Consider the following 57,671-nt stretch of genomic DNA (forward strand, 5'->3'; position numbering starts at 1 on the left):
TTGCTGCCGCAAAGGCAGACGCCGCCTCAAACGCACCTCAACGTGGGCGTTAGAACTCACGTGAACCAAAGTGCCAACCGAACCCTCGAAAGCGAATTGGTCGCGATCGCAGGCGCAACCCCTTGGCTGATGCAGGCGCTCACCGAAGCTCAGAAGCTCAACCTCAATAATTGGTGTATTGGTGCGGGAGCAGTCCGCTCAGTCGTTTGGGACAAGTTGCACGGATTCACTCAGCCTACGCCAATCTCAGATATTGACCTTGTCTATTTTGATCCACAGCAGGCCGACCCGGCGGCAGATCAAGCGTTAGCTGCCAAACTTCCAGAAGTTCTTTCTGCTGCAACTTGGGAGGTCGTGAATCAGGCGTCCGTCCACACCTGGTACCCGCAAACATCAGGAAAGCCCGTTACTCCATTCACCTCACTTGAAGAAGGTATCGGCTCATGGCCTGAGTACGCCACGGCTGTTGGAGTCACACTGAACAAGGATGGATCAATTGGCGTTGTGGCGCCGCATGGGCTCCAAGATCTATTTGGTATGGTTGTGCGGCACAATCCCACTCGGGCCACAGCTGAAATGTACAGAGCAAGAATGAAGCAAAAAGCCTTCTCCCAGAAGTGGCCGAAAGTAACCGTATGTGGGGAGAAAAGTGAGTTCTAACAACACGTTGGAGGTGACGTTTGACCCGTCGCTGACCTTTGCTGCCGCAAAGGCAGGCGCCGCCTCAAACGCACCTCAACGTGGGCGTTGGTGCCACTCAGCGTGATCTCAGAACCGGAACGTCGAAACTTTCACCCGGCGGTAAGATTTTTGATCGGCGGTGTTGCCTGCCTGTTTTGGTTCATTGCCGCGGGCAACGGAGCGGAAGCGATGGGGCGTGGTGCCATTGATCTCGGCAAGCTGAATGTTGCTCTTGGCGCTTCGGTTTTTGCGTTTGCCGCAACAGTGATGGCTGCTTTTGGTAGAGCGCCATCGTGGTCACTCTGGTTTTTGCCTGAGGCAATTCGGAAACCGCAAGATTCTTATGGATATTCGTTCGGTGGCAATGCCCCACTTTTAGCTATTTTCGTCATCTTGCTTCTCGGTATTGGTCTTATTGCTACGGGGGCTATTGGCGTGCTAAGTGGAGAGGTTTGGTTCGTTGGTCGCGGAGACGGAATTTACTTAATTTCACGAGTTCTCCAGCCTTCTCTCTACTGGTTTTTGGAGGTGTTCTATCTCTTTGGTGGCACAATATCTGTTCTCTTTGGGTTCAGAGAGCTTTGGGGCGGTAGCTGATATGCATCGATTTCAGCCTTGGGTGCAAATGGCACCTAACAACACGTTGCAGGTGATATTTGACCCGCTGCCCACTTTTGCTGCCGCAAAAGCGGTCATCGCCTCAAACGCACCTGAACGTGGGCGTTGGGCGGCAAGTCATAAGTATTCGCAAGTGCTGAAGCAACAAAGGTGAAACTGAAACCTAAAAGGTGTCAGATTGACTGAAAACACATCTGTTTTCGGTGCAGATTGTGCTCGATGAACGCGGGGCACACGTTGGCATCGGACATGGGGAAACTTCACATTGGTCGAGGCGGCTTCTTAGATTGCTCGCAAGGTCGTGTAAATCTTGGAGATCGGAGCTATTTACGGGTACACCGCAACTGTAGAAGCACTGCAGCGATTCAGTGTAAATGGTGCAGTCAGAATCAGATGTGCAGTAATTTGCATCGTCGACCGCTGAATGCCATAGATCACGTGCTGTAGTTGTTTCGTGCTGAGACGTGCCGCAGTCACTGCTAGCACTCTCGCAGCCCTGGAGCACGTAGACAGCCAGGAACGCCCCAAGAAAAGCCAACTTTGGAGAGCTCATCAATTTTCTCGGTGGTTGAATTGAGTGCGAAGTCCCCAGCCGCTTGCATGTTAACTGTTAAATGCCGAATAGTAGACACACGAGTTGACGGGTATATGACAAACTGGTCCAGCAAGATATTCGTAACGTCGGTATATTCGGCCTTTGTCTTTGAAACCTGTGGTTTCTGGCCTTCATGAAATCTGCCCAACTTGGTATCGGACGTTCGTTGCGATTTGGTGATCGACCGCAAAAGGCACGTCTGACGCCTTCATCTGGATACTTGAACGCCAGTTAACTGGAGGGAAGCCGACCAACAGAGCTCCTATTTCTGCCGGTCGGCGGTGCCGATCAGATATCCATGTGCTCGGCTATTTCTAGGGCGTCATCGACCTCAATCCCAAGGTATCGCACAGTGCTTTCAAGCTTGGTATGGCCAAGCAGCAATTGAACAGCACGCAGGTTTTTGGTGCGCCGGTAAATCAGCGAGGCCTTGGTTCTGCGCATCGAATGCGTTCCGTAGTCAGCACCTTCGAGTCCAATCTCACTGACCCAGCCTTGAACCACTCGCGCGTATTGACGGGTGGTCAGATGCGGAGACGCATGGACACGGCTCGGGAACAGATAATCCGAACCACCAAGCTGTTTCTCATCGATCCATCGCTGAACAGCCGCGCGGGTTTGTTCAGTGACCTCAAATTGCACCGGCTTTCCGGTCTTCTGTTGGACCACGGCCGCTCGGCGAACCAACTGACCGCCATGGATCAAATCACTGACCCTCAGCTTGACCAGGTCGCAACCGCGAAGCTTTGAATCAATTGCCAGGTTGAACAGAGCCAGATCTCGTGCCGACTTCCTCAGTTGGAGTCGGACGCGAATCGCCCAGACCTCTTGCAGCTTCAAGGCCGTTTTTTGGCCGACAAGCTTGCCCTTATTCCAAGGGATGTGCGTTTGTGTTGTTTCCATCGACTTCACTGGCAAGCCGTAAGTACGAGCCTCAAGCGTCACAAATTAAATCAGTGACCTACCCAAGTGTAGTGAGCCACATTTAATGGAACATTAGATCGAGTCACATCTTTCGCCAGGCAAGGCGCACCGACGAGTCATAGCCGTAGCTATGGTGAGGAAGTGCAACGCTGAATGGCGGAAAATGAGGCCGATATAAGTTCCGGACAGTGTGACTCACTACACTAGCGACAAGAACCCATTCGGATTAACGGCTGGATTTCAATGAGCCATGCCGAATGTGATGTCCATCTTGAGGCATCAGCTATTCTTTAGGCGAGGTGACGACCGAGCGACCTGTCACAATATAGACAAGCAGGGAAACACCGAACGCCAAGATAAAGCCTATGATATAGCCCGTGTAGTTTGGCACTCCGACCTGAAATGGAAATACAGATCGGTGAACGGTTTCACCGTCTTGAGCGGTGAGCATGCCGATGTACCAGCCCGGCTCAATGAAGGAATGCGTAAACGTCAGAGTACCTCGTGGATATTTCGCGGAAGGCAAATTCACGAGCGTGTTTTTTTCTATTTCCGCCGCGTCACCAAGATCTTCGTAGGTGCCATCTTTTCCAACACCATTGACATCTCTAAGCACACGAAACTCGACATTCATGCCCCGAAGCCGACGCTCAATGAAATCGATAACAATGATCGCTTTTCCAAGTTCCGGAATATCTTCACAGAACTCCTGAGTCGCTCGCTCCTCGGGCTGATAACCGGTGAAGTGTGCTCGCATACCAGAAATATTGATGACACAGGTGTCATCTTCCATCGACACACCGCCGTGCCCTAAGGCAGCGGTCGAAAAAATCACTGACAATAGCACCGTTACCTGGCGAAGCATCAACCGAACACCGGAATCATCGGCCCACCAAATTCAACCAAGTAGCGCTGGCCATTCTCATCGAAGAAGTGCAACAAACCTGCCACTACGGCATCCGGAGAAGCGATCATGGTCGTCATGCGTTCGGTTTCCCAAAGGGCGTCATCCGCAAAAATGGTCACGCGTTTGGTTTCTCCTGGATGAATGGCCCCACCCTCCACGCGGAGAGCATCAGATGCCACTAGATCATGACTGTCGCGGGGCTGAACATCGAGAATCTTCGGATTAATAAAGCGCAGATTACCTGCCGCAAATTCACCAATGCGAATGGGGCTATCACCCTCATTGGTAATATCAAATTCCACCATAAAGCTTCTTCCGGGAATCCGATATCTCGCCTGCTTCACTGTTAACTGAATGGGTGGTGCATATAAACCTACGTTAGGGCTGTCGACCTTGCCGGTTTGTAGCGGTGTCGTTATTGGCCACGTTTCCTGAGTATACATGTATCCACCAACGATCAAACTGAGCGTCAGAACCAGGAAGACTCCCCCTGCCCGCCGATCTGATTTTGTGAGAATTTGATCGGCATTTGCGGGCCCCAGCTCAGTGACATCCCGGAAGCGAGGAATAATGATGGGGCATTTGGTTAACCAATATACGAACCAACTCAGCCCCACTGCAAACCATAATATGGACCAAAATTTAACATTAGCCATACCGTAAGATTCAAGATCGATGGTGTCACCCAACAATGTCTCAGCATTGTTTGAGAAAGGCACTCCTCCATCGACCACTTCAACCCAAAGCCCCGGGCCGATTATCGGCCCCGTTCCTTTGATATTAATCACTGGGTGCACGTGATAGCGACCCGATTTTCGTGCCTTCAGCTGAATCTTATAGTCGTAAAGATGCCCCGGCTTAAAGGACGTGGAGCGAATCATTGGCTCATCATTCACGCGAGAATCGAGGCGCACAAAACTTGGCCCAGGCACGCCAATATTGAGAAATGCAGTACCCTCAATTGAATCCACATGATGTGGCCAAAACTTGGAGGGCATGAATTTGCCGGTAACGATCAATTCATCGTTGATTTCAAGTTTCGTGGTTGAGACATTCAAATCCACCCAATGCACTGTACGCATTCTCAGCTGGGGCATTTGAGCCCTCTCACCGTGTGCAAGCGCAAGTTCAGGAACAGCAGTGGCAAAGAGTGCAAACAAACAGGCACCAATCCGTTTGTAATTTATCATAACTTATTCCTACACAATTTTACGGATCCAAATCGCCTTAGCACCTAAATATCCAACCCAAACCCAGAGCCAATAATTCAGAATATTAAGAAACCCGGCAAAAACTGCAGTCAACGGGGTAACCGCTTCACCAAATGTACGCAAGGTCGCTTCTTCAATAATCCGAACATACTCCGGTATGGCGGTACGAATATATTCATAACCCATTAAATCGGCCACAGTTAGCATGGTTCCATGCAATTCAACAGGAACTTGAAATGGCGCGAGTAGGGGCCAGTTCAATGGGTAAATCAACAAGCCAAATGCGAACCCGCCAAACAGACCGGTCCAAAAGAAACTTCTAGTCAGGAGTAGCAGACAATCCAGCAATAAACCCAAGCCAATGTATGTCGAAGGCCATACAAAGTTCATCGGAAAATCTGCAAACAGATGAAAATTCAGATATCGGCTGACCCAGGCAGCAGCGGTCAGACATAAGATAGTGAGTGTTCCGCCCAAAGGTAGTCGCAATCTATCCCAAAGAAGATACCCAAAAACACCGGGTAAAACGGTTAAGGCGAGTGGTGTAACCAATGGCCACCAGCGACGATCACGCCAATCAACCCAATAGTCCCAATCTCCCACTAATAATGCGAAATGAAAGCTGAATATTCCGGCAAATAACAAAACTACAAGAGGGATTGCCAGTAAATCAACTTGTATAAAGAGCTTGCGCTGCTCACTCTCGGATGTCATTCCAGACCGAAGAGACTCCGAATTTGCTGTATCAATCATAGATGTAGACATCCTTCAGGCAACAACAGCCGCCCACAAGGGACAGAATGAAAATTGGCCGTGTCAAATAAAAAGGAAGGGTTCACCAGGACTTCATGAACCCTCCATTTGGGGAGACAAATACAATTACAATCCTGATCAGTGGCTCATGCTTGCTGGCTTTCCAGGATTTTGCCCAATCACCCGGCTTAACTCGGTCATCCTGCGAAGGATTTGGACCAGCAGACCGCCCGCAGCAAATGCTGACCATCCAAGAAGGACAAACCCCCAATGAATTGGCGCCGCAAAAAGTTCTTCGGCATAAAAAAAGGTGTGGCCCCATTCATTAAGGCCTAGATTAGGCATGATCATTATTGGACCGGCCACAACAATGGCAAATGACACCGAAAGCCTATTTGCAAATTCCGGCAAACGCGTCCGTGCATACAGAAATGATGTCATCGCACTAATGATGAAGCACGGTATTCCAAAATAGAAAAGTGTGATGTGTGTGGGAGTAAAATCGGTGTCCCTGACGGTCACTTGATGCCATGCTGCATCTGCCTCTGTGAACGGCGATGCCACGAGGTAAGCAATCAATCCGAACATTAGAATCATGCTAAGCAGTACCAGGTAACGCCTCAGTTCTTCGGCGGGTGCCAGTTCATCAAGATTGCGGTCTCGCGTCCAAATCAACCAAGCCGCAATCCCGCAACCAATCGCTGTCAATACGGGTAGCTGAACGTACAACAGTGTCATCCAGTATTTTTGAAATTCTGGCGAAAAGTAGTCCAAGCCTACGGTAAATGCAGTTGCATGCTGGTATACGCGATACAGCAAGAAGACAACTCCAACCCCAACTGCTGCAGTAACAAATTTTGCCCAAGGTGCTTCAGGCGCAATATAACTGTGATTTGACATGTCGCTGTCTCCTTAAAAGACTAACTGTTACCCACTTCACTGCAGGTGTTTCGATTCTAGGTTCACTTCCACAGATTGTCAATAGTGCCTATCTTCACTATGCATTGATAGTGAAATACAAGTGACGTTTGGCGTCATTCGAACGGGTAAAAACACGATTCGAAATTGATCATAACCAGCCACAATCCGTTTAGTTAACGGTTTATAGCATCCTACCCTGGATTTGATTGAGAACTTTCAAGAAAACTCTCAATATAGGCTTTCAATTTCCGTTGATGAACAATGCAAAAAATTGTATTAATCGCTGGAACGACGACATCCACCAATGCAGTTGTCTCAGCAGGCGGCAGGTCATGGATACGTTTACGCAGAATTTTTATTTCCTTCTCCACACACCTGTCCGCAAGTTCATAGATAAAGAGCAAATCCTTTGGACTGAAGCCCCGTTCCTCCGATATGCCTGCGTCACGCATCTTTATCCATAAACGAGTAATCTCGACATCCGATACTGTGGCAACTCCGCTTTTTGCCAAAAACAGGTGATCACGCAACTCTTTCTGCTCACGCGTAGAGAGTCCCATTTCCTCTGCTAGATCTCCCGGACTGGCACCCACACTAAGATCATCATGATCCTGGCCTAAGCGAGCCCTAATCCCGGACAGGATTTCTAGCTGTGGTTCTGAAAAATCGAAATCTCCGGAGCCTTGTAGAAGGCTTTTAATCGCTTTGAGCGGTAAAAAACGCTCATGCTGGAGCTTTTTAATCAGCGCAAGTGTTTCCAGATGTTGCTCCGAATACCAACCAAGATTCTTCGATGTCTTAACTGGCGGCGGTAACAACCCTTCCTTCAAATAAAAGTGGATCGCCTGCCGGCTGAATCCCGATCTGGAAATAATTTCACTTATTCTATAAGGGTGACCGTCTGGCCCCTTAACCTTCGTTCTGCTCATGCCACGATTGTAACACCTAGTCATAGCCCTTATGGCATCAGAAAACTACGAACGCCAGAGTATGTGCCTACAACAATCTCATCAGCGCTCACAAGCAAGGTAGTAATACCACCGGCATCGCTGGCATCGCCTAGCCAATCTACCGGCAGACGGTTGATCCTCACCTGTCCATCATTTTTTCTCAATCTAAATATCTCGTTACCCGCTGCGAGATACACGTCGCCGGACCCGCTACGATCGCCACCGTACACCGACTTGGTGCTTCCCAAATCCAGCGATTGCCATGGCGACATCGCCGGATTCTGGGTGAAGAAGGTGTTGCCCCGCATGCCGCCGACCACTGCCCCTTTCTTCCCCGCAGGCACGATCGTAAAAATTGACCCTTCATAGCTAACATTGGAAACATGCCACTTCTGTCCGTCAGTCGAGTGAGCAACCGTGCCCATCTCTCCAACGATCAGCAAGGATTTATCATTCAACTCGCGAATGGCATTTAGGTGTGGTGGTAGATCAAGAAACTCTTCCACCTGCACCGTACGCCAGGTTTTACCCCCGTCGATCGAATTCATGAAGAGACCGAATGCCCCTACGGCAAAACCGATTTTTTCGTCAGTGAAGTGAATATCCAAAAACGGTTTTTGCAATTCTGCATTCCGTTGCGCGATTGTCCAACTCAACCCCGCATCTTGGGTCATCAAGATGACTGCATCGTGCCCGACCGCCCACCCCTTTTTACCGATTAAAAATACAGCATTTAGCAAGCTACTAACCGGGCTTTGGATTTGCTGCCATGCGCCTCGCCCCACACGCCGCAAGATAATTCCGCGTTCACCGACACCGATTTCAACATTGTCACTTACAGCAAGATCGTTTATTTGTGCGGACAGCGCTAAGGGCATAATTTCCGATGGAATCGGTTCATTTGCGCGACTAGGATTTGCTATGGCTAACATCGAAACTGTGCATAGTGCCGCGCACACAACTATTTTAAAATTGCACATGGAGATTATCTCGGAATTGTCGGTTGAGGCGATACCCACGGAATCGCACTTAAAACTGGTACTTCACAAAGAAACCTAAGTTGTCCCTGTCCTGGTAGAGGTTGTTGGCGCCCCCTCCCCAAAATGCGTTGTAGGTTAGATTCAAAGACAAAGATTCTTGATAACGCAATTCGAGAATGGTGAACAACTGGTTCCGTCCCTCAACAAAGTTCCCACCCGGTCCAGGAGAGTTACCCTGAATATCAGTCTGCCAAATGAACAGGGGCGCAATGCTAATTCCAGGAAATACAGACTCATAGCGAGTCAGAGCGACCAATCGATAGCCCCAAGAAAGTTCATCTGCAAAAGCGTCCTTAGATGCTTGGAATGGATTGAATCTGAGTCCATCAGGGCCAAAACTACACGTTTCTGTGGCCGCACATGCCAAGCGTGATCGATCGGCGCCACTCCCATCAGCACCGGCACTTGCATGTGTTGTTGCTGACAAAGGACCTTCAATCTGCAATTCATCGAAATTTGGCATATTGCTGACCCATGTCGCCGCCAACTCATGAAGCAATATCACCTGGTCCGCGCCAATCCAGTTTTCAGATCCGCCCAGAACGCGTGTGGCCCCTAGGTTAAATTGAAAAACCTTGCCGGGAATCCAGCCTTGAACGTAACTCCGAGGAGCGGTCTCCCCTAATGGAATGTTGCGGAATGATTCCAAAAAGCTAGGAAAAGAACGACGCGAGCCAGGCACCGACCCGACCGCAAGGTTGATCGTATCAAAACGTGGATGCTCGCCGTTTTCATCGATGTAGTCATTACGCGGATACAGGGAATAATTGCGTCCGCCGTCTTCGGTGAAGCCCACGGAATTGGTTGTACCCGCACACTGAATATCCTCATGATCGCAACGCGATAGTGAGGGTCCCAGCGCTGTAAACAGCACATCAATCAAGGCAACTTGCAGCGGCACATTAGGCCTGTAGGCCACCTCGCCCTGGAATGAATACTCTCCATAGGTCGTGTTAAAACTAAGACCAAACATTTGAAGATCTTCTGGATATTCCAAAAATATATCTGGCTGATCAAGCGGCACCACATTGGAAAATTCCTGATTTGGTTTCGGCACCAGTAAACCCGCCAGCCCATTGACGACACCGAGTGGTGAGCTAAGCACTTGTTCGACCGCCCCGAGATCGTTCAGCGCCACACCAGGGCTTAATGCAATCAACGCGGTCAAATCGAGGACCAACTGAGTGACTCCCAAGGTCGAGCTGGATAACGGCAGGTTATCGCAAACTTCGAGCAACTCCAGTGTATTTGTGGCGTCGATACCCGCACTGTTGCCTTCCCGCCGGGCACAACTGGGGATCGATGAAATCGCACTCACATAGGGTAGCTTTGAGTGATAATTCATGAAATACAGACCGAATCCGGTGCCGTTGTTCAAGCCTTCTGCATAATAATTGAATGAGATACCAAACTGCCCCTGATCTCGGGGGTTGCGATCCGCTATTCGATCGATCGTTGCCGAGGTGTTGGCGATTGTTGTCAATGGGTTGTTCAGTGGTAGGGCAACGCGTTCAGGATCAACGGCGGAACCACCAAAACTCGCGTTTACATGATCAACCAAATCGTAAGTGCCCACGTCAGCAAAAGACATCAGGCTCCCTGGCGTCGGAATCTCAATGGGTTCCCATTCATATTGGTAATAAGCGTCCATCGAAATTTCACCCAGCACAGGCACTGAAATTCGAGCCATTCCCACAGGTGAGAACAGCTCTTCCAGCAAGCCAAAACCTATGCGGTACAGACTATTGACGTTGACAGGGTTCGCTTGATTTACACTATTGATCACAGCAACAGTGCTTTCTCCCCAGTTAATCTGCTGCCGGCCCACTCGAACCAGTGCGCGCCGATCACCCGGCAGATCAAATGCGCCAAAGACATTGGCATCAAGCAGGTCGTAACGCATGCCTAACTGGCGTAGAGCCTCATCATCATCGCGTTCTGAACGAACCTGAGCACCTGCCCCATAAACAGTCGGCAGGTAACGGTTTTCAATCAAATTTCCTGTTGGACCCGGGGTGTCGGTAAATGCGACATCCGCTGCATTTTCAGGCGTAATCGCATTGGGCTGATTGGTTACAAAATTTTTGTAGTTTGAATGATCATATATTGCGACTGTGCGAACAAATAGCCCGAAATCTCCAGATGTAATGGTTAGATCTTGGTTAAACTTCAAGGCGGCTTGGGTAATGTCGCCCTTATCGTAGAACAAGTTGCCATCATCGAAATTGTTTGAGGCCATGCCGGGCGAACGCGCCAGCTGTTGAGCGGGGTAGATTTGCTCACGGTGCAAGCCTTGGCATGCTTGGTATACCCCTGCACACACGTCAGGATTGAGACTACCTTTACCGACTAGATAATCCTTGCGATCTTCGATGCGCCACTGGGTGCCCAGGGTTGCCGTATTATTGAGTACTGCTTGGAACGGCTGGTCCAGCAGATTAAAACTGAACGTAGCAGAAATCGCTTCGGGCACTATTAATATCGCACCAATCAACGCAAGCACACTCCGCCCATTGCAACCTTGGATTGCCATAGTTATATCTCCTCATTGTTAGGCCCTGAGGTCACTGCCCCAGGACCTCGGTCAATCTATTTAGATGCCTTACGCTGAACAGAACTTGCTTCAAAAAACTTGTCGTCGTAAGTCACGGTGTTGTCATACGGCTCATCTTCGTTAAACATCGCCGTGACAAAGTAGCGACCAGAATTGAAGTGATAGATCACCTCAGGGACTGTTGTCGAAGCCAACATTGCCGAAAACTGAACAAGATGCCCCTCTTGGAATTGCATCAGTTGACCTTGGTGGTCGTAATCATCGATCATCACGATGTTCCAGGTATCTTCGTCAAAATACATGGTGCGTTTACTGAAGGTGTGGCGTTGATCCGGCTTATTCTCTGCCTCAACCACCCAAACTCTATGCAACTCGTAGCGAGGCAGGTTTTGGTTGATATGCCCCGGCTGAGCAATATCCGCGTACTTCACAGAATCACCGGCAATTTTGTATGAGTTGTATGGAATCAACATTTCTCGCTTCCCGAGAAGTTTCCAACGGAAGCGCTCAAGCACACCGTTATACATATCAACCTGATCGTAAAACTGATGCCCATCAGTGCCTTCATAGGGGTTATCACAACAAACTGCGGGTGCCCGGCGAATACGTTTTAGTGCTGGTGCATACAACCAAGCCGCACGCCCTTCGGGGCCAAATCCGGCCTTTTCATGCACCAAAATGTAGGTACCCGCAATGCGTGGAGGCGAGATTGTTTGGGATAGATAACGAATGAATGTTGTGCCCGGCTGCAGTTCTGCCGGGTTCGGGTTTGCAATACTCGCGTAGTCAAACTGAACGTCTTCAACAATTTTTGTTAATGAAAATTTCCCATCCAATTGCACAATCATTTGATTGTTGTAGCGCCGTATGTTCTCGCCTCTCCACTTGGAACGATGATTCCACGGGATTTCTGCCCCACTTTGTGGAATTGGGAAAGGAAATCCAACGAAAGCACCCTGCGGATCATCGACACCATTTAATGAAGCTCGCGTCGCATTCTTAATGGTTTCTTCCTTGATGCGATCGGGAAAGTTCGCAACACGACGAGTCGGATACACGATCATCTTGTAACTATCGGGGTATCGACGGAATAGCTCTTTGTGACCGGCGGACATTTTGTCTATGTATTGATCTACATTCGCTGCCGAAACAAGATACGCAGGCCGGTCGGCCTCAACTTCCGGATTATTGGGAAACTCACCGCTCGCCTTGCCAAAAGGTTCAATTGGGGTCCACTCCGGAATACTGCCATCCTCATTCCCTGCGCGCTCGGCGCCAATCGGTGTCAGCGATTTGCCAAGTTTTTCTGCTTCTTGGGCACTGACGCCAGCCAGGCCAGTCGTTGAGGCAGTCAGAAGCGTTGCGACCAGCATCACCTTACATCTTGTCATTTCATCGTCTCCATATCGGTTACAAGAGGCTCGTCGCCCCTCCACGTTGTTTTGCATGAACCCTCACTTGTGTATAGTGTGGCTACACACGTTATACAAGCACACCCTAGCCGGCAGATCAAGCCCTTCGACAGTCGGATCGGTGTTTGCCCCGCTCAAGAACCGCCTGGTGGCAAATTAGTCCCCAGCCTTTCACTCCCAATTGGGTAAGTTCCTTATGCACGCAGACAATCTCACTGGATTCAGCAAATGGTATGTGGACGTCACCGTTCCGCTGATCTTCCATAAGAGAGGCGCTCTTTTGTCCGTATTACTCTTAATTACGGCGGCCTTGGCATGGCAAGCATCTCAACTACGTTTAGATGCCGGGTTCGAGAAAATGCTTCCTCTGGATCATCCCTACATTCAAGTTTTTAAGCAGTACGAAAAAGAATTCGGGGGTGCCAACTTAGTCTTGCTTGCCATTAAGCAGAATGATGATGTTGGCGATATTTATCAGGCCGACTTTATGCAAACGCTTCGAGACGCTACTGATTCCATCTTCTTTCTGCCCGGAATGGATCGATCGCGCGTGAGTTCAATAATGACCCCCGACGTCCGCTTTCTAGAGGTTATGGAATACGGGTTTCGCGGCGGTAATGTTGTACCCGCCGATTTCCAAGCAACGCCCGATATGTTGGAACAGGTCAGAAAGAATGTTGCCAAGGCCGGAATTATTGGGCGTCTGGTCTCCAATGATCAGACGGGCGCCATGATATTTGGCGAACTGCTGGAAAAAGATCCAATTAGCGGCAAAAAGCTGGATTATTTTAAAACCGCTGACCGTATTGAAGCAATACGACAACGTTTCATCAGCCCACTACGTTACGAGTTTGTGCTCAAGAAGAATTATGAAAGTCTATCGGCTGGCAGCACGATTCACGTCGCGTACGAGGACCCACGAGGCGCGTTTTTCAATTGGAAAAATTTGGAGCTTCGGTATCAGGCGGCCGATGACTCATTCGTTACCGGCTCTTTCAAAGGCTCGGATTTAGAAATCCGCGAGTCCGCTAACCCTGACTACAACCCCAACATTGATATTCATGTGATCGGTTTCGCCAAAATCATGGGTGATGTTGCGAATCACGCCGGTGAAGTAGTTGGCTACTTTGCCCTGACCATATTCTTGGTATGGATAGTGCTATGGCTGTATACCGGATCTCCGGTCATTTCGCTCCTGCCTTTATCCTGTGCACTTTTAGCCGTTGTCTGGGAACTTGGGCTGTTGCATCTACTCGGATTTGGCCTTGATCCCTTTGCGATTCTAGTTCCGTTCCTGGTGGTGGCAATCAGCATCTCGCATGGGATTCAAATTACCAGCTTTTGGCTGCTCGAAGCCGCCGAGAAGAGCTTAAGTAGCTTTGATGCATCGATGTCGACCTACAAACGACTCGTCGTCCCTGGAATCACCGCATTAATCACCAATGTCGTTGGCTTTGCCACGCTGATGTTGATTCCGGTCGGAATCGTACAAGAAATGGCAATCAACGCCAGTCTGGGCCTGATCGCCGTGGTCGTTTGCAAGAAGATTTTGCTTCCCTGCCTGCTATCGTTTGCGCCCATCAAGGATCCTAAAAAGTTTCAGGCTCATCAATTTAGACGAGATCGGATGCTTGCCCCAATATGGCGCAAAGCATCGTATTTAACTCATAAACCCGTTGCCCTCATCGCATTACTCGCAGTGGCTGCCACTTGGGGCTGGGCAGAAGTTGTAAAGAAAGACCTCGCCATCGGTGAATTGCATGCCGGCACGCCAGAGTTACGCCCAGACTCACGCTATAACAAAGATACAGACGCCATTGTCGAAAACTTCGCCATCGGCGTCGACGTTTTGAAAATCATCGGTGAAAGTGAGGCTGATAGCTGTATCCAGCATGAAGTGATCGACACCATTGATCGGCTATCTTGGCATTTACAAAATACGCCGGGTGTTCAATCAACGCTGTCACTACCCAAAATGCAAAAGCTGGTCTACAACAGCTACAACGAGGCAAATCCGAAATGGAACACCCTGCCCCGTGACTCCGGCGCGTTGGTCGTAACCGTGCAACCATTTCCTAGTTCAACGGGCCTACTGAACGAAGATTGCAGCGCGATACCACTTTTTGTATTCACTGCCGATCATAAAGCGACCACGATTGACGAGGTGATCGCATCTTTTCATGAATTCAATGACGCCCTTCCGCCAGAATCACCCATCAGCTTCAAACTGGCTACCGGTAATGTTGGCGTCATGGCGGCAACAAACGAGGTCGTACGGGATACCGAGCCAACCGTGCTCTTCTGGTTATATTTGTGCATCGGATTTGCTGTTTTCCTGTCCTTCGGTCGCACGCTAGTCAGCGTGATTTGCATACTCACCCCACTGGTTGCCGTTTCGGTGATCACATACGCAGTTATGGTATTTCTGGAAATTGGGGTGAAGGTTTCCAATATCGCGACAGTCGCCTTTGCCGCGGGTGTTGGCGTTGACTATGGCATCTACATTTACTCGATTCTTGAGGAAAATGTGAAACAGAAAGGGATGGCCATGCGAGAAGCGTACGAAAACACCCTGCACCAAACGGGCAAGGCCGTAGTGTTTACCGCCCTAGCCTTGGCCGCCAGTGTGGCGACATGGATGATGTCTGGACTGCAATTCCAGGTAGATATGGGAATTCTTCTTACCATAATGTTTGTTGCAAACGCCGTGGCCGCAATCATTATGCTGCCTGCCTTTGCGACCTTTTTGCTCAAAGCGCCCAAAGACCAACAGGGTGCTCAGCAAACTGAACCTGAGGTACTTGCAATTGACTGCACGACTTTAGCCAATGAGAAAGCGTAGGCAGGGCAATTCGATGAGTTCAGATGTGACCCAATCCACCTACCTTGAAAACGGCTGGTTTATTAATTCCGACCACCCCAAAATCAAAGCATTTTCAAAGCAGCATTCCGGCAACAGCAGGAAGGATAAAACGCGCAGTGTCGAGCTCTATTTAGCAGTGCGCGATTTAATTCCCTATGACCCATATACCATTCGGCAACAGCCAGAGTTTCTGAAAGCCAGTTCGACGCTTGCTGAAGGCCGCGGATTCTGCGTCGCGAAGGCGGTTCTGTACGCGGCGGTGCTACGTGCTTCGGGAATTCCCGCGCGCATTGGCTTCGCCGATGTGCGAAACCATCTGACAACGCCCCATGTAGTGGTCAAGTCATTTTGGCCAGTGGTTTAGAGATTTCCCAGAACCGCTGCTCTGCTTGATTCGGGGTTAATCCATGGTTAAAAGTCTGTGGTCTGATTTTGCTGTAGTAACTGACGTCCCCCCGATTTTGAGTAGCACTTCGTTTTGGAGTCCAATCGTCCCAGCACAGGAGATTGGACGTGAAGAAGCTTTACAGCGAAGAGCAGATCATCGGCTTCCTTCAGGAGGCGGAATCGGGGATTCCCGTGAAGGAGCTATGCCGGCGGCATGGCTTCTCGCAGGGGAGCTTCTACCTTTGGCGTAGCAAGTTCGGCGGGATGTCGGTTCCGGACGCGAAACGGCTAAGGGAGCTGGAGAAGGAGAACGCGCGGCTGAAGAAGATGTTGGCGGAGTCCCTGCTGGAGCAGGAGGTGACTCGCGAGGCGTTGAGAAAAAAGTGGTAGCCGCCCCAGCCAAGCGCGATCTGGTGCGGCACATTAAGTCGCAGGGGTTGAGTGAGCGACGGGCACTGGCCATTGCACAAATGAGCGCGAGCGCTCTGCGCTATCAGCCACGGCCGGATCGGAATGCCGCGTTGCGGAGGGAGATTATCCGACTGGCCCACCGTTACAAGCGATACGGCGCGGGGATGATTTATCTGAAGCTGCGGCAAACGGGCTGGCCGGTGAATCACAAGCGCGTGGACAGACTGTATGCCGAGGCTAGGCTTCAGGTGCGTCGCCGCAAGCGCAAGAAGGTCCCGATCAGCGAGCGACAGCCGCTCATTCGGCCGCAGGCCTCCAACGAGGTGTGGTCCATGGACTTTGTCTTTGACCGGGTTGCCGGCGGTCGATCAGTGAAGTGTCTCACCATCGTTGATGACGCCACACATGAATCTGTGGCCATCGTGCCGGCTCATGCCATGGGTGGCGCTCAGATTGCTCGCGCCCTTGATGCCATCGCTTTGAGCCGACCGTTGCCGACCATCATTCGCTCGGACAACGGGAAAGAATTCATCGGCCGCGCCATGCTGAATTGGGCTCACCATCGCGGTGTCCAGCTCAAACAAATCCAACCTGGGAAACCCCAGCAAAACGCTTATATCGAATCGTTCAATGGCCGCTTTCGCGATGAATGCCTGAATGAAAACTGGTTTGTCAGTCTCGAGCATGCCAAGCAGATCATTGAAGTGTGGCGGCAGGAGTACAACCGCGAACGGCCCAAGAAATCACTGGTGGTCTCACGCCTGCTCAGTTCGCCAAGAAGCCAGCCGAAAAGTCGGCTAAATTAACCTCGGACTCCGATGCCGAGTGCTACTGAAGTCGGGGGACGTCATGCTCATGACTCCATCCTCTCAAGGTTTGGAGTCTCCGGGAATCCCGGGGCGGTTCAGATGTCTGCGCCAGCGACACGCTGTGCCTGATGGACGCGATGAAAATCTTCACCCAATTGAGCCTGAACAGTTTAAACCGCAAAGACCAGATGTTTTACGATCCCGACGCAAAGTTTCGCGTCGAGCGGGTGATAAATTCCAATGGTGCGCAGGTCTCGCCTGGTGATTTGCTATTTATCGTACGCCCCGTACCTGACAAATGAGGTAGTGCGCCGCAAGATGCTACAGGCGGAATGTCCGTCGGGCGTCGATACAAGGACGCGGTTGTCGCCTCAATCAAGAATACTCTGATTCCATCATTGACGGATCGTCTCGTAGCTCACCTCGACTCCATGCACATAAAGCAATCCATCCACCAGCCGTAAAGACAGCAGATATCGAACGTAAAACAGAGTCGCCCGCCGAATCACGGATTCAGGAAACTTGAATTATCGGGTGTTAAACCAGCACCCACCCCGCCTAAAATTGCTTTGACAGCGTCCCTGCCTCATTCAGACGCCAGTGATCGAGCAATAATTTCTTTCATGATTTCGTTGCTGCCGCCATAAATCTTCTGAACTCGGGCGTCAGCGTACATTTGGGCTATTGGGTACTCCAGCATATAACCGTAACCCCCAAACAGCTGCAAGCATGCGTCGACCACCCTACATTGGTTGTCCGTACAGGCCAGTTTTGCCATCGATGCTGTTGACGTGTCCAACTCCCCCTTAACGGCTTGCTCGACACATCGATCTACGAAACTTCTTGCCAGGCTGGTATGAGTATGCAGTTCCGCGAGCGTAAATCGGGTATTCTGAAACTCGATCAACTTTTGACCAAATGCCTTGCGCTCCTTCACGTAATCAAGCGTAATCGCTATGGCCTGTTCGGCCGCAGCCTGTGCTCCCATTGCCAGGATTAATCGCTCATGGGGCAACTGTTGCATCAATTGCATAAAGCCTCGGCCTTCCCGGCCACCGAGTAAGTTCTCTGCTGGGATACATACGTCCTCGAAAAACAGCTCTGCCGTGTCTTGTCCCTTTTGCCCGATTTTTTCAAGCAAACGTCCACGACGAAAACCTGGCAGACCGTCAGTTTCCGCCACAAGCAGAGAAATCCCGCGTGAGCCGGGCAGGCTGGCATCAGTCTTGCAAACTATAATCAGCAAACCACAGTGCAAACCATTGGAGATGAAGGTTTTCGAACCGTTAACGATGTAATTGTCACCGTCGAGTCGGGCCGTGCTTCGTATGGACTGCAGATCCGACCCTGTTCCAGGCTCGGTCATTGCAATCGCTCCGACCATATCGCCAGACGCCAATTTGGGCAGCCAACGTTTCTTCTGATCCTCTGTTCCACATGCCAGAACATAGTGCACGACTATTTCGTGGACACCTTTCGCCCACGCGGTATTCCCAGCATACGATTGCTCCTCAAGAATAATGGCGTCGTGGCGAAAGTCTCCTCCTGCCCCGCCATAAGCCTCGGGGACTGCCGGACACAGAAGTCCTAAGGCACCCGCTTTTGTCCACAGCTCACGATCAACGGATTGCTGCTGTGCCCAGCGTTTCTCGTGCGGCGAAATATCTTCTGCAACGAAGCGGCGAACGTTGTCCCGAAAAACTTCAAGCTCACTGCTCATCCATGGTCTTTTGATATGCATACTCATGCCTTACATTGAGAATCCGCCGCCACATACCAGCGTTTGACCGCTTACGTAGTTCGACTCAGGCTGACAGAAGAGATACACGGCTCCAGCGGCTTCCTCGGGTGTGCCTCCACGACCGAGCGGGATGCTTGCTTCCATCATTTTTTTTAGTCCAGGATTAACCCCGACCTGAATTTTCTTACCTTCCACATCGATTGATGCATCACCGTCCGCGCTTGCCTCGGTCAGTCTGGTGTTAATCAGACCAAACGCCACGCAATTAACATTGACCTTGAAGCGCCCCCATTCTTTAGCCATGGCCTTCGTCAGGCCGATCACTGCCGCCTTGCCGGCCGAATAATTCGCTTGACCCGCATTTCCACCAGTGCCCGCGATGGAGGAGATATTGACCACCTTACGGAATCTCTCCTGACCATCTGCCGCTTCTTTTTTTGCTTGAATTCGGATGTATTCGGAGGCCGCGCGCATGATTCGAAACGGAGCGGTCACATGCACGTCAAGAATCGCTTGCCACTGTTCATCACTCATCTTCTGAATCACGCTATCCCAGGTATAACCAGCGTTATTGACGATAATGTCTAACCCTTGATAATTATCTATTGCCGTTTGAACAAAACGGTCGGGGAATGTGGCACCTGTCACGCTACCCGCGCAGGCTACCGCCTGCCCGCCAAGTGAACGAATCTCCTCGACCACTGCGAGCGCCGGAGCCTCGTCCATATCGTTGATAACCACATTGGCGCCTTCACTTGCAAGCTTCAATGCGATGCTTCGACCTATGCCTCGCCCGGAGCCCGTGACGAGCGCCGTTTGTCCTTCTAAATTCACAATTTAATCCCTTATTGAGGTTGCAATATGTAGCTGGCCATTCCTGTCAGCTTGATTTCATCGGCGGCGTTACACACCGAGAGTTCCAACTCAATCCGCTTGCGGCCATCGCCCTCGTTTTCTACCGCCGATACGCGTGATCGGCATCGGAGGCTGTCACCAACCTCAGTGATCTTTATAAAGCGCACCCGGTAACTGCGGAGCTGAAGCTGTGGTGCCCACTGGGTAACTGCGCGTCCCAGGTAGGCCATAACCAACATGCCGTGGGCAAAAACGTCAGGGAATCCCGCGGCACGAGCAACATCGAGATCAATGTGAACCGGGTTGTGATCACCCGAAGCGCCGGCAAATAGGGCAAGTGTGGTTCGCGTGATTGGTTCTATGGCCATTTCTGGCAGCGCCTCTCCGGTAATCCATAGATTGGCTGATTGTGTTGTCATTGATCCGTCCCGTGTGTATGCCTCACCACAATTACACTCGTGTTGTCCTGAATCGGCTGTCCGTTTTCCCGGGCGATATGGGTCTGCATGTGCATTAACTGCATGTGGCCACCTTTTTTGGTCGCCAAGTCGGTCACTTTGCTCTTAACGAGCAGAACATCCCCGGCACAGGCGGTATCGTAATAGTCGAATCGCTGTTCACCATGCAGGATGCTGGTCACAGGAACACCCATCTGCCCAAGCAGCTTGAACAGGTTTCCGCTCTCCATCTCGGCGGCAAACAAGAACGTCGGCAGGGCGGGAATATCTCTATACCCTTGAACTTTAGCTTCCTCAGCACACCGATATTCTTTGCGGGTTTCACCGATTACATTCGCGAATAGTTTCAATCTTCCCGCCTCCACCACAAAGCGCTCTGGAGGTAACTCATGGCCGACCCAATGATCTTCGATCATCTCACGCGACCTTTTGATAAATGGTCACGACGCAGGCCCCACCGAGACCGAGGTTGTGCTGAAGAGCCGTCCTAGCGTCGGAGACCTGTCGTTCACCCGCTTGCCCACGCAACTGCTGAACCAGTTCCGTGCATTGAGCCAATCCTGTCGCGCCAAGGGGGTGCCCCTTGGAGAGCAGGCCACCGGATGGGTTGGTAACAACACGACCACCGTAGGTGTTATCACCATCTTCAACGAACTTCTCACCTTCACCAATCGAAGCCAAACCGAGCCCCTCGTAGGTAATCAATTCGTTAGTCGCGAAGCAATCATGCAGCTCCACAACATCCAGATCCAGAGGCCCAATGCCAGCACCTTCGTAAGCCTGATTGGCGGCAGCGCGGGTCATGTCAGCCCCGACCAGTGAAATCACGGACCGGCTGTCGAAGGTCGATGGTCTGTCAGTTGTCATCGACTGAGCGACGATTCGAACCTGATGGTTTAACCCGTGGCGTTTGGCGAAAGACTCGCTGCATAACACTGCAGCCGCCGCACCACACGTGGGGGGACAAGCCATCAACCGGGTCAACGGGCCAATTAGTGAAGGTGAATTCATCACCTCCTCTTCAGTAACCTCTTTTTGGAACAAGGCCAGCGGATTTCGTGAAGCGTGGCGACTCGCTTTGGATCGGATTTTCGCAAAGGTTTCCGCCTTCGTTCCATAGCGTTCCATGTGCTGCATGCCCGCGCCACCGAAGTACCGGATTGCCATCGGAACTTCCGGATATCCGACCAATTCATCGCAAGCCTCATCGAACGACTCAAATGGCGAAGGTCGGTCATGAAAGTAACTCGCCAACGCACCGGGCTTCATTTGTTCAAATCCAAGCGCAAGAACACATTCCGCAGCTCCCGTTTCAATCGCTTGTCGAGCCAGGAAGAGCGCTGTCGAGCCAGTGGAGCAGTTGTTGTTGACGTTGATTACAGGTATACCCGTTTTTCCAACGCCGTACAGTGCGCGTTGGCCACAGGTCGAATCACCATAGACGTAGCCGACGTAGGCCTGCTGAATTCGCTCGTAATCAATGCCGGCATCCCGTAACGCAGCAATGGCCGCTTTGCGCCCCATCTCGTAATAAGGCTCAGAGTCGCCGGGCTTGGCGAATGGGACCATACCCACGCCACAAACTGCTGTGGAGGTTTTCATGAAACAAAGACTCCTGTAGTGATGAGTTCATCGTGATACGGGCGTATTGATGGTAACTGTGCACAACAGTCCCTTATGTCGGCCTCGTGCATTTCTGTATAGCATCACTATTCACTATATGTCAATGAAGGAATGATTAGAACGCCCCCCTCTGCCGCAACCAACGAATAAGCTGATCAGAACTCCCCGCCCACGGCCAGTGACCTTGGGATGACTCACAGTAACGCGTGGTCGCTTCACAATTCGACCAGTTCAAGCAACCCGCTGGCCCAAGCCAAGGTTCAACTGCGCAGCCATTGCACATCGCCAACCAATTGGCGGTATCCCGCCCATAATTCGGAAAATGTTTATCCTTAGCGCCATGCATCACCAGCACGTCGAGAGGCTTCGGACAAGATTTGTCCTCAAAGGCGTGCGTATCCCAACCAACGCCACTGAGAACGAGTCCATCCCCATTCACGGCGCCAACCGTGCCAAGCGCCAGCGCCAATGACGCTGTAGCGCCATTCGAGTGCCCCAACCACAGCACCCGATTGGGGTCTACACAGAAATCCAATGCTATTCGCTCGGGCAACATTCGATAACGATGCAATGTCGCCATGCTGAAGCGACCCGACGCCCCCACGAAGGCCACAACAAATCCGCTGGAAGTTAAAGTCGCGGTTAATCCCGCATGACGCTCGACCAATGCAGCTGACAGCCCGGCGGGGGGCAATACCACGGCCAAAGGCCAGGGACGGTCGGCAACGTAGTTGTCTGGCACCCGCACTTGGTAAGGTGGAGAATGTACAGAGGATTTATTATCCGACACGCTTTCTGTCCAACCAATACAGCCCGGCACCGGCACATTCGCACGCTTGGCCGGCTGGGTGCGAGCCGGCATCGCGTGCAGTTCCGCCCCCCAATGCAACAGACCAGAGAACCGTAGTACAACCGCCCCAATCACCGCGAACAGCAGGGCGCCTACGAGTTGGTGGCGCAACACATTAATGCTCTTCCGTTCGTTCCTGTCGCCGGGCGGAGTTCAATTTCTCCGGATCCCAATATTCAGCGAACTCACGATCAAACGCTGCCTGCTCGTCTACCGGCACACACAGGGCGTCCCCGCGCAACGCCCGCTTCGCTTCCCAATACGCATGGCGAGGCCAGGCCGACATGCTGGCCGCTTGCCGATGTGCCACCGACAAGGCGTCGTCAACAACCATGTCAACGAGTCCCAATGCTAGCGCACGTTCAGGCTCATGGATGGCCGCTCCCAGAAGAAGCGTTTCCAGCGATGCCGAAGGAACACGATATCGGAGTAATCGCAGCGCACGCGGTGGATATCGAATACCCAACGCTACGCCAGGCATGCCAATACGAATTTTCGAACCGCGGCTGAGAACTCGCTGATCGCAAGCCTGAGCTAGCAAACAACCACCAGCAATGGCATGCCCGTTAATCGCCGCCACTGTCGGTGCGGGATGTAAAAACAGGCGCTCAACGAATTCATCCACCAGCGTAATGACCTGTCGAGTTTGTTCGACATCTGTAAAGCTTGTGTCGATCCCCGCACTGAACGCGTGACCTGCACCCACGAGCACAATGGGGTCAGATGCCGCCTCCTCTAACGCTGCATTCATCGACTGCAAATTGTCGTGGCTCAAAATATTGGGTCCGCGCCCTTGGATAAGAATTTCCCGTATCACGACCCGACCTGCGTGGAATGCCCGAAATACCAGGCGTGACGAGCGAGCAGCCAAGATTGGATAAACGCTGTGATAACCGCCATCAGGAACAACAGGTACACCACCAAATTTGTTTCACTTCCGTTACCAGAGAGCCCTCGCACACCCAGAATGGCGGCCAGCACAAAAGCGGTGCTATTCAACCAAGCTGTCGCCTGTACACACAATGCAAACGGAAACCAGCTTGAATCCGGAAGAGAAATCGCTTTTGCCGCGCTTGCAAAAACCAGTACAACAATGGCATTCATCAGGCTGCCAACATGAGCGCGCCTCCAGGCGTCAGCATCCCAGTATGAGGCCAGTGTGATGTGCCACGGCAGCGGCCACACTTCTATCTGCCCGATCAAGGCAAAGGTATAGATAAGCCCCGCGAGCAAGCCGAATGCGAAAAGCGCGCCACCGCTAACAATCAGGCGCGAAAACTCACGTTGCTCACGCAACGCATTCCTCCCAGTCAACATGCTGATAGTCCGCTCGCAACGCTTTCTTATCGAACTTGCCGGTGGAGGTCTTTCGAATCTCATCAATGAATATATAGGCTTCAGGCAACATCCATTTTTCCATCTGTTGTAAAAGGTGTTCATTCAATTGCGCAGCCTCGATTGGGTCACCACTGCGAGTGACCACAATCGCCAGTGGCCTCTCGCCCCAGCGGTCATGCGCCTTGGCAATCACAGCCGCTTCCAGCACCGCGTCGTGCCCCATAATTTCATTCTCGAGGTGGACCGAAGAAATCCACTCACCTCCAGATTTGATCAAATCCTTCGTTCGATCGCTGATCCGGATAAAGCCATCTTTCTCAATGCTTGCCACATCTCCGGTACACAAATAGCCGTCTTCCGAAAATTTGTCAGAGGCATCCTCTGCACTGAGATAATCACCGGTAATCCATGGGCCTTGAAGCTGAATCTCACCCGTCGCTTCGCCGTCCCACGGCTGAGCGAGCCCGTCATCACCGACGATACGTGCATGAACAAACGGGGCCAATGCTCCGGCTTTGGCAAGTTGCTTGTATTGCTCATCTTCACTTTTCGCACGGTGCCAGGGCCTGAGCTGAGAAACAGCGGCCAGGGGCGAAGTCTCGGTCATCCCCCAGCCCTGAATAATGCTGTGCCCAAATTCCTGAAAAACTCTGATCATTGCTTCCGGCACCGCAGATCCCCCGACCAACATCCTCATCGATGGCAAGTCCCAATCCCCCGCCCGCTCTTGAAGCAGCTCGGCGATTCGCATCCATATGGTAGGAACACCCGCCGTCACCGTCACGTGCTCCGAGGAAAACAAATCCAGAATGCTTTCGCCGTCTAGATGCGGCCCAGGCAGGACAAGTTTTGCGCCGACCAACGCGGCCGAGTACGGCATACCCCAAGCATTTGCATGAAACATGGGCACCACAGGCAGCGCCACATCGTTACAGGAAAGTCCAATACAGTCCGGCAACGCGGATACCATGGCATGCAGACAGCTCGAGCGGTGAGAGTAGACCACTCCCTTTGGGCGACCTGTGGTTCCAGATGTATAACAAAGACCACATGGCGAATTTTCGTCCAATAGAGGAAATTCCCGCGTTTCCTTAACCGCTGTCAAGAAGCTCTCATATTCTTCCATGCCCTCTGGCACTTCATCATCAGTGAGACGCACCACGAAGATTCTTTCGAAATTGACAGAATCCGCAAAAGCATTGAATAGAGGCAACAGCACGTCGTCAATAATCAGAAACCGATCTTGTGCGTGATTCACGATCCAGGCGATATCGTCGGGAGGTAACCGCAAGTTCAAGGTATGGAGAATTCCACCGGCACGCGGTATTCCAAAGTACGCCTCAAGATGCTCACAGTGATTCCAGCACAATGTCGCCACACGCTCGCCAACCTGCAAGCCTGCATTCAGCAGTGCCTGGGCCAAAGCCTCGGACCGACGATAAACCTCTCCGTAATTTGAGCGCGCCAAGGAGCGATCTGGTAATCGGCTCACGACTTCAACGTCGGAAAACTGGGTACCTGCCCGAACGACAATGTCGTTCAAATTGAGGGGCACGTTCATCATGGTAGATTTCATAATCTTTTCCTTCTAGCGTGGATCAAGCCGCTTTGGTTAGGGTGTTATCGCGTTCGTCGTAATACGCCAAAATTGCGCGTGCACACATTTCTCCGATCATCATGCAAGGCGCGTTGGTGTTTCCACCGATCAGCGTGGGCATGATGGAAGCGTCCGCGACGCGTAAACCATCGAGACCACGAACCCGAAGTTGAGGATCAACGACGGCCATATCGTCAACACCCATTTTGCAGGTTCCCACTGGGTGATAAATCGTTTCGGCACGCGCACGAATATCGGCCATTAGGGAATCGTCACTGATGCAGTCGCGTCCGGGCGCCACTTCCCCACCATTGATTTTTGCCAATGCCGGCATATTCAGAATCTTTCGCGCCAGCTTGACGCCCTGAATCAGTTCTTCTGCATCATCAGGATGGCTGAGATAGTTGGGCGAAATACGAGGATGATCCTGCGGGTTGGCTGAGTGCAATCCTATGCTGCCACGGCTCTTGGGGCGCAATTGGCAAACGTGCAACGTTGCACCATAACCCGGGACAAGCTGGCGGCCGTGATCCCTGAGATAGGTCGGGAGAAAATGAAACTGCAATTCTGGTCGCGGCGATTCAGCATTCAGTTTGGCGAACCCTCCGGTTTCAGAAACATTGCTGGACAATAACCCCCCACGTCCGGCAAGAAAGTCGTATAGCCCTCGCATAGCCTGGGGCACAAATCCAAGTGCCAGGCCAATCGCTTGATGACTGTCATCGGCGATCATCACGGTCATATCAAGGTGATCTTGCAGATTTTGCCCGACACCCGACAGTTCATGAAGAACCGGCACCCCGGCCCGACTGAGCTCATCGGGGTCGCCGATGCCCGACAGTTGTAGTAACTGTGGTGAGTTTACTGCCCCGCCGCAAAGGATGACTTCCCGGCGGCATTCGATCTGATGTGGCGTTCGTCCGACAACCAAATCCACACCAACAGCTCGCCCTCCCTCCAACCGCACCCGGCTTGCCTGCGCGCCGGTTAAAATCGTCAGATTCCTTCGGTTTTCAGCCCGCCCCAAAAACGCGCGGGCCGAACTCCAGCGACGACCGTTTTTCTGTGTGACCTGGAAATAACCAGCCCCCTCTTGCTCGGCCCCGTTGAAATCATCATTAGGCGGCAGCCCGGCTTCACACGCAGCATCGACAAAAGCCCGAGACAGGGGGTTCTTGTACATGCCATCGGCAACGTTCAATGCGCCACCGACACCATGAAACTCACTGATACCTCGCTCGTTATTTTCTTGTTCTTTAAAGATTTCTAACAGCCGGTGACTTTCCCAACCTTCACAGCCAAGATCCGCCCATTCGTCATAGTCCGCCCGATGTCCACGAATGTAGACCATGGCGTTGATCGAGCTCGACCCACCGAGCGTTTTGCCGCGCGGCCAAAACAACCGTCTATTGTTTAATTCTGCCTCGGGCTCTGTTTCATAACACCAGTTATAAGTCGGACGCCCAATTAAGCCCACAAGCCCTAGTGGAGTATGTATTAATGGACTTTTGTCAGGTGGCCCCGCTTCAAGCAAACAAACCGTCGTGTTCCCATCCGCACTGAGCTTCTCAGCAACCACACAGCCAGCGGAGCCGGCGCCAACAACGATATAGTCATAGGTATTCATCACTTCGCTCCGTCCCTAAACCGCGCAACCCAGCATGTCGACTTCGGCACCTGACGGAGTACCAGGACAGGCGTCCATGAGGTTTTCGACGCCATCACCATCAAGGTCAGGATTGCTCGTTGCTGGCACTACGTTGATATCCGCGTCATCCGGTGCGTCTTCGACTTCTGGTGCAACACCAAATGGAACAATGAATCCAAGCTGAGCGGTGGCCTCATTGAACGAGTTGGTCTGCGCGACCGTCTCCGAACGCCCACTGTGCATATCCGCCCGAAAGCCAATCTCCGCACGCAAGAACAAATCACAAATTCCTAATGAGAACGGTCCAGCCGCGTACCCTGCCCCCAGGCTCCACAGCACAGATTCATGTCCTACGGAATCTATTCCATCCGATTCATATTCGCCGTAACCCAACCCGAGGTAACCGTAGAGGTTCCCCATATTTGGGTAGACCACGGCTCTAATGCCCAATGATTCAAGTTTGCCGTCATCGGCATTCGAACCTGCTTCAGCCGAATATTGGTCGAGTTGCAAGAACCCCTCGACCCCGAACTGTTCATTTATCTGCCAACCCGAGCCAAGCGAAAAACCGGTTGCGGTCTCATCGAGGTTTCTAGCGTTGTCGGTTTGAATTCCAGTCCCCATCGCCGTCATATAGAAACGCGAGACCAATTCGAGAGGCACGGAATTTTTGCTTCCACCTCCGTCCTCTGCGTAACAGATTCCGGGCATAAGCAGCGTCAAACCCACTGTTGCCCATACAACGAAATAATCAATCTTAGCTACGCCTGTGTTCATCTGTGTCTCCAAGTGGGCAGCGATTTGTGTATCGCGCATAGTGACGCTATGTGCTAATGTTAGTCAACACATAGCAACCCTGAAATACTCATAACTCATTGATATATTATGTTTTTCACTCCTTCACATGCATCCTGAGCTGCAAGAAAATGGCTTAGATGTTGGCAGCAATTGAGCAACTTGTGGCGGACGGTTCCGGTCATGGAAGCTGGCGACCGACTCTCGCGGTATGAGTGACGCTAAAAAAGAATAATTCAGGGCTGACTAGCTACACCTGTGTTCATTTGTGTCTCCAAGTGGGCGGAGAGCTGTATATTGTGTTTAGTGTCGCTATATACTAGTATTAGTCAACACATAGCGGATAAACAGATTGGTATTTGATGTGAAAATCGAACAGATAGTCGAAAAGCCTAAGTCGATACGGAACATTGCCGAAGAGTTTTGCAACTCGGTGCCACACAATCTGGACTTAGGGCTAAAAATTTTGCCAAGCCAGAATAATGAAGGCCGCATACAACTCACACCGACCGCCTCCCTTGTGGGAGACCCCTCAACTGGGCAAATATTCAATAGCGTTCTGTTATCAATGGCAGACGCATGCGCCGGACTCACGACCTATCTGAATATCAAAGAACCCATGCCGATTGCGACACTCGATTTGCGCATGGACTATTTATACCCGGCTCCCGGTGATCAGACGATATTGTGCGTTGGCTCCTGTCTGCGCATGACACGGGAAATCGCCTTTATACGTTGCATGATTACGACAGAACGAGATGCCGAGCCAATAGCCATCGGCAACGCCGTTTTTATGCTAGGAACTTCACGACGAACTGAAATGCCTGTTGATAGAGGAGCACACAATGCCAATTGATCATTCAGGCGGGTGCGATATGAAAAATCGCGAACGGTATCAGGAGTGGCAAGGACAACTGGACCGCATTCCGTATGCGCAGCACCTCAACCTGACGGCCGAGTTGCATCAACAGATGCCATGCGTATTCATGCCATTTGAAGAGCGATTAGTCGGCAATATGCTGCTTCCCGCCATTCATGGAGGAGCAATCGGTGCGTTAATGGAAATAACTGCAATTGTCGCTTGTTCTGCGACGACCAACGCGATGCGCATGCCTAAATTGATCGACTCGACGTCTGACTACCTGCGAAGTAGTAAAACTGAAAATACATGGGCATCCGCAGAGTTAATACGCCAAGGTCGACGTGTCATGGCGGTCAGAACAACAGCATGGCAGAGCAATCGAGATCGACCAGTCGCTACTGGTCGCATGCACTTACTCACACAATTGACATAGCTGCGTGAATTTCCAAAAAAGCACATTTCAACTTTGGGATGGACCGGACCTCAATATATGGTCAAACACGATTGACGCCGCCCTGCCCAACCTCCATTTTGCCCACGCCACGGGCTTTTCCGCGTTAACCTATCTTGAACTATTCCGCCGCCTGGAAGGTAAGGTGAATATCGATGCATGGGACATGCGCGGACATGGAATCAACCGGCATCTTGCTACGAATGATCTGGCACTCGGTTGGGAGACATATTATCGAGATCTGTCGTCCTACCTCTACAATCTGAAAGAACCGACTTGGCTGGTGGGTCACTCCATTGGTGCAACGACCAGTTTGGCTGCCGCAACCCGACTCCCTGAGAAAGTCAATGGCTTGATCCTCTGTGACCCTGTCTTGCTACCGTTGAAGGATCGGCTCATGCTCCGCCTAGCCAAATGGACTCGTCGATCCCAATCCTTCGGACTTGCTCTCAGTGCCAAGCGCCGCCGACGCCAATTCGGTTCTCATGCTGAGGCGTTGCAAAACTTTCGGGCCAAGCAAGCGTTTCGTTCCTGGCCCGATCAGTGGCTAGACGATTACGTAACATTCGCCTTCCATGAGACCAAAGCGGGACACGAGATTTCTTGCCCCCCCGACTGGGAAGCGCAGACCTTCGGGCACACCGAAGATTTACCTTGGCGCCACGTTAGCGATGTTGGCAAGCCACTAATTATCCTGGCAGGTGAACACGGTTCAACATTTCCACACAGCGAACACAAGCGCTTAATGCATCGGGTCCGGCATAGCAACATTCACGTTTTGCCACAGACCAGTCATTTCTTGCCCATGGAAAGGCCAGATGAAGTTGCCAATGTGATTTTGTCCGCCATCCAAAACGAACACGTTCATTATCCTTCGACCCCTAGCCGCCACCAAATCCCTGGCACCCTCCCGTCAACGGCCCGGCGTTCGAGCGTCCTTCGCTACACCGCCGCGAAGTTAAAATCATCATTCGACTTATCTGCCCGCAAACACCGATAACATGTGCTGCTGCAGTCCAAAAGGAGCTGAACTATGTTGAAGCCGCTTTCGGGCCGATTAATCGGAATAATCATACTCGGCAGCCTGTTTAGTATCGTCGTCGCCTTGGCACTATTTTTTCGGCAAGAAACCAGGCCGCCCGCTCTCGCAGACACCATCGAATCCCCGTGCCCCGAAGCGGAAACTCCAGACCAATGGCGCCTTGCACAAACGATTGAGGGGATCGCTATCGAAGCGGACCCGTCCTGTCATCCCGACGATCCGCACTTGGTTGCAGCCTCCGTACTGGGCACCAACCACTCAATCGCCTCCTTAATGCAAACACGCCTTGCACGAGATGCCATCGTTAAAGGCCGAGATCTAGATTCTGATGGAGATCCGGATGAAATTGAAATTCGTCTGGAGGTTACGGAATTGAATGGCCATTCAGCCGACCTGGAAACCCCTGCACTTCAATTTCAAATCGCGCCGGGTATATATCCGGGCTTGTGGGTTTTTTCGCCCAAAACACGCGGCATGGCGACCACTGATTTTCTCAGTAATAAAGCCCACGCGGTGTTGCGTTTGCCATCTCCGGTCATTCGTGTGGAACAAGGGGATGAAGTCACAATCATTCTGGAGAACAGTCACTACTTCCCTCATACCATTCACTTACATGGCATCGATCATCCATTTCTGCAATCCGATGGCAGCGGTAATGATGGCGTGCCCATGGTGAGCGAGATGCCGGTTCTGCCTGGGCAGGCTAAACGCTATCGACTGGCACCACGCCATCCTGGCACCTTTTTCTATCACTGCCACGTGCAACCTCAGACACACATCTTGATGGGCTTAGCCGGCATGATCGTTGTGGAGAAAAACCAGCCCAATAATCGCTTACAAACTCTAAACATTGGCGCCGGACGTGTTCGCCATCGCTCCGCAGCTTCACGCGAGAGCTACGACCGAGAGTTTGATCTTCACTATCAGGAAATGGATCACCGCCTCCATAGTTTGATTCAGGAAACCGACCAGCCTGCCCTACTCGCCAAGCGTATGAATCGCGAATACAAGATTGCAGAGCGAACCCCCAATTATTATCTCGTCAATGGCCGTTCGTTCCCCCTCAGTTTGCGTGAATCTTTGGTCGTTGTCGCACCCAATGAACGCATAAAACTACGGGTGCTTAATTCAGGTGCGAGCACTAATTATCTGCACCCTCATGGCCACAAACCCACCGTCACACATCTCGATGGTGTGCCACTTGACCAACCCATCACCAGAGATGTGATTGCAATTGGCCCCGCTCAAAGAGTCGACTTAGATCTCATCACCGCTGACGATGGCCGACATAGTTACGGACAGGGTGTGTGGCTGATGCACGACCACCACGAACCCGCCGTCACAACCAACGGTATTAATCCGGGGGGTGACGTTTCAATGATTGTCTATGAAAGCCACCTTCAATCCAATGGGATGCCCAAAACCCACGGTAGCCTTGAGATGTTCTTTGACCCAGCCTACTACCGCGGAGAGATCCCGGTGTGGGGGAAATTACTACCCCATCTGTATGGCGATGAAAACACTCAACACTAATGGATAACGCCTTATGAGAAGCAATCAATTTCTTCTTTTTTTGCTGGCTATTACAATCAGCAACACCGCTCTACCCGCCTCATCGACAACAACGTCGCATCCACACTCGGCTGGTGAGGATCAGGCGAGCATACGCGCCCCCGAAGGATTATCCATTGAGATCCTTAAGCCCACCACATTAAGCCGTTGGACAGCCGGGCAAAAATATACGATCGAGGTGAAAACCTCAGGACTAGACACCGCAGGCGATCATTGGCACCTCTATCTCGATGGGCAACTTAAAGCGATGGTTGGTGGCGGGCGAACCCGCTATCAACTTACGGTTCCAGCGGACATCGAACCGGGCCATCACGAGATCAAAGTAACGATCTCAAATGCCGCCCACGAAGAGTACGACCTCGCCGATCTTCGAAAAGTTGAAATTCTTCGCAGCTCTCCACAGTGATCACTGGTGCTCACACCTCCCCCGCCCCACTTCTGAAATCATCCATCTGGCGTCATAGCAAGTCTAAGACGGTGGTTTGCTTGCTACTCGGCATGCTCGCTGATTTGGCATTCGCCGGAGAGGGGGTTGGGCATCGTATGGTCTGGGACGACAACGGTATGGTGATGGGGGAAAACACCGGCGATAGTCTGCCCCATGGTTGCTCAGCGATTTCTACTGATGTAGAAATTGTTGTGGACGTTGGCCGGCAATGGGCAAGACCCGGACGCGTGTTCGGTTACAACCGCAACGAATGGCGGGTCCCTGCATGCAGTCGAGTTTCAGTGGTGCTGCACAATCATGATCAAATCCGTCATATGTGGATGCTGCATGGTTTGCCCCATTATTTGTACTACCGCGGGATGTTTCACCTCGAGGCCGAAGGTGGACGGACGATGCGAGGAACCTTCATCGCTCCCAGTGGCAATCAAACCTTTCTAGTGCATTGCGATATGGCTCAACACACGGAGAAAGGCCTAAAAGCTCAATTCATAGTGGGCGCAGGCGGCCAGGACATGCCCAATATTGATTTACCTCGCCCTAGTATGCGCTCCTTCCTGCAGCGGCGTTTGAGTCCAACTTCTTCAGAAAACTATGCTGACAAGACAAGCAATGACCTGCCTTATTTTCCACCGGCCTGTCTTAATGAATCAAGCAAATAACTGAACCGCCCCGGGATTCCCGGAGACTCCAAACCTTGAGAGGATGGAGTCATGAGCAAGCAAGTGAGGTACTCGCCGGAGGTGCGGGAGCGGGGAGTTCGGCTGGTGCTGGATCATCAGCATGAGCACGGGTCGCAGTGGGCGGCGATCCAGTCGATAGCCCCGAAACTGGGTTGCACAGCGGAGACGTTGCGCAAGTGGGTTCGGAAAGCTGAGCGTTCCCAAGGTTTGCGACCTGTTGGCACAGACGCCGAGCGTGAGCGGGTCAAAGAGCTGGAACGGGAGAATCGTGAGCTCCGCCGCGCGAACGAGATTCTGCGTAAGGCTTCCGCGTATTTTGCCCAGGCGGAGCTCGACCGCCGCGGGAAGTGATGGTGAGGTCCATCGACGATCATCGCCAGGAGTACGGAGTCGAGCCGATCTGCCGGGTGCTGCCGATTGCTCCGTCCACCTACTACGCGCACAAGGCGCGCGAAGCGGCGCCGGAAACAGCGCCACCTCGCGTGCAGCAGGACGAGACCCTAAAGGTGGAGATCCAACGAGTCTGGGACGAAAACTTCCGGGTGTACGGCGTGCGAAAGGTCTGGCGTCAGCTTCGGCGCGAGGGCTTCGATGTGGCCCGCTGCACCGTTGCGCGCCTGATGCGGGATCTGGGCTTGCGCGGGGCCGTACGCGGCCGGACGACCTTCACGACCATCGTCGACAAGGATCTCGACCGGGCGGCCGACAAAGTCAATCGTGACTTCACGGCGTCCCGCCCGAATGCCCTGTGGGTCTCGGACCTGACCTATGTGGCAACCTGGTCCGGGTTCGCCTACGTGGCCTTCGTTGTGGATGTCTTCTCCCGGATGATCGTCGGCTGGCGTGTATCGAATTCGCTGAAAAGCGATCTGGCTCTGGACGCCCTGGAGCAGGCGCTCTACTGCCGCGGGCTGAATCAGAACGGGCAGCTGATTCATCACAGCGACCGCGGCGTGCAGTACCTGTCGATCCGATACACAGATCGGCTGCGCGAAGCCGGGATCGAGCCCTCCGTCGGCAGCGTCGGAGACTCGTACGACAACGCCCTGGCCGAGACGATTAACGGTTTGTACAAAACCGAACTGATCCGTCCTGGTGGCCCGTGGCGCACAGTGGACGATGTCGAGATCGCCACGCTGGAATGGGTCGACTGGTTCAACAACCGCCGCATCATGGAATCGATCGACAACGTGCCGCCGGTCGAATTCGAAGTGGCATACTACGAGCAACTGGAGGGTCAGGCGAAGGCCGCCTGACTCAAGCAAATCAGTCTCCGATTTACCCGGGGCGATTCACCGTTCATCTCGTCGGACATCAAGAGTGCCGTAGCTTTTTTAGAATGTCTTTCTCCATTTCCAGGTCACGCACGCGTTTTTCAAGCTCCCGGATGCGTTTTTGATCAGGTGTCATGGGGCTGCCTTTGAAAGGCTGCCCGTGACGCTCACGTCGAAGCTGCTGCACCCATTTGCCCATTGTCGACTTGCCAACACCCATGGCATCAGCAGCCTTCTTAACGGTGTAGCCTTGATCCAGCACAAGCTGGGCAGCGTCAAGCCGAAACTCCGGTGAATATCTTGGGTGACTCTGTTTTGCCATTGATCCATCAAATAGCTGTGCACTCATCAAAAGTGTCTCCTATTGAATGGCCAAATTCACTATGCCATTACAAAGCCTGCGAAGCGTTTGTGTTGAGCCAGAAACACGAAGGTTGGCAGGTACTGGGAAATCCACCGATGCGCCGTTGGCGTTTTGCGCGTTACGCTGGCACGCGCAGAAGGCTTTCGACCATGTCTGCCAGTCCCTCGGCCAGCTCGTCAAAGCCGACGATGGGGTCGGCTTCGCCCAGGTGCTGCTTCACCACGGCGACGCCGCCATGGATGGCGATGTAACTGATGACCGGCAATCTCGGCACGGCGGCGTATTCGGGATGGTGGGCCAGGTATTGCATGGCCAGCTCGGTCAGCAATGAGTTGATGCGCGGGATCACCGAGCCCAGGTCGCGTGGTGTGGGGCCTCCAACCGCCCCGCGCGACACCACATACGGCGCTCAGCCGCCACTGGCCTCCGCATCCTCGAGCAGCATCGCCGCGCCCTTCTCGCCGATCATGGTCGCCGGCTGATTGGTGTTGCCTCCGATCAGTGTGGGCATGATGGAGGCATCGACCACCCGCAGGCGTTGCAAGCCATGCACGCGCAGACGCGGATCGACCACCGCCATCGGATCGACGCCCATCTTGCAGGTGCCGACAGGGTGATACGCCGACTCCCCGCTGCGCCGCGCCCAGTCGGCGAGGTCGTCGTCGTTCTGCAGTGCCGGCCCCGGCGACATCTCGACCTCATGGTGCGGGGCGAAAGCCGGCTGCGCCAGAATGCTGCGCACCAGGCGCACCCCGCGCACGAGCCGCTCGACGTCGGCGGACTCGGCCATGTAGTTGGGATCAATCAGCGGCGCCGCGAATGGATCTGCACTGTGCAGGCCGACGCGGCCGCGCGACGATGGCCTGAGTCCGTAGATCATCACCGCATAGCCGTAGCCACTCATGGCGGTCTTCAGATCCCGCCCGTGGTCGGCGTACAGCATGGGTGCGAAGTGCAGTTGCAGGTCGGGTATCGGCTCCTCCGGCCGGGACCGGATGAACCCACCGGCCTCGGCACCGTTGCTCGACAGCACACCGCGGCGGCCGCTCAGGTACTGCAGCAACGCCCACAGGCCCTTGAACCAGTAGCTCGGATGCATTGAGATGCTCTGGCGGCTGCGTGCTTTAACACGCACGAACACGTCGACATGGTCTTGCAGATTCTGTCCCACGCCTTCCAGCGCGTGACGCAGTTCAATGCTGTGCCGGGTCAATTCCTCGCGTGGGCCGATTCCGGACAGCATCAGCAGCTGCGGCGTGTTGAACGCGCCACTGCAGAGCACAACTTCGCGCTCGGCACGGACCTGCACCAGCCCCGTCGGGCCCCGATACTCGACCCCGGTGGCGCGGGTGCCTTCGAGCAGCACGCGGGTAACCTGGGCGCTGCTGCGGACAGTCAGGTTGGAACGGCCCGCTGCGGGTTCGAGATAGGCGCGCGCATTGCTACAGCGCGCGCCGTCCTTCTGGTAGGCGTAGTAAAAACCCACGCCGGCCTGCTCATGACCGTTGAAATCCGGATTGCGTCGGTACCCCGCCTGCGCCGCCGCGCCGACGAATGCCGTGCTCAACGGATTGGTATAGCGCCTCTCGGCCACATTGAGCGGACCACCCCGGCCATGGAAGGCTGCCTCATCCGGGGTCACCTTCGGCTCGAAATGTTCTGACCTGCGGAAATACGGCAGCACGTCGGCGTACGACCAACCGTCGCAACCCAACCGTGCCCACTCGTCGTAGTCCCAGGCATGGCCACGGATGTATACCTGCGCGTTCATACCGCTGGACCCACCGAGCATCTTGCCCCGGGGCTGGAACAACGCACGGTCGTGCATGTGCCGCTGCGATTCGGTATCGAACTGCCAGTTGAAGCGGCGGCTGAACATCAGCTGCAGAAAGCCCAGCGGCATGTTCACGAAAGGGTTGCGGCTGCTCTCTGGACCGGCTTCGAGCAGCAGCACCGAATGGCGGCCGCTCTCGGACAGGCGGTTGGCGACGGCGCATCCGGCCGAGCCGCCGCCGACCACCACATAATCGAATTTTTCGGACGCCATACTGGTTTGCACCGCGCCTCAACGTTTGGGCGTCAGCTTGACCATCAGCTTGGAGTAGCCGCGCACGAAATTGGATTGCACCCGCTCGGGCTCGCCAACGACTTCGATGTTGTCGAAGCGCTTGAGCAGCTCTTCCCACAGAATGCGCAACTGCAATTCGGCCAGGCGGTTGCCCATGCAGCGATGGATGCCATAGCCGAATGAAATATGGTTGCGCGCACCCTTGCGGTCAATGATCAAGTTATCCGGGTTGTCGAACTTGCGCTCGTCGCGATTGCCCGAGGCGTACCACATCACCACGCGATCACCTTTCTTGATGGTCTGGCCGCGCAGTTCAACGTCTTGCGTGGCGACGCGGCGCATATTGGCCAGCGGCGTCTGCCAGCGGATGATTTCCGACACCATGTTGGGAATCAGCTCCGGGTTGGACTTGAGCTTGGCGAATTCGTCGGGAAACTGATTCAGGGCGAGCACGCCGCCGCTCATCGAGTTACGGGTGGTGTCATTGCCGCCGACGATAAGCAGTGCCAGATTGCCAATAAACTCCATCGGACGATTGATCATGTCCTTGGTCTCATCGCTGCTCTGCAACAGACTGATCAGATCAAAACCGGGCGCTTCACCGGCCGCACGTCGTGCCTCCTTGTCGCGCCATAGCCGGGAAAAAGACCAGGCCATGTCTGCGGCGGCATCGAACATGTTGTCTTCATCGTCGAACTCGCCACCGGTCGCTGCTGTGGTGCCGGCCATACGATCCGACCAGTCAACCAGCTTGTGACGCTCCTCGTATGGGAAATCCAATAATGTGGCCAGCATGCGGCCCGTCAGCTCCTTCGATACCACCGGCACCCAGTTGAAAGGTTGATCGAGAGGCAGGCTGTCAAGCACTTCCCCGGTGCGCTGACGGATGAGCCCTTCCATTTCCTTCAAGTTCTGCGGCGCCACCACACCCTGCACAGAGCGGCGCTGCACGTCATGCTTGGGCGGGTCCATGGCGATGAACATCTCTACCGGCATCCCTTCCGGAAAGTCGCCCAGCACGATAATCGGCTCGGAGGAGAACAGCTCGTGGTTCTTGTCCACGAACAGGATGTCTTCGTAGCGCGTTATCGACCAGAACGGGCCAAAGGGGCTGTTCTTCTGATAATGCACCGGCGCTTCGTCACGCAGGCGCTTGAAGTAGGCCTGCCATTGGTCCTGCCGGTACAGAAACGGGTTGCTGGTGTCGATGTCCTCGAGCGCCAACGTGTTGACATCGGGAACGGGCGCTTCGACGAAATGGACAGGAGGTCGCCGTGGGCCGATAACCTTCTTCTTTGCCTTCACCAGCATCTTGAGTGTCCGGATCTGCAGGTGCATCGGCACCACTCTGGATGTGGCGTTGACCAGCTTGGTCTGGACTACATCGCTCATCTGCAATTCTGTTGACATGGCTTCCTCCAGTGCTTACATCTGAAATTCGGGCAGACGGACGGTCATGCCGTCCATCGCCTCGGTGGTTTGAATCTGGCAGCCCAGACGCGAGGTTTTTGCCAGCTCCGGGGTCATCGACAGCATCTGCTGTTCGTCATCACCCGGCGTGGCAGTCTTGTCGTACCATTCGTCCGCGACGATCACGTGGCAAGTGCCACAGGCACATTCCCCGCCACAGTCCCCATCAATGCCGGGAATCATGTTCTCCACGGCGATTTGCATCAGTGAGGCGCCAGCCTTGAATTCAACGACATGCTCGGTGTCGTCGTGCTCGATAAAGGTAATTTTGCCCACTGCGTTTCTCCTGTCGGTGTTCACTGCAACTTATAGTGACTGTGTGCCGACCCTCGGGGGAGGGCATTTGTTGACAGAATGGGGGCATTTAAAGACACTCGACGGGTGCGTGGAGGAACTGTATGACATTCACCAGACAGGTGGCGGGCTTGCAAAACCCCGAAGCCGACATTCCGTCAAACTACTCGCTGCTGATCGCCCGTGAACTTGGGCTTACCGCGCGACAACTGCCCAAACTGTTGCGTGGCACCGGGGTTGACACTCAACAATTTCTGACTGATGACAGCCTGCTTACGCCAGCCCAGCAGGTCCATATTCTGCGCAACGCGCTGGCGCTGTCTGGCCAGCCGGACTTCGGTTTAAGGCTGGGTGAGCGCCTGACACCGGCCACACACGGCGCGATGGGGTTTGCCGTTTGCAGCAGCCCTGACCTGCTCACCGCTCTACAGGCGTTTCACAAATTCCTGCCCACGCGTGCGAGCTTCATCCACCTGCGCTTGCAACAGGCGGAAGACCACATGGAATGCTTGTTGGATTTCCAGGCACCGCTGGATGAGGACGTTGCGCGTTGCTTGGCGGAAACGGCGGTCAAGGCATTTTTTGCAACCGGCGAATTTATCGCCGGCCGGCACTTGGATGAGGCCGAGGCCTGTTTTGTCCATCAGGCGCCGGCTTACCGAGCCAACTACCCGGCGTATTTACCCGGGCGCATCTACTTTGGCTGCGATCAGTTGAAGCTCAGACTCCCTATGGCGTTGTGCAGAATGCCGAACGTATCTGCCAATAGTGAAAACTATGGCCTGGCCTTGCAGCAGTGCGAGTCCATGCTCGCTCGACTTCAGAGCCGTGAACCGGACTATCGGACCCGGCTCAAGAAAATGATGCTGTCCCAGCCGCCAGGTACGCTCTGTGAAGAAGAGGCGGCAGCCGCCCTGTTCATGAGCAAACGTACCCTGGCGCGTAAACTCAAACAGGAAAACAGCGGTTTTCGGGAAATTCGCGAGGAGATCCTGTCCCACCAGGCCGCCGACTATTTGCGTGATAGCCAAATGTCCGTCGAGGCCATTGCCGCGCTGATGAACTACCACGACACCGCGAGTTTCAGGCGTGCCTTCAAGCGCTGGTTCGGGGTTCCGCCTGAGCAGTATCGGCAAAGTACGGGTTAGCCCGCCTCCAGAACACGGGGCGTGTCTTTAAATGCCCCCATTCTGTCAAAACATGTCCTCGTCGGCGTCCCGACGTCTACTTAACCTGAACTTCTTGAAATCGGCATTCGCTTCGTTCGTCCCGCTCGGCTGCGAGTGCCCCCCCCTCTGAATCGAAAGAACGCTCACATGAAGGTAGATAACCGCGCGTACTTGGCCCCCGGCGATTTTGTTGATAGCGACCACCCCAACGTCAAGGCCTTCGCCCGCAACCGCGCCGGGGAAGGCGATGACCGGCAGCGCGCCATCCGGCTTTACTATGCAGTCCGCGATGAAATCCGCTACGACCCCTATGCATTTTCGCTGGAGCCTGACAGGTTGCGCGCCAGCGCAACGCTGGACGCTGGCCGCGGTTATTGCGTACCCAAGGCCGTGTTGCTGGCAGCCTGCGCCCGGGCCGCGGGCATCCCCGCTCGCATCGGCCTGGCGGATGTGAAAAATCACCTGGCCAGCCAACGTCTGTTGGCGTTGATGCAGACGGACATTTTCTACTACCACGGCTATACCGAGTTGTGGCTGGACGGGGGCTGGGTCAAGGCCACCCCGGCGTTCAACATCGAACTGTGCGAACGCTTCGGCGTCAAGGCACTGGAATTCGACGGCCGCGAGCATGCGCTCATGCACCAGTTCGACACCGCCGGGCGCCGCCACATGCAGTATCTGACCGATCACGGCCCGCGAGACGATCTGCCCTACACCGAACTGGCGGCGGCTTATCGCAAACATTATCCGCGTCTGTTGGCTGCGCCCGATGCACTGAGCGGCGACATGGCGGCGGAGATGGAACAGGACAGGGCTCAGCGCTGATGGCCGGTACAGGCAACTTGGCAGACCATGATCCAGTCGCTGTGGCGCGGCAGTTCGGCGAGCAGGTGCCCCACAGCCGCGATCTCGGGATGCAGGTGCTGGCGATGGAAGCAGACCAGGTCCGCATGCGACTGGTGCCGGGGCCGGAATTGCGCGCCGACGATGCAGCCGAGGAACTCTGTACCAGCGTGCTGTATTCGCTGGTGGACTCGGCCTGCGGGCTGGCGGTATTCGCCGCACTTCGGGAGTTGAAACCCATAGCCACGCTGGATCTGCGCATGGATTACCTCCGGCCGGCCGCTAGCAAACGTGCCCTGGTGGCCATCGCCCACTGTCATCACTTGACCGATGACGTTGCGTTCCTGCGCTGCCCAGTATTTTCCGAGGGACTGGATGAGCCGGTGGCTATCGGCAATGCCACCTTCATGCGCGCTACCCAAGGCAAACATTTCGAGACGACGGCTTCGCGGAGCGATGCGGTGTGAGCGAGGCAGCCGACCCAATGTCATCGAGTACGCTCGACCGGGATGTGCACGCCGATACGCAGGCCACTTGGCAGAGCTTGCTGGAGCGTATTCCCTACGCGCGGCACCTTGGGCTCGAAGTCCAGCACAGCGGCACCCGCGTGCAAGTCCATTTGCCGTATCGCGATGCGCTGATAGGCAACATCATGTTGCCGGCCGTGCATGGCGGCGCGATCGGCGGGTTGATCGAGATTACGGCGCGCATCGCCGCGCAAAGCCGCGACGCACGGGCGCGCCGCCCCCGCATCCTCGATTGCAACGTGGACTACCTGCGTTCCGCGCGGGCGCGGTCCACCTACGCCGCCGCCGAAATCGTCCGCCAGGGCCGGCGTACGACGCTGGTCCACGTCAGCTGCTGGCAGGACCGGGCCAGCACACCCGTCGCCCATGGGCGCGTGCAACTGCTGTTCGAGACCGTGCCCAACGGTAAAACCAGGGAACAACAATGACGCTTGATGACAACACGCCGGTGCTGGTCGGCGCCGGCCAGATCACCGCTCGCGAACCCGATGACCAGCGCACACCGATCGGCCTGATCGCCGAGGCCGCCCGGGCCGCGGCGGCGGACTGCGGCATCGACGGCGTCTTGCGCCATATCCAGTCGTTGACCTGTCTCAACATCCTGGCCCCGGCCTATCCCGATGCGCCAGCCAGTCTGGCCCGAACGCTGGGCATCGACCCCGGCGAACGCTTCTACACGCCCATCGGCGGCAATATGGGCCAATGGCTGGTCGGTTACTATGCCGACCGCATTGCCGCCGGCGAACTCGATTGTGCGCTGATTGCGGGCGGCGAGGCGCTGGCCACGCAAATGCGCGGCAAGGGAGCGGGCCTGTCCGGGGTGATCGACACCGAAACCGGCGCAGGTCCGCGGCTGCTCGGCGACGACCGTGAGCCGACCAATGTCGCCGAACAAAGGCATGGGCTGGACTTGCCCATCCAGATCTATCCGCTCTTCGAGCAGGCCCTCCGAGGCCAGTACGGGCACGACCCGGCCACGCACCGGCAGGCGCTGGGCGCGCTGTATGCCGGGTTTAACGCCGTCGCAGTGGACAATCCAGGGGCCTGGCGCCGCGAACCCTTGTCTGCGGGTGACATCGCCGAGCGCACACAGCAAAACCGCATAATCGGCGCACCCTATACCAAGCGCATGAACGCCATCATCGCGGTGGACCAAGCGGCCGCGCTGGTGATGATGTCCGCAGCCAAGGCCCGAGCCCTGGGGATCGACCCCAGGCGCTGGGTGTATCCCCTGGCCGCGGCAGAGGCCAGCGATCGCTGGTTCGTTTGCGAACGGGCGGAGTTGTCGCGCTCCCCGGCGATTGCCGTCTGCGGCCGGCGCCTGTTCGAGGCTACCGGGCTGGCCGTGGACAACATCGATTATCTTGATCTGTATAGCTGCTTTCCCAGTGCGGTGCAGATGGCGCGTAACGCACTGGACATTGCAGAGGATGACCCCCGGCCGCTGACCGTCACCGGGGGATTGGCTTACCACGGCGGCCCCGGCAACAACTATTGCACCCACGCCATCGCCGAGACCATGGCCCGCATCCGCGCCGAGCCGGATGCCAACGCCATGGTCAGTGGCGTGGGCTGGTACATGAGCAAGCATTCGCTGGGGCTCTACGCAGGCCGGCCGCCGGCCAGCGGCTGGCGGCGGGTCGACGCGTGCGACTTGCAAGCCGAAATAGACGCCGGCCCCGGCGTAGAGCTTGCGGCGCAGCCCAAAGGTGCCGGGCGTATCGAAACCTATACCGTCATGCACGACCGTGACGACCGGCCGGTCCAAGGCATTGTCCTGGGCCGCTTGGACGATGGCCGCCGATTCATTGCCAACACCCCCGCCGACCCGGACCTCCTCGACGCCATGACCGACGAGGAGTTTCTCAACCGCGCCGGCCACGTGCGCAGCGACGGCAAACGCAACCTGTTCACCCCGCAAGGGTGACACGAGGAGGATAGACAATGAGTGCAGCACCCGAAATTGAATTCGACCAGGCCAGCGTGGCCCAGCGCATGCGTGACGTCCGTGAGGCCGCCCGCAGAGTGAGCGAGGGCTTTAGCCGGGAATACATGCGTGAGTGCATCGATAACCACCGCTTCCCGCAGGAGGCCTGGGAAGCCTTGGGTGAATACGGCCTGCTCGGTATCACCATCCCGGAGGAATTGGGTGGCGTCGGCGGCGGCCAGGTGGAACTGGTTGCGCTGATGGAAGCCCTGGCCGAGGCCGGACTGGTGCTGCCCATGCTGCTCCTGACCGGCTTCGCGCGCGTGCCGATCATCCGCCAGGGCACGCCCTCGCAGATCGAGCGCTTCGTCAAACCGACCATCAGTGGCGCGGAAAAACTGTGCTTCGCCATTACCGAACCGGACGCCGGCACCAACAGTTTCGCGATGTCCTCGCTGGCGACACAGGATGACGACGGCTACCGGCTGACCGGCCGCAAGGTGTTTATCTCCGGCGCGGCGGACGCCGACCGCATGCTGGTGGTCGCCCGCACGCAAAAGGCGGGCGAGGTCGAGCGCCGCACCGAGGGCATGTCGCTGTTCGTGGTGGATACCGACGCGCCCGGCGTGGAACTGCAACCCCTGAATATCGACGTCGGCTGGCCGGAGCGTCAGTACCTGGTATTTTTCGATGAGGTCAAACTTGAAGCGGACCGCCTGATTGGCCAGCCGGGACAGGGCCTGGCCGGCATGTTCGAGGCCCTGAACTCGGAACGCCTGCTGGTCACCGCCATGTCCGTGGGCCTGGGCAACTACGCGCTGAAAAAGGCCGTGGCCTACGCCAACGAGCGCAAACCCTTCGGCGTACCCATCGGCAGCTACCAGGCCCTGCAGCATCGGCTGGCCGAGGCCAAGGCCGAACTGGAAGCCGCGCGACTCATGATGATCCAGGCCGCAGCGACCTTCGATGCGGGCGGCAATGCCGGTACCCACGCCAACATGGCCAAGTTGCTGGGCTCGCGCGCCGCGGTCAAGGCCGTCGAGGCCGCGCTGCAAACCCACGGCGGCTACGGTTTCGACCGGGACTACGACATCATCACGCTATGGCCCTCCGCCCGGCTGATGGAGATCGCGCCCATCAACAACGAAATGCTGCTCAACTACATCGGCGAACATGTCCTCGGCTTGCCCAAATCCTACTGAGACGCCCCAGGTGATCGAGCGCGACGGATTCACGGCCCCGGACGGCCGGGACATCGCCCTGTGGCGCTGGCCGCATACACCAGGGCGTCCCACCCTGCACTGGGCCCATGCGACGGGTTTCCATGGCCGCCTGTACCAGCCGCTGCTCGACGAGTTGGCGCGCGATTCAACGTGCTGGCCTGGGACATGCGCGGCCACGGCACCAGCGCCGGGGCGGCGGACATGGCGACATTCCGCGGCTGGGAAACCTACTACCAGGACCTCACCGCCTGGCTACAGAGCCTGGATGAGCCGGTTTGGCTGGCCGGCCATTCCATCGGCGCCACCACCAGCATCATGGCCACGGCCCGGCGGCCAGAGATGGTGCGGGGCCTGATTCTAGCGGAACCCGTGATCATGGATCGCTGGCGGGGCTGGCAGTTATGGTTGGCGAAGTTGCTTCGCCAGTCGTACCGCTTCTCACTCGCCGCTGGCGCGGCACGCCGGCGCCGGGAGTTCGACTCGCATGCCGAAGCACTTGACAACTACTGTGGCCGCGGTGGCTTCAAAACCTGGCCCAGGGCCTGGCTTGAAGCCTATGTCCAGCATGGCCTCGTGCAGAGTGGTAATCGCGTTCGCCTGGCCTGCGCGCCCGAATGGGAAAGCACCACCTTCGCCCATACCGAACACAATCCCTGGCCCGACATCCGTCGGCTGCGGTGTCCTGTGATTGCGCTGGCTGCGGATCGCGCATCAACCTTCTCGCCCAAGGCACGCCAACTCCTGCGCGCCATGCTACCTATGGCTCAAGTGAACGCCCTCGCCGGAACGACCCATTTCCTGCCCATGGAGCGACCGGGCGCGGTACGCGATGCCGTACTGCAGACGATCTCGCCCAAATACAGCCGAATGTCATCATAGCTATGGCTGTGCACCCCGCCAGCCCTGTGGGCGCCCGAATTGGGCAGGCATGGATGTCCGGATTCAGTTCTCCACGCGATGAGAAGCGCAATCAATAAGTCTTCAAATTCGTCCGTCAACCATCGCAACTAGCATTTTCAGGCGGCACACTTAGGCGAACTGCCTAGTAGCTTCACGAGGATTTGACCCGCGAGCCTATGTTGCTTTCAGCCATCAACATACACTCGAGCCGCAAGCAACTTGAACAACTCAATCAAAAGAGCTGACTCTCAGGGACCGGATATTGACGCCTGCCCTATAAGTGCCTGCCGCACGAAACCACATCCGATGAGTCTCAGCGGCTGAGCACCGGACAACTGATAGACCTCAGGCGGCTTTTTCCAATGCTAAGGCTTCGAGTCCAAATTGCACCAGATATGGCGCTTCACGATGACCTTCCGAGTCCTCACTCAAGTAATAGCGCATCATGCGTTCACTCACTCCCAGACGCCTAGCGGCTTCTCTCTGGCTCAATCCGGACAAACCCAACAATTCGCGCAGATATTGCGGCCAGGGGCAATGGTTTGCCCGCACATCGACATGATCTGCGGAATTATTTATGTGCTCATAAAGTTGATTAAAGGACGCCGTTATCGCGGCATTCAAGACATCCGCCGGAATTTCTTCCGGCAATTCTCCTTCCCCAACTTCCACGTCTTCCAGGTGGGCGAAGTCCACTGCCAGATAACATTTTCCGAAGCCTGGGTAATCGAGCGTCAAGCCATCGGCTGAAATGTCACTACCAACCTTCAGAATCGCCGTATCATCCCCTATATCCAATCGCAGTTCCGTTAGAGAATGAACGGCGCGGATGTAGCGAATGTGGGCTTCGATGTCTTTCATTGATAGCACTCCAGTCGACATTTGCCTGATAAGGCGGTAATGGCCCAGCTACAGATTAGGCATTCATTGCCTATTTTTCAAGGAATTTCTCCGAGTCGAGAATTCGAAAGATCACGTCTTACCCATTGCTCTAAGGATACAACCGGCCAGTAGCAGTCATCCGACCTGCGACCAACAAAAATAGCCATACCAGGAAAGCGGACCTTCACCCCGCGCACGGCAGCAACCTGTCTCACACCGGACTGTCGCTGGAAACCGGCTACGCCTCAGACGTGCCATGACCGGTCGGTCGGCCTGGAAAAATGGATGATCGAGGCGGGCGCAAAGCAGACAGAAGTTGCCTTGCCGATGGCTCCGGCGTAGACTGTAATGCAAATGTAATGCAGAGGCTTGCCGATGAAGTCAGCAACAATCCCGGCGCTACGTGTGACCCCGGATTTTCGTCACGATGCGGAAAGTGTCCTGAATGATGGGGAAACCCTGAGCAGCTTTGTCGAAGAATCTGTTCGCAGACAGATCGAGCGCCGCAAATTCCAGAGAGAATTCATTGCTCGTGGATTAGCTGCACGCGACAAGGCGCGGGTCACTGGTGAATATGTCTCCAAGGACGAAGTCATGAATCGGCTCCGCTCGGTGCGCGACAAGGCCACAGGACAACGGTGACGTTCAAGGTTCGATTTACCACCGAAGCGAGCAATGACTTGGTACGCCTCTACGAGTTCGCGGCGAACAACGATCCTCAAGCTGCGGATAGAGCGTTTAACACCATTGATAATGCGTGGAGGGTGCTAGAGGAATTTCCGTTTTCATGCCGAAAGGCAGAAGGCGGCGACCCATTCATCCGAGAACTGGTCATTCCGTTTGGTGCATCGGGATACGTTGCGCTATTTGAAATCGAAGGCGAATCTACCGTCACTATTCTCGCTGTTCGCCACCAACTTGAAGACGACTATCACTGAACGCCAGAAAGAGCTGACGGCTGGAATGTTCTGGATGCTGACGAAGTCGCGCGATCACTGAACGTCGGCTGTCCAATAACGTGATGTACTTGTCCAGCAATTATGATTTGTGCTGGTCAGTCTCCGAATAAGCCCGTCCAGTTCTTTGCGCCTACCCGCGAACCGTGACGGCAAACAGAACCCATGGTCCGCGATTCAATCGGCCAATCCGAGTTTTGAGCGCTATCCAACAGCCAGATCAGACACCTTCTTACTATGGCGAGGAACTCGACCGGAGCTTGGCCGAACCCAAGGCAAATTCGAACGCTCAATCGGGCTGAGCGCCAGAGTGAACATCGGCATTTGTAAGCCCATCTGCTCCCAGCCCCATTGCCAGGACCGATCCAAATCCGCTGCAGTAGGAATGAGATTGGCCGGTGACAGGGTCGGTCCGAACTGAATCAGCCAATCGAAGTACGGGCGATTGACCGGCATCTGCAACTGGGCCATGTGGGTTATTGGCCACAGCGCGGCGTGCTTGCGATGAGCCTGTGGACGAAAACAGTCGAACCCGAGGTAGAACACATTTCGCGTCCCTATTCGCCCGGCTCGAACACCGCGCCAGGCAATTTGAGCCGGGACATTGTTCACCACGCCGCCATCGATCAAGGCGACAAGATCACGTTGGCGGCAAATCTCCCGCAGAATGTTCCGCCCTGCCTGCTCACGCTGCCACGGATGGAAATGCAAAAAACCAGGAATGGCAGCCGAGAACCCCATGGCTTCTATCACCGGCAGCTGAGCGGTCAAGTCGTCTCGCCCGAGTACGATTTCATCAAGCAGACTGGGCGTGATCAGCGTCGACAGCCGCCAGATCTGTCCTGACAACTGCGTACCCAAGGCCGTCCGCCGCCCTGCAGCTCGCGGCAACTTGCGTGGACCCGACGGTCGAATGCGCAAGCGGCGCACGCCACCTACAACAGGGTCATACGGGATTTCGAGATCGTTGAGCCTCAGTTGACGTCCATCGGCATCGGACATCACCGAGATCAGATCCCGCATGTGCAAACGCATTAGCCCGGGCAGGCTGTAGCGCGCCGGTTTTCCTGGCAGGGAAAACGCTGACTCGAATGATTGGGCCTTAAAGTCTTCCAGAATGCTGGCGTAATCTGGATTCCTGGTTTTGGCGACAAGAGCACCAATGAATGCTCCAATCGACGAACCCACAATGTAGTCGGGCACCAGATTGTCCTGTTGCAGGCGGGCCAAGGCACCCAAGTAGACATAGCCGGCTCCGCCGCCACCGCCGGCAGCCAGAACCAGCTTCTTCTGCTCAAGCTCCGCGTCCAATTCGAGATCACTGAAGTCCTGAGCATGCTGACGCAGCACAGATTGACGGGTGGCGCTGAGCGCGCCAGTCACTCGCCTGGCGTACTCGGAGAGGCGCTTCTGCCTGGCCCGCGCACCATTGGTCTGAGTCAGATTTAGGTGGCCCAACAGCACCTTGCGCAAAGGCATGAGAAGTTGTTGATCAAGCTTGACTGCATCCTGAAGGGAACCCGCTGCGGATGCGGGGACAAAAGCCTCCAATGCCGCCAGGCGTATCGCATAACGATAGATGTCGAAATCGGCTGGGCTCAGTTCAAAAAAACCTACGCCGACAGCCCGAACCATTGACTGTTCCAGTGCTTGCAGCCCCAGCAACTGTGATTCACCTTGCGCGTGGACGGCTTCGCTCGCTGGCGTACACATTTCCGGTGCTTGCGGTGACATAGGTGAAGGCACAGGCAATCTCTAGGTTTTCATATACGCCCAATATCCGGCCCCCACGAAAGATAAGGTGAGCCGATTTATGCCATCATGCTTGCGAATTCAGGCCAGAGCATGCATTGAGCAACAGCAACTCCATGGTGCGAGGTGCCGCACTTCCCTCCCACTACCTGCTTCAAATTGTGGAACTGGGCCAGCAGTGGGGTATCAGCGAATCTCAGATGCTAGCTGGAACGGGCATAAGTTCGACCCTGCTGCACAACGTCGACGCTCGCGTCCCTCTTACTCAATGCACCCTGTTTGGCATGAACATGCTCCGCCTGAGCGAACGTCCTGGCTTTGGTTTTGACTTGGGTCTGCATCTCAAAATCACTTCGCATGGATCCGTAGGCTATGCCGTCATGAGCGCTGGCTCCTTGCGTGAAGCGGGAGAAGTCGCAATCCAATACGCTGACAAGCTGTGGGGGGCCATACAGTTCGAGACCAAGCAGCAGGGCGATCATGTGGAATTTCGCTTGGTGGAAAATGTGCCACTAGGGCCATTCAGAGCTTTTTGTGTTGAAGCCATCCTTACCCTGCTCTGGAATCATCAAAACTTCGTCACTGGAGGGCGAGCACCAGACTGTGAAATACACATGCCCTGGCCGGAACCCGATTATTTCAAAGACTATGCGTCTCGATTACCAGTTGTTCGCTGGGACCAGGAATCGGCCATGCTCCTCTTCCCCTCCACCTACCTCGACGAGCCGCTACAGCTCGCTGACCCACGCGCCAAGCAAAAAGCCCTGAGCGATGCGCAACGTGAATTTTCCGCACTGGGTGATAGTCCGGAAAACCTCCTCCGCCGCGTCGAGGAGCTGCTGAAACCCAGCGAGCACGGATTTCCATCCGTCAATGATGTCGCCAAACGTCTTCATCTGTCCGAGCGCAGCTTGAAGCGTAAGCTCAATGCATTGGGAACCACCTATCGCAATCTGCTGCAAGTCGCGATGAGCGCAGAAGCCGAGAGACTGATGTTTAACCCCGATCTGGACTTGCAGGACATCTCAACCCGTCTCGGCTACGAAGATCCCGCCACATTCACCCATGCATTCAAACGCTGGACTGGGCATACGCCAAGCAGCTATCGCAAGGCGTTGCTTGAGCAGACCGAAAACCAGTAAGTGCTGCCCTTGTATCGACAGTGAGGAATTGACCTGGGCGCCATCAAAAATGGCGCTTGGGGCGGTGCAAATACCGCGCCTCAGCAACCCTACCCTGGTCAATGTGTCCGTCACATTTGCTGCATCGCATCACTGGCCTGAATTCACAAGCTTAATGGCCGGAATTCTCTGACGCAGACGCTTGGTGTCATCACATAGTGGTCGAAACGATCGCTCCGGCGGTCGCGCGATATCCACAGGCACTCGAACAAGGCAGATGACATCTGATGAAATCCGCAGCCAGCGCAGCTATGACGACACAAAACCCCGGTGTCAATCTTCAAGTGCCGGTTCGGCATATGGACTTTCAGTTCGATGCCAAGGACCTTGACCCCAAGATGTATCGGAATACCGAGTTTGCATCCGCGATATTCGAAGCCCTGTCGATCTTTCTGACCTTTGGCGAGGACCTGGTCATCGATACCGCTCGCTACCACCGTCAGTTCGTGAAGGATCCTGAGATGAAGCAGCGCCTGACCGCGCTAATTGGTCAGGAGGCGATCCACTCCAAAATGCACAACGAGTTCAATGATCAGCTTGCCAAGCACCGTTTTCCGGTACCGCTGTATCGATTTTTGGCCGATAAGGTGTTCGAGTACGGCCTCAAGAGGCTGCCCAACCGTATGCAGTTGTCCCTTATGGCTGGCATCGAGCATTTCACCGCGGTGGTGGCGGAATACATGATGAAACACGAAGAGGTGTTTTTCGAGTCGCCCGACGAAAAACAGCGCGCGTTGTGGATGTGGCACATGCTGGAGGAATCCGAGCACAAAGACATCGCATACGATGCCTTTCAGCAACTTTCCGGCAGTTATTCCTTACGTGTCTCAGGCTTCGTGATGGCCACCATCATCATCATGGTATTGGTGCCGCTGGCCGGTTCGGTGATTCCGCTGATCCGCAAGCCGAGCAACGCTTTGCGCCCGGCCTATTGGAAGGATGTGGTTTTCAGCCTGGAGCTGCTGGCGGGCCGCGAAGATGGCGTGTTCGGCAGCACGATGGGCCACGTCATGGATTATCTGCGTCCGGATTTTCATCCCAATGATCACGACACCACGGCGTACCTGGATTACTACAAGGACAAGCTCCTGCACCCGCAGACCGGTCTGTTGACCCCGTATCTGGTGCGCGAATTCGTGCCGCCGGTGCGAGCCTGAATCCAGCCGGCCAGTCCCATGTCCCCGCCGATACTTCGGCCCTGAACCAGGAAACTCAGCATGCCCAGCAGAAAAAACGCCAAGATGACCACGCCGCAGATTTACGACACCTATGTGGTGGGAGCCGGGATTTCCGGTCTGGCGGCGGCGATCAAACTCCGGCGCGAGGGGGTTCACAACTTCAAGATCATCGAGCAGGCTGATCGGGTCGGTGGCACCTGGCGCGAGAACACTTATCCCGGCTGCGGCTGCGATGTACCTTCGGCGCTGTATTCCTATTCCTTTGCGCCCAGCAGCCGCTGGAGCCATCTGTTTGCCCGTCAGCCGGAAATCCTGGATTACCTGGAGCAGGTCAGCAAAGACTATGACATCGCGCCCCTGATTCGTTTCAACACCGCGCTGGACACCGCGCGCTGGGACGAAAGCCGACATTTGTGGGTGCTGGAAACCAGCCAGGGGCAGGATCTGGCGCGCTCGGTGATCTTTGCCACCGGTCCGATTACCCAGCCGCAGACACCAGAGATTCCCGGCCTGGATGGATTTCGGGGCGAGATGTTTCACTCCGCGCAGTGGAAACACGAACTCGATCTGCGCGGCAAGCGTGTAGCCGTGATCGGCACCGGCGCCTCGGCAATTCAATTCGTGCCGCAGATCCAGCCGCTGGTGAAGGAGCTGACGGTCTTTCAGCGCACCGCGCCCTGGGTGCTGCCGAAACCGGATATGCCCCTGGGCAAGAAAGGGCAACGGCTGGTGGAACGGCTGCCGGTGATTCAGAAGGCCTGGCGGGAGGCGGTCGCCAGCTCGCTCAATCTGATCAATTTCGGGCTGCGCAATCCGGCTGCGCTCAGGCCCGTCAGCCAGGCGGCGAAGCAGTTGTTAAAACTGCAAATCAAGGATCCGGTGTTGCGCCAGGCTGTCATGCCCAACTTCACCCTGGGCTGCAAACGCATCCTGTTTGCAAACAACTACTACCCGTCGCTGCAGGCTGCCAACACCCGGCTGATTCCGCATGGCCTGGAGCGGGTCGACGGCAATACAGTGATTGCGGCCAACGGCGACCGCCGCGAGGTGGATGTGATCATCTGGGGAACCGGTTTCGATGTTTCGCACCCGCCCATCGGACGCCGCATCATCAATGCTAGGGGAGAACGTCTGTCAGAGCTGTGGCAGGACAGCTCGCCTGAGGCCTATCTGGGCACAACGATGGCCGACACCCCCAATGCCTTCATAGTGCTGGGCCCCAATGTCCTGGTCTATGACTCCTTCTTTCGTCTGGCCGAAGCTCAGCTGGAATACATCGTGGACGGGGTCAAGCAGATGCGGGACATGGGGATCAGTCGGTTCAGCATCAAACCCGAAGTTATCCGCGCGCACAACCGCAAGTTGCAGAAGCACCTGCAAGGTACGGTCTTCAACAGCGGTGGCTGCAGCAGCTATTACCTGGATAGCAACGGCCGCAATTTCGCAGCCTGGCCTTGGTCGCTTGCCCATCTACAGAAACGTCTGCGTGATTTCCAATTGCGCGACTACGCGCTGTCTTATCAGCAGGAAACGCTCCCGCAGGTCGCCTGAAAGGCGGCAACTTTCACGACACCGTAAGGCATCGTTCTTTCACCGATGGGCAGTCAGGATCGCATGCTTCTTAGAACAATGGGTTGAAATCTCAGTACGGACAGGTTGCAAAAGCTCCAACTAAGTCGATAAAAAAACTCGAGCTTTGGCAGCGACCGGCCAGTAGCCGACCTTGGTGGCACACAACTGCAAAATCGGACAACAGTCGAAAGCTGTCGGTCACCTGGACGGGAAGCGTGTTCGACATCATCCAAGAAGGGCGATTGGGCAAGTCATTCTGATCACCCAGGCCTTTCTTGGGAATCGCGTGATGAACTCACCAAATGGGCGACCTAAGCACTCGGGCAAGCGTTCGGTTGATTACTCAATGATCTCGATCTCCTCATCGGAGAACCAGCCCTGCTTCGCTACCACAGCCCGCGCGGCCTCGACCGCGTCTGTGTAATAAACCACCGCCAGGCCTCTCTCGGCTCGACTACAGGTCACATAGAAGAGCCGGCGGGTCCGGTCGATGGATGTTTCCTTGCCAGCTGCCTCGTTCCTCAGATCCGTTTCGCTTTTGCCTCTCGCGCCAAACAGTTTGTCATAGGAAAACATGAAGCCGCGTGCTTCTTCGTCGCTCACGATAACCATGACGCGTGGGAATTCCAGCCCCTTTACGCCTTGATGCGTGTCGAAGCTGGATGCCCCTTGAATATATCGATCATATCGCGCGATCTCGTCTAGTGACGCTTCCAGTGCCTGCCGCCACCCGCCGAGTTCAGTTTTGGGATTCGGCTCTTCCTCTTCGTCTCCCGCAGCGCCTTCTTCGCCGGGCGCGTCCGGCGCTACAAATGGCATCAACACATCCGGGATTGTGAAAAGCCGCTTCTCGGCGATATAGCGCAGCACCTCTCGCGCAGTGGGCACGGCATCGCCCGAAACCAGCTCCAGCAGGCCATCGCAAGCGGCCTTTGCAGCGGCGAGCACCGACGCCTGGTCTTCGCCAGCCTCCTCCAGAGACTTGCGATCGAGGAGCGGCGATGTCTTACGAACAATCGACGCGATAGCGAAACGATCCGATGCGCGAAGCGCTTCGATAAGTGGCAGAACTTCGCGGGTGTAAAAGCCGATCCCTGCCCCCGCTCCCTGCAGCAAGCTCGTTCTAATCCGCTCGACGGCATAAAGCGGGCCGAAGAACGCATCAAACCCGAAACGCCGGGCCGACATCATGTGCTCAAGCGCCAATATCTTTGTGGCATCGGAATCTTCGATCCAGGCCACGTCGCCTGTGACCTCCCGCATCCTGCGGGCGACAGCAGCTTCCGTCTCTGGTTTGTTCGCCCCCTGCGGGGCGACGAAAAGGCGAACGGTTCCCGCCACTGCATCGCTCCGTGGCAACTGCTGTTCGCCATCGCCGTCTTCTCGGACGCGATTGATTAGTTCCACTACCCTCGTCGGGCAACGATGGTTCATGCGCTTATGCGGCCGGGCCCAGGCTTCTGGGATTGCTTCGGCCAAGCGTTCTTTACCGTCGGCGTAAATGCTCTGCATCATGTCGCCGAAGAGCCCTAAACAGAACCGCTCCCGGTGAACCGCCTCGACATCAAGCAGTACATCCATGAGTTGGCGACTCGTATCCTGACTCTCGTCTATCAACAGCAAAGGGAACCTCGTGACGAGGAGGCGACGCAAGCCGGGCTTCCCGGCGAGAAAATCGGCTGTCATCGCGATAACCTCGGCATGGCTCAGGGAATCGCGTGTTCGGTTATCCCCAGTCGGGCTGTAGACAAAGCGAATGATTGATCCAAGGCTTTCGTATCGGTGCTGCTTGCTCTCAATCGAACGAGCGCGATCAACAGCCGCCTTGCTACCGGCGCGCCCTTTGGCCTGCGCTTCTTCCAACTCTGCTATGTCCTGAAGCAACCGACCAGCCAACCATCCCCGGATATCGTTGTCGTAGCCAGAGATCAGAGACCACGCGAAAGCGTGGATGGTCGATACCTCGACGCGAGGATCAAATTCCAAGCGCTGTTTGATTTCGTCGCAGGCCGCATTGGTGTAGGTGATCACACCGATTTTCTGGCCACTCAAAGACAGATCGCGGCCTTGTCGTTCACAAACCTTTCGAATAGCTTCGACGAGTGAGCGGGTCTTTCCTGATCCTGCGCCGGCGTAGAGGAAGAAGCTGCGCGGCTTGGCGAGATCCAAACAACCGACAATCATTTCATCGGCTGCGGCGTCGTGGAGATCGTCAGCAGCGCTCATCACACGACCCGCTCAGGCTGCGGCACATTCGGCTGTGAAAGTTCGACTTCGGACAGGATTTCGACTTGCTTCTTCTTCAGCTGCGCGAGTAGCCATTCCAGGCCTGCAGCGATGTATCGTGGCACGACCAAGTCATCGAACCCGTCGGCCTCAAGCACGTCGAGAGCAAACTCGGCCTTCTTGCCATTCTTCAACGCTTCGTACATTAGATTGCCAATCGCAGCGACGCCACCCCCAGCTTCAATCGCCTCCCTGAACTTTCGCACCAGCCCTGTCCCATCAAGCTCGGCAAAGAACCTGATGTTCTCGAACGCTAGTGCATCTTCAAAAGTGTACGGAAACGCGGTGTCAGGGCCGCCAGCTCCAGGAGGCGTCACCTCCAAGGGCACCTGATAGGCGACGCGGACTGCAAAGAGCGGATCACCGTCGGAGCGACGAGTCTTCGCATCATCGTCAGCATCAATGAGTGCGTCGACTTCGTCCGTTCCCGGAAGCCACGTTTTCAGCGTTGCGTTGTTAGTCTTCTGGCCGGCTCCCTTTGCGGGCTGGACCGAAGTTCCGCCGGTCCCCGTCAAGGTATCCATATCCGTAATAACGAGTGTCAGGAGGCCCAAATGCTCGATCAAGGGCCGCAGCCGATGAGCATGGCTCCCTCCGATCTCGAGCAATGTGATGTAACACTGGTTTAGTTCGTCATAGCGAGCCCGGATGAAGTTCGGGACTAGCATTCGCTCTGCCGGCCCTTCCACAAGTATCGCAGCGTCGGCGAAGAACAGATCGGCGTGTTGTGCACGCAGGTACCTGGTGACGAAGCGCTCGGTTTCGCCATTCGCCCCGAAGACTTCTGACATATTTATCACCGTCGAAACGGGAACTTTCGCGGCCATACCAGCCGGGAGACGACGAAAGTAGCGAAGGCACGAGAAAGACGTTTCGTGCGCAACGTGACTTGAATGTGTGCTGACTACTAGTTGGGTCCGAAGCTTCGGATTATCCCCAAGGTCCTCGTGGGCCCGCAGGACAGCATAGGCCTTGTTTATGAATACCTGTTGCACCTGGGCGTGCAGGTGTGCTTCAGGTTCCTCAATCAACACCAAATGGAGTGGTTCGGTATGGTCCGCCGCGATCGTTTTTGAGGCCTTGCCGACGCGCATCCACGCATCGCGGAAGCTCATCAGGCGAAAGATCATCGAGATGAGGTTTTGATAACCCAAGCCGTTGTTTGCTTCGGGCAGCCGCAGGATCGGCGTCATCTTCCCGTCTTCCCCGATCACGTCGACTTCGAACGTAATGGCTGCGCTGTGATTGAGACCGTCGATCGCCTTCAAGCGAGTCGATACCCGTGGCCTGGGATCGGTCACGCCCGGATAGCCCATACCCTCGACTTCGGTAAAAGCGGCCTCAAAGCTTTCGGCAAGCCGCTTGTCGAATGCATCTTGCGCTGCTTCGATCGCCTGTAAAGCCCCAAGATCCTTGGGGTCGGGGCCCTTCGTAGGGTCGAGGTGCTTAGCGTAGTAGCTCTTCAGCTGGTCTGAAAGGCGGCTTCCTGCCGCAGCCGACTGTGTATCTTCGTCCTCCTGTGACGACTGCTCCTCACCAAATCCGCGCTGTGCCGGAATATCGTGCACTCGGATGAGGCCGGCCAAGACATCTACTCCAATTGGGAGTGATGTAGGCGGCAAGAGCTGGGGACGGGCCTGAGACTTGTCCGGCTCCACGAGCTTGGCTGGATCGAGCGGATAAGCCTGAACCGTGAAGTAGGTCGACAGGCGTTTGCTGAGGAAGTCGACAAGATTTTCTGGCCAGATCGTCAGCTTGGGTGGCGCCGGCGGCGGGTCGGCGTCCGGATGATCGACCGCCGCTGCGGCAATTGCAGCTTCACGCATCTCTTCGGCATCACCGAGCGCTCCCATGAAATCCTTATAGAGGAGCTCCAGGTCCTTTGGCTCATAGCGGAGACGGACGCCGAGACTGCCACCTTCCCAGTCGAGCGTCGGAATAAGGTCACGCACATGATGCATCTCCCCTGATTCGACGTGGAGCCAGAGATCCAGCGTCGGCAGGATTGACAGCCACGGTTCGATGACGAGATCGACAACCTCTTCCTGGTCGCGCGCCGCGGCCCAGCTCTTCCCGATGTCGATGACGGTGGACCAGTGGCAGAGCGTAAAGTCGTTCATCTCGAAGGGGCAGCGCCGCGGCGCAAGAAAGCGGCGCAGGGCGAGCATCGCGGAGGTCTTGCCACTGTTATTTGCGCCGACAAACAATGTCGTCGCTTCGGCAAGATCGACCCGAATCGATAATAGCTTTCGAAAATTGGCAATTTCGACGAACTTTATATGCATTGACTCCCCCTCCCCCGGATCGGCGCGGCCCCAAATACGTTCGTTAGTTAGGCTTTTCGATCTGATTCTACGCCGGGACCGCAGACAATTCTGGGCTGATGGCTATCGCGAAGGTTTGTTGGTGGGAATGTCGGCTGCTGGGAGAAGCGGGCGCATCGTAGTGAAGGCACGAACTTCAGCTTTGGGTCGTTTCTAACCTTCCGCAGTCTTCGAGTCGCATCTCCTGTGGGTAAGTACATGGAAACAGCCTCGAAAGCCCACTCTCTCTCAACTCTCACCATGCTTGCTCAATTTGCAACCAGTGAACTTAAACCACTGCGACCTTAAGTCAGCAGAAGTTGACAAGTGGTCAAATCGACAGTCTGGGAAAAACGCTGAAAATTTGTTTGGTCCCAGTTTGGTCCCAATTTGGTCCCAGAGAAAAATTTCGGATCAGCTGTTCACAAAATAACACCCAAGCTCGTTGGTCATTTTGGTCCCAGAGCGACCATCAAAATGACCTCCTAGATTTCGCCCATAAGGTC

General features: G+C 55.0%; 52 protein-coding genes, 1 pseudogene and 1 other annotated feature. Of the genes and pseudogenes, 25 read left to right on the forward strand and 28 right to left on the reverse strand.

Features of this window, described 5'->3' with window-relative positions; all coding sequences use genetic code 11:
- The coding region (locus tag ATO7_RS07325; protein WP_206044835.1) for a nucleotidyltransferase family protein at positions 1 to 660 on the forward strand (660 nt) is incomplete at its 5' end.
- A 90-nt stretch (positions 661 to 750) separates the two neighbouring features.
- Positions 751 to 1,278, forward strand: coding sequence for a hypothetical protein (locus tag ATO7_RS07330; protein WP_146680213.1), 528 nt, complete (start codon positions 751 to 753; stop codon positions 1,276 to 1,278).
- Positions 1,279 to 2,182: 904 nt separating this feature from the next.
- On the opposite strand, the gene ATO7_RS07335 is transcribed toward ATO7_RS07330, so the two are convergent.
- The 9 genes from ATO7_RS07335 to ATO7_RS07375 form a co-directional block, all read right to left on the reverse strand.
- Positions 2,183 to 2,797 carry a tyrosine-type recombinase/integrase gene (locus tag ATO7_RS07335; RefSeq protein ID WP_083561049.1) on the reverse strand — a complete coding sequence of 205 codons (615 nt, stop codon included), beginning with the start codon at positions 2,795 to 2,797 and terminating at the stop codon, positions 2,183 to 2,185.
- Positions 2,798 to 3,101: 304 nt separating this feature from the next.
- The gene (locus ATO7_RS07340; RefSeq protein WP_083561050.1) at positions 3,102 to 3,683 is read right to left on the reverse strand and encodes a hypothetical protein; all 582 of its coding nucleotides are present in this window, start codon (positions 3,681 to 3,683) and stop codon (positions 3,102 to 3,104) included.
- A complete protein-coding gene (gene amoB, locus ATO7_RS07345; RefSeq protein ID WP_083561051.1) occupies positions 3,683 to 4,915 on the reverse strand; it encodes a bacterial ammonia monooxygenase, subunit AmoB in 1,233 nt (410 codons plus the stop codon). Before amoB ends, ATO7_RS07340 begins: the two co-directional genes overlap by 1 nt.
- Positions 4,916 to 4,924: 9 nt before the next feature.
- On the reverse strand, positions 4,925 to 5,689 hold the full coding sequence (locus ATO7_RS07350; protein WP_206044836.1) for a methane monooxygenase/ammonia monooxygenase subunit A: 765 nt from the start codon (positions 5,687 to 5,689) through the stop codon (positions 4,925 to 4,927).
- Positions 5,690 to 5,827: 138 nt separating this feature from the next.
- Positions 5,828 to 6,589, reverse strand: coding sequence for a methane monooxygenase/ammonia monooxygenase subunit C (locus ATO7_RS07355; protein ID WP_083561053.1), 762 nt, complete (start codon positions 6,587 to 6,589; stop codon positions 5,828 to 5,830).
- A gap of 212 nt (positions 6,590 to 6,801) precedes the next feature.
- Positions 6,802 to 7,539 (reverse strand): MerR family transcriptional regulator, encoded by a 738-nt coding sequence (locus ATO7_RS07360; protein WP_158523094.1) that lies wholly within the window; start codon positions 7,537 to 7,539, stop codon positions 6,802 to 6,804.
- 29 nt (positions 7,540 to 7,568) lie between these two features.
- Positions 7,569 to 8,492, reverse strand: a complete 924-nt coding sequence (locus ATO7_RS07365; protein ID WP_158523095.1) for a WD40/YVTN/BNR-like repeat-containing protein — start codon at positions 8,490 to 8,492, stop codon at positions 7,569 to 7,571.
- A gap of 97 nt (positions 8,493 to 8,589) precedes the next feature.
- Positions 8,590 to 11,133: a DUF1302 family protein gene (locus ATO7_RS07370; RefSeq protein WP_083561056.1), complete on the reverse strand. Its 2,544-nt coding sequence runs from the start codon at positions 11,131 to 11,133 to the stop codon at positions 8,590 to 8,592.
- A gap of 56 nt (positions 11,134 to 11,189) precedes the next feature.
- Entirely contained in the window at positions 11,190 to 12,602 is a 1,413-nt protein-coding gene (locus ATO7_RS07375; protein ID WP_206044837.1) for a DUF1329 domain-containing protein, read from the reverse strand.
- Positions 12,603 to 12,762: 160 nt separating this feature from the next.
- Here ATO7_RS07375 and ATO7_RS07380 point away from each other — a divergent pair, with 160 nt between their 5' ends.
- The 4 genes and pseudogenes from ATO7_RS07380 (at position 12,763) to ATO7_RS16945 (ending at position 17,338) form a co-directional block, all read left to right on the forward strand.
- A complete protein-coding gene (locus ATO7_RS07380; protein WP_083561767.1) occupies positions 12,763 to 15,408 on the forward strand; it encodes an efflux RND transporter permease subunit in 2,646 nt (881 codons plus the stop codon).
- Positions 15,409 to 15,433: 25 nt separating this feature from the next.
- Positions 15,434 to 15,793 carry a transglutaminase-like domain-containing protein gene (locus tag ATO7_RS07385; RefSeq protein WP_206044838.1) on the forward strand — a complete coding sequence of 120 codons (360 nt, stop codon included), beginning with the start codon at positions 15,434 to 15,436 and terminating at the stop codon, positions 15,791 to 15,793.
- A gap of 149 nt (positions 15,794 to 15,942) precedes the next feature.
- A pseudogene (locus ATO7_RS07395) lies at positions 15,943 to 17,062 on the forward strand (IS3 family transposase).
- Between the two features lie 111 nt (positions 17,063 to 17,173).
- On the forward strand, positions 17,174 to 17,338 hold the full coding sequence (locus ATO7_RS16945) for a hypothetical protein (protein WP_158523097.1): 165 nt from the start codon (positions 17,174 to 17,176) through the stop codon (positions 17,336 to 17,338).
- A gap of 284 nt (positions 17,339 to 17,622) precedes the next feature.
- Here the strand turns inward: ATO7_RS16945 and ATO7_RS07400 are convergent, their stop codons facing one another.
- The 10 genes from ATO7_RS07400 to ATO7_RS07445 form a co-directional block, all read right to left on the reverse strand.
- Positions 17,623 to 18,777, reverse strand: a complete 1,155-nt coding sequence (locus tag ATO7_RS07400; protein WP_083561768.1) for an acyl-CoA dehydrogenase family protein — start codon at positions 18,775 to 18,777, stop codon at positions 17,623 to 17,625.
- Between the two features lie 9 nt (positions 18,778 to 18,786).
- Positions 18,787 to 19,611, reverse strand: coding sequence for an SDR family NAD(P)-dependent oxidoreductase (locus tag ATO7_RS07405; protein ID WP_083561061.1), 825 nt, complete (start codon positions 19,609 to 19,611; stop codon positions 18,787 to 18,789).
- An 11-nt stretch (positions 19,612 to 19,622) separates the two neighbouring features.
- The gene (locus ATO7_RS07410) at positions 19,623 to 20,051 is read right to left on the reverse strand and encodes a MaoC/PaaZ C-terminal domain-containing protein (RefSeq protein WP_083561062.1); all 429 of its coding nucleotides are present in this window, start codon (positions 20,049 to 20,051) and stop codon (positions 19,623 to 19,625) included.
- Positions 20,048 to 20,506, reverse strand: coding sequence for an FAS1-like dehydratase domain-containing protein (locus tag ATO7_RS07415; RefSeq protein WP_083561063.1), 459 nt, complete (start codon positions 20,504 to 20,506; stop codon positions 20,048 to 20,050). Before ATO7_RS07415 ends, ATO7_RS07410 begins: the two co-directional genes overlap by 4 nt.
- Before the next feature lies 1 nt (position 20,507).
- Entirely contained in the window at positions 20,508 to 21,692 is a 1,185-nt protein-coding gene (locus ATO7_RS07420; protein WP_083561064.1) for a lipid-transfer protein, read from the reverse strand.
- 986 nt (positions 21,693 to 22,678) lie between these two features.
- On the reverse strand, positions 22,679 to 23,380 hold the full coding sequence (locus tag ATO7_RS07425; protein WP_083561065.1) for an enoyl-CoA hydratase/isomerase family protein: 702 nt from the start codon (positions 23,378 to 23,380) through the stop codon (positions 22,679 to 22,681).
- Entirely contained in the window at positions 23,377 to 23,859 is a 483-nt protein-coding gene (locus ATO7_RS07430; protein ID WP_083561066.1) for a hypothetical protein, read from the reverse strand. The genes ATO7_RS07425 and ATO7_RS07430 overlap by 4 nt, the downstream gene beginning before the upstream one ends.
- Entirely contained in the window at positions 23,852 to 25,477 is a 1,626-nt protein-coding gene (locus tag ATO7_RS07435; RefSeq protein WP_083561067.1) for a long-chain fatty acid--CoA ligase, read from the reverse strand. The genes ATO7_RS07430 and ATO7_RS07435 overlap by 8 nt, the downstream gene beginning before the upstream one ends.
- Positions 25,478 to 25,499: 22 nt before the next feature.
- Positions 25,500 to 27,125: a GMC family oxidoreductase gene (locus ATO7_RS07440; RefSeq protein ID WP_083561068.1), complete on the reverse strand. Its 1,626-nt coding sequence runs from the start codon at positions 27,123 to 27,125 to the stop codon at positions 25,500 to 25,502.
- Between the two features lie 15 nt (positions 27,126 to 27,140).
- A complete protein-coding gene (locus ATO7_RS07445) occupies positions 27,141 to 27,923 on the reverse strand; it encodes an outer membrane beta-barrel protein (RefSeq protein WP_146680216.1) in 783 nt (260 codons plus the stop codon).
- A gap of 382 nt (positions 27,924 to 28,305) precedes the next feature.
- Between ATO7_RS07445 and ATO7_RS07450 the strand changes: the two genes are divergently transcribed.
- The 7 genes from ATO7_RS07450 (at position 28,306) to ATO7_RS07480 (ending at position 34,252) form a co-directional block, all read left to right on the forward strand.
- Positions 28,306 to 28,797, forward strand: a complete 492-nt coding sequence (locus tag ATO7_RS07450; protein ID WP_083561070.1) for a PaaI family thioesterase — start codon at positions 28,306 to 28,308, stop codon at positions 28,795 to 28,797.
- A 19-nt stretch (positions 28,798 to 28,816) separates the two neighbouring features.
- Positions 28,817 to 29,236, forward strand: coding sequence for a PaaI family thioesterase (locus tag ATO7_RS07455; protein ID WP_206044839.1), 420 nt, complete (start codon positions 28,817 to 28,819; stop codon positions 29,234 to 29,236).
- 4 nt (positions 29,237 to 29,240) lie between these two features.
- The gene (locus ATO7_RS07460; RefSeq protein ID WP_083561072.1) at positions 29,241 to 30,254 is read left to right on the forward strand and encodes an alpha/beta fold hydrolase; all 1,014 of its coding nucleotides are present in this window, start codon (positions 29,241 to 29,243) and stop codon (positions 30,252 to 30,254) included.
- A gap of 33 nt (positions 30,255 to 30,287) precedes the next feature.
- Positions 30,288 to 31,829 carry a multicopper oxidase domain-containing protein gene (locus ATO7_RS07465; protein WP_083561073.1) on the forward strand — a complete coding sequence of 514 codons (1,542 nt, stop codon included), beginning with the start codon at positions 30,288 to 30,290 and terminating at the stop codon, positions 31,827 to 31,829.
- Between the two features lie 13 nt (positions 31,830 to 31,842).
- The gene (locus tag ATO7_RS07470) at positions 31,843 to 32,274 is read left to right on the forward strand and encodes a hypothetical protein (RefSeq protein ID WP_083561074.1); all 432 of its coding nucleotides are present in this window, start codon (positions 31,843 to 31,845) and stop codon (positions 32,272 to 32,274) included.
- Between the two features lie 92 nt (positions 32,275 to 32,366).
- Positions 32,367 to 32,975, forward strand: a complete 609-nt coding sequence (locus tag ATO7_RS07475) for a multicopper oxidase domain-containing protein (protein WP_146680217.1) — start codon at positions 32,367 to 32,369, stop codon at positions 32,973 to 32,975.
- A gap of 51 nt (positions 32,976 to 33,026) precedes the next feature.
- Positions 33,027 to 34,252, forward strand: a protein-coding gene (locus tag ATO7_RS07480) for an IS3 family transposase (protein WP_146680218.1) whose coding sequence is annotated in 2 segments (ribosomal slippage) — positions 33,027 to 33,312 and positions 33,312 to 34,252 — 1,227 coding nt in all. Because the reading frame shifts where the segments join, the coding sequence is not laid out codon by codon here.
- Positions 33,305 to 33,421: a sequence feature (AL1L pseudoknot), on the forward strand. Its footprint overlaps the gene before it by 117 nt.
- 58 nt (positions 34,253 to 34,310) lie before the next feature.
- Here ATO7_RS07480 and ATO7_RS07485 read toward each other — a convergent pair.
- From ATO7_RS07485 to ATO7_RS07505, 5 genes are all read right to left on the reverse strand, one after another.
- Positions 34,311 to 34,619, reverse strand: a complete 309-nt coding sequence (locus ATO7_RS07485) for a transposase (protein ID WP_146680219.1) — start codon at positions 34,617 to 34,619, stop codon at positions 34,311 to 34,313.
- Positions 34,620 to 34,752: 133 nt separating this feature from the next.
- Positions 34,753 to 35,034 (reverse strand): hypothetical protein, encoded by a 282-nt coding sequence (locus ATO7_RS07490; RefSeq protein ID WP_083561076.1) that lies wholly within the window; start codon positions 35,032 to 35,034, stop codon positions 34,753 to 34,755.
- Between the two features lie 9 nt (positions 35,035 to 35,043).
- The gene (locus ATO7_RS07495) at positions 35,044 to 36,681 is read right to left on the reverse strand and encodes a GMC family oxidoreductase (RefSeq protein WP_083561077.1); all 1,638 of its coding nucleotides are present in this window, start codon (positions 36,679 to 36,681) and stop codon (positions 35,044 to 35,046) included.
- An 18-nt stretch (positions 36,682 to 36,699) separates the two neighbouring features.
- The gene (locus ATO7_RS07500) at positions 36,700 to 38,112 is read right to left on the reverse strand and encodes a cytochrome P450 (protein ID WP_083561078.1); all 1,413 of its coding nucleotides are present in this window, start codon (positions 38,110 to 38,112) and stop codon (positions 36,700 to 36,702) included.
- Positions 38,113 to 38,127: 15 nt separating this feature from the next.
- Positions 38,128 to 38,448 (reverse strand): 2Fe-2S iron-sulfur cluster-binding protein, encoded by a 321-nt coding sequence (locus ATO7_RS07505; protein WP_083561079.1) that lies wholly within the window; start codon positions 38,446 to 38,448, stop codon positions 38,128 to 38,130.
- Between the two features lie 122 nt (positions 38,449 to 38,570).
- Between ATO7_RS07505 and ATO7_RS07510 the strand changes: the two genes are divergently transcribed.
- From ATO7_RS07510 to ATO7_RS07540, 7 genes are all read left to right on the forward strand, one after another.
- Entirely contained in the window at positions 38,571 to 39,614 is a 1,044-nt protein-coding gene (locus ATO7_RS07510; protein WP_083561080.1) for an AraC family transcriptional regulator, read from the forward strand.
- A gap of 168 nt (positions 39,615 to 39,782) precedes the next feature.
- Positions 39,783 to 40,460: a transglutaminase-like domain-containing protein gene (locus ATO7_RS07515; RefSeq protein ID WP_083561081.1), complete on the forward strand. Its 678-nt coding sequence runs from the start codon at positions 39,783 to 39,785 to the stop codon at positions 40,458 to 40,460.
- Positions 40,460 to 40,945, forward strand: a complete 486-nt coding sequence (locus ATO7_RS07520; protein WP_083561082.1) for a PaaI family thioesterase — start codon at positions 40,460 to 40,462, stop codon at positions 40,943 to 40,945. Before ATO7_RS07515 ends, ATO7_RS07520 begins: the two co-directional genes overlap by 1 nt.
- Before the next feature lie 17 nt (positions 40,946 to 40,962).
- On the forward strand, positions 40,963 to 41,433 hold the full coding sequence (locus tag ATO7_RS07525) for a PaaI family thioesterase (protein ID WP_083561769.1): 471 nt from the start codon (positions 40,963 to 40,965) through the stop codon (positions 41,431 to 41,433).
- Positions 41,430 to 42,932 (forward strand): acetyl-CoA acetyltransferase, encoded by a 1,503-nt coding sequence (locus ATO7_RS07530; RefSeq protein ID WP_083561083.1) that lies wholly within the window; start codon positions 41,430 to 41,432, stop codon positions 42,930 to 42,932. The genes ATO7_RS07525 and ATO7_RS07530 overlap by 4 nt, the downstream gene beginning before the upstream one ends.
- Positions 42,933 to 42,949: 17 nt before the next feature.
- Positions 42,950 to 44,134 carry an acyl-CoA dehydrogenase family protein gene (locus tag ATO7_RS07535; protein WP_083561084.1) on the forward strand — a complete coding sequence of 395 codons (1,185 nt, stop codon included), beginning with the start codon at positions 42,950 to 42,952 and terminating at the stop codon, positions 44,132 to 44,134.
- A gap of 60 nt (positions 44,135 to 44,194) precedes the next feature.
- Entirely contained in the window at positions 44,195 to 45,034 is an 840-nt protein-coding gene (locus ATO7_RS07540; protein WP_206044840.1) for an alpha/beta fold hydrolase, read from the forward strand.
- Between the two features lie 366 nt (positions 45,035 to 45,400).
- Here the strand turns inward: ATO7_RS07540 and ATO7_RS17125 are convergent, their stop codons facing one another.
- On the reverse strand, positions 45,401 to 45,916 hold the full coding sequence (locus ATO7_RS17125) for a helix-turn-helix domain-containing protein (protein WP_240499444.1): 516 nt from the start codon (positions 45,914 to 45,916) through the stop codon (positions 45,401 to 45,403).
- Positions 45,917 to 46,312: 396 nt separating this feature from the next.
- Between ATO7_RS17125 and ATO7_RS07550 the strand changes: the two genes are divergently transcribed.
- Both ATO7_RS07550 and ATO7_RS07555 read left to right on the forward strand, forming a co-directional pair.
- Positions 46,313 to 46,579: a YlcI/YnfO family protein gene (locus ATO7_RS07550; protein WP_083561085.1), complete on the forward strand. Its 267-nt coding sequence runs from the start codon at positions 46,313 to 46,315 to the stop codon at positions 46,577 to 46,579.
- On the forward strand, positions 46,576 to 46,875 hold the full coding sequence (locus ATO7_RS07555) for a type II toxin-antitoxin system RelE/ParE family toxin (protein WP_083561086.1): 300 nt from the start codon (positions 46,576 to 46,578) through the stop codon (positions 46,873 to 46,875). The genes ATO7_RS07550 and ATO7_RS07555 overlap by 4 nt, the downstream gene beginning before the upstream one ends.
- 222 nt (positions 46,876 to 47,097) lie before the next feature.
- Here ATO7_RS07555 and ATO7_RS07560 read toward each other — a convergent pair whose 3' ends face one another.
- Complete coding sequence (locus ATO7_RS07560) at positions 47,098 to 48,639, reverse strand: patatin-like phospholipase family protein (protein ID WP_158523098.1); 1,542 nt, start codon at positions 48,637 to 48,639, stop codon at positions 47,098 to 47,100.
- A gap of 104 nt (positions 48,640 to 48,743) precedes the next feature.
- Here ATO7_RS07560 and ATO7_RS07565 point away from each other — a divergent pair, with 104 nt between their 5' ends.
- From ATO7_RS07565 to ATO7_RS07575, 3 genes are all read left to right on the forward strand, one after another.
- Entirely contained in the window at positions 48,744 to 49,787 is a 1,044-nt protein-coding gene (locus tag ATO7_RS07565) for an AraC family transcriptional regulator (RefSeq protein ID WP_146680220.1), read from the forward strand.
- A 290-nt stretch (positions 49,788 to 50,077) separates the two neighbouring features.
- Positions 50,078 to 50,983 carry a metal-dependent hydrolase gene (locus tag ATO7_RS07570; RefSeq protein ID WP_206044841.1) on the forward strand — a complete coding sequence of 302 codons (906 nt, stop codon included), beginning with the start codon at positions 50,078 to 50,080 and terminating at the stop codon, positions 50,981 to 50,983.
- A 60-nt stretch (positions 50,984 to 51,043) separates the two neighbouring features.
- Positions 51,044 to 52,555, forward strand: a complete 1,512-nt coding sequence (locus tag ATO7_RS07575; protein ID WP_083561090.1) for a flavin-containing monooxygenase — start codon at positions 51,044 to 51,046, stop codon at positions 52,553 to 52,555.
- A gap of 360 nt (positions 52,556 to 52,915) precedes the next feature.
- Here the strand turns inward: ATO7_RS07575 and ATO7_RS07580 are convergent, their stop codons facing one another.
- Positions 52,916 to 54,802, reverse strand: coding sequence for a UvrD-helicase domain-containing protein (locus ATO7_RS07580; RefSeq protein WP_083561091.1), 1,887 nt, complete (start codon positions 54,800 to 54,802; stop codon positions 52,916 to 52,918).
- Positions 54,802 to 57,147: an AAA family ATPase gene (locus ATO7_RS07585; RefSeq protein WP_083561092.1), complete on the reverse strand. Its 2,346-nt coding sequence runs from the start codon at positions 57,145 to 57,147 to the stop codon at positions 54,802 to 54,804. The genes ATO7_RS07580 and ATO7_RS07585 overlap by 1 nt, the downstream gene beginning before the upstream one ends.
- Positions 57,148 to 57,671: the final 524 nt, after the last annotated feature.

Source organism: Oceanococcus atlanticus (genome assembly GCF_002088235.1).
Taxonomy (GTDB): Bacteria; Pseudomonadota; Gammaproteobacteria; order Nevskiales; family Oceanococcaceae; genus Oceanococcus; species Oceanococcus atlanticus.

Excerpts from the sequence above, each read along its gene's own strand:
- ATO7_RS17125 (WP_240499444.1), bottom strand. The coding sequence starts at position 45,916 with ATGAAAGACATCGAAGCCCACATTCGCTACATCCGCGCCGTTCATTCT.
- ATO7_RS07510 (WP_083561080.1), top strand. The coding sequence starts at position 38,571 with ATGACATTCACCAGACAGGTGGCGGGCTTGCAAAACCCCGAAGCCGAC.
- ATO7_RS07410 (WP_083561062.1), bottom strand. The coding sequence starts at position 20,051 with ATGACAACACAATCAGCCAATCTATGGATTACCGGAGAGGCGCTGCCA.
- ATO7_RS07415 (WP_083561063.1), bottom strand. The coding sequence starts at position 20,506 with ATGATCGAAGATCATTGGGTCGGCCATGAGTTACCTCCAGAGCGCTTT.
- ATO7_RS07550 (WP_083561085.1), top strand. The coding sequence starts at position 46,313 with ATGAAGTCAGCAACAATCCCGGCGCTACGTGTGACCCCGGATTTTCGT.
- ATO7_RS07435 (WP_083561067.1), bottom strand. The coding sequence starts at position 25,477 with ATGAAATCTACCATGATGAACGTGCCCCTCAATTTGAACGACATTGTC.
- ATO7_RS07515 (WP_083561081.1), top strand. The coding sequence starts at position 39,783 with ATGAAGGTAGATAACCGCGCGTACTTGGCCCCCGGCGATTTTGTTGAT.
- ATO7_RS07525 (WP_083561769.1), top strand. The coding sequence starts at position 40,963 with ATGTCATCGAGTACGCTCGACCGGGATGTGCACGCCGATACGCAGGCC.
- ATO7_RS07360 (WP_158523094.1), bottom strand. The coding sequence starts at position 7,539 with ATGAGCAGAACGAAGGTTAAGGGGCCAGACGGTCACCCTTATAGAATA.
- ATO7_RS07580 (WP_083561091.1), bottom strand. The coding sequence starts at position 54,802 with ATGAGCGCTGCTGACGATCTCCACGACGCCGCAGCCGATGAAATGATT.
- ATO7_RS07500 (WP_083561078.1), bottom strand. The coding sequence starts at position 38,112 with ATGTCAACAGAATTGCAGATGAGCGATGTAGTCCAGACCAAGCTGGTC.
- ATO7_RS07585 (WP_083561092.1), bottom strand. The coding sequence starts at position 57,147 with ATGCATATAAAGTTCGTCGAAATTGCCAATTTTCGAAAGCTATTATCG.
- ATO7_RS07380 (WP_083561767.1), top strand. The coding sequence starts at position 12,763 with ATGCACGCAGACAATCTCACTGGATTCAGCAAATGGTATGTGGACGTC.
- ATO7_RS07355 (WP_083561053.1), bottom strand. The coding sequence starts at position 6,589 with ATGTCAAATCACAGTTATATTGCGCCTGAAGCACCTTGGGCAAAATTT.
- ATO7_RS07400 (WP_083561768.1), bottom strand. The coding sequence starts at position 18,777 with ATGCATATCAAAAGACCATGGATGAGCAGTGAGCTTGAAGTTTTTCGG.
- ATO7_RS07375 (WP_206044837.1), bottom strand. The coding sequence starts at position 12,602 with ATGCAAAACAACGTGGAGGGGCGACGAGCCTCTTGTAACCGATATGGA.
- ATO7_RS07420 (WP_083561064.1), bottom strand. The coding sequence starts at position 21,692 with ATGAAAACCTCCACAGCAGTTTGTGGCGTGGGTATGGTCCCATTCGCC.
- ATO7_RS07465 (WP_083561073.1), top strand. The coding sequence starts at position 30,288 with ATGTTGAAGCCGCTTTCGGGCCGATTAATCGGAATAATCATACTCGGC.
- ATO7_RS07495 (WP_083561077.1), bottom strand. The coding sequence starts at position 36,681 with ATGGCGTCCGAAAAATTCGATTATGTGGTGGTCGGCGGCGGCTCGGCC.
- ATO7_RS07350 (WP_206044836.1), bottom strand. The coding sequence starts at position 5,689 with ATGATTGATACAGCAAATTCGGAGTCTCTTCGGTCTGGAATGACATCC.
- ATO7_RS07370 (WP_083561056.1), bottom strand. The coding sequence starts at position 11,133 with ATGGCAATCCAAGGTTGCAATGGGCGGAGTGTGCTTGCGTTGATTGGT.
- ATO7_RS07530 (WP_083561083.1), top strand. The coding sequence starts at position 41,430 with ATGACGCTTGATGACAACACGCCGGTGCTGGTCGGCGCCGGCCAGATC.
- ATO7_RS07335 (WP_083561049.1), bottom strand. The coding sequence starts at position 2,797 with ATGGAAACAACACAAACGCACATCCCTTGGAATAAGGGCAAGCTTGTC.
- ATO7_RS07455 (WP_206044839.1), top strand. The coding sequence starts at position 28,817 with ATGAAAAATCGCGAACGGTATCAGGAGTGGCAAGGACAACTGGACCGC.
- ATO7_RS07470 (WP_083561074.1), top strand. The coding sequence starts at position 31,843 with ATGAGAAGCAATCAATTTCTTCTTTTTTTGCTGGCTATTACAATCAGC.
- ATO7_RS16945 (WP_158523097.1), top strand. The coding sequence starts at position 17,174 with ATGAAAATCTTCACCCAATTGAGCCTGAACAGTTTAAACCGCAAAGAC.
- ATO7_RS07535 (WP_083561084.1), top strand. The coding sequence starts at position 42,950 with ATGAGTGCAGCACCCGAAATTGAATTCGACCAGGCCAGCGTGGCCCAG.
- ATO7_RS07485 (WP_146680219.1), bottom strand. The coding sequence starts at position 34,619 with ATGAGTGCACAGCTATTTGATGGATCAATGGCAAAACAGAGTCACCCA.
- ATO7_RS07570 (WP_206044841.1), top strand. The coding sequence starts at position 50,078 with ATGACGACACAAAACCCCGGTGTCAATCTTCAAGTGCCGGTTCGGCAT.
- ATO7_RS07575 (WP_083561090.1), top strand. The coding sequence starts at position 51,044 with ATGCCCAGCAGAAAAAACGCCAAGATGACCACGCCGCAGATTTACGAC.
- ATO7_RS07340 (WP_083561050.1), bottom strand. The coding sequence starts at position 3,683 with ATGCTTCGCCAGGTAACGGTGCTATTGTCAGTGATTTTTTCGACCGCT.
- ATO7_RS07365 (WP_158523095.1), bottom strand. The coding sequence starts at position 8,492 with ATGTTAGCCATAGCAAATCCTAGTCGCGCAAATGAACCGATTCCATCG.
- ATO7_RS07445 (WP_146680216.1), bottom strand. The coding sequence starts at position 27,923 with ATGAACACAGGCGTAGCTAAGATTGATTATTTCGTTGTATGGGCAACA.
- amoB (WP_083561051.1), bottom strand. The coding sequence starts at position 4,915 with ATGATAAATTACAAACGGATTGGTGCCTGTTTGTTTGCACTCTTTGCC.
- ATO7_RS07475 (WP_146680217.1), top strand. The coding sequence starts at position 32,367 with ATGCTCGCTGATTTGGCATTCGCCGGAGAGGGGGTTGGGCATCGTATG.
- ATO7_RS07440 (WP_083561068.1), bottom strand. The coding sequence starts at position 27,125 with ATGAATACCTATGACTATATCGTTGTTGGCGCCGGCTCCGCTGGCTGT.
- ATO7_RS07520 (WP_083561082.1), top strand. The coding sequence starts at position 40,460 with ATGGCCGGTACAGGCAACTTGGCAGACCATGATCCAGTCGCTGTGGCG.